Origin of the sequence: Metabacillus hrfriensis (assembly GCF_030127205.1) — a bacterium.
GTDB classification, from domain to species: Bacteria; Bacillota; Bacilli; order Bacillales; family Bacillaceae; genus Bacillus_P; species Bacillus_P dongyingensis.
Genome location: NZ_CP126116.1, coordinates 4,996,212 through 5,053,882 on the forward strand (window position 1 = coordinate 4,996,212; position 57,671 = coordinate 5,053,882).

47 protein-coding genes, 1 tRNA gene, 2 pseudogenes and 1 riboswitch (2 of these 51 cut by a window edge) are annotated in these 57,671 nt (G+C 40.0%); of the genes and pseudogenes, 17 read left to right on the forward strand and 33 right to left on the reverse strand.

Annotated elements, in window-relative coordinates:
• On the reverse strand, positions 1–1,678 hold the 5' portion of the coding sequence (gene htpG, locus QLQ22_RS24695; protein WP_284015771.1) for a molecular chaperone HtpG. 203 nt of this gene lie to the left of the window's left edge; 1,678 of the gene's 1,881 nt are visible here — the first part of the coding sequence; the start codon lies at positions 1,676–1,678; its stop codon lies off the left edge, out of view.
• A gap of 269 nt (positions 1,679–1,947) precedes the next feature.
• On the opposite strand from htpG, the gene QLQ22_RS24700 reads away from it, so the two are divergent.
• Both QLQ22_RS24700 and QLQ22_RS24705 read left to right on the forward strand, forming a co-directional pair.
• A complete protein-coding gene (locus tag QLQ22_RS24700) occupies positions 1,948–2,298 on the forward strand; it encodes a MarR family winged helix-turn-helix transcriptional regulator (protein ID WP_223438773.1) in 351 nt (116 codons plus the stop codon).
• Positions 2,299–2,310: 12 nt separating this feature from the next.
• On the forward strand, positions 2,311–3,519 hold the full coding sequence (locus tag QLQ22_RS24705) for an MFS transporter (RefSeq protein ID WP_284015772.1): 1,209 nt from the start codon (positions 2,311–2,313) through the stop codon (positions 3,517–3,519).
• Between the two features lie 981 nt (positions 3,520–4,500).
• Here QLQ22_RS24705 and mmuM read toward each other — a convergent pair.
• Together mmuM and mmuP are read right to left on the reverse strand one after the other, a co-directional pair.
• On the reverse strand, positions 4,501–5,475 hold the full coding sequence (gene mmuM / locus QLQ22_RS24710; protein WP_252207779.1) for a homocysteine S-methyltransferase: 975 nt from the start codon (positions 5,473–5,475) through the stop codon (positions 4,501–4,503).
• Complete coding sequence (mmuP, locus tag QLQ22_RS24715; RefSeq protein ID WP_223438776.1) at positions 5,450–6,853, reverse strand: S-methylmethionine permease; 1,404 nt, start codon at positions 6,851–6,853, stop codon at positions 5,450–5,452. Before mmuP ends, mmuM begins: the two co-directional genes overlap by 26 nt.
• A gap of 80 nt (positions 6,854–6,933) precedes the next feature.
• Positions 6,934–7,038, reverse strand: a riboswitch (SAM riboswitch).
• Positions 7,039–7,202: 164 nt separating this feature from the next.
• Between mmuP and QLQ22_RS24720 the strand changes: the two genes are divergently transcribed.
• The 4 genes from QLQ22_RS24720 to QLQ22_RS24735 all read left to right on the forward strand — a co-directional run bounded on the left by QLQ22_RS24720 (position 7,203) and on the right by QLQ22_RS24735 (position 11,689).
• On the forward strand, positions 7,203–7,892 hold the full coding sequence (locus QLQ22_RS24720) for a response regulator transcription factor (RefSeq protein WP_284015773.1): 690 nt from the start codon (positions 7,203–7,205) through the stop codon (positions 7,890–7,892).
• The gene (locus tag QLQ22_RS24725) at positions 7,889–8,893 is read left to right on the forward strand and encodes a sensor histidine kinase (RefSeq protein WP_252207783.1); all 1,005 of its coding nucleotides are present in this window, start codon (positions 7,889–7,891) and stop codon (positions 8,891–8,893) included. Before QLQ22_RS24720 ends, QLQ22_RS24725 begins: the two co-directional genes overlap by 4 nt.
• 101 nt (positions 8,894–8,994) lie before the next feature.
• Positions 8,995–9,756 (forward strand): ABC transporter ATP-binding protein, encoded by a 762-nt coding sequence (locus QLQ22_RS24730; RefSeq protein WP_223438779.1) that lies wholly within the window; start codon positions 8,995–8,997, stop codon positions 9,754–9,756.
• Positions 9,746–11,689 (forward strand): ABC transporter permease, encoded by a 1,944-nt coding sequence (locus QLQ22_RS24735; protein ID WP_284015774.1) that lies wholly within the window; start codon positions 9,746–9,748, stop codon positions 11,687–11,689. The genes QLQ22_RS24730 and QLQ22_RS24735 overlap by 11 nt, the downstream gene beginning before the upstream one ends.
• 61 nt (positions 11,690–11,750) lie before the next feature.
• Here QLQ22_RS24735 and QLQ22_RS24740 read toward each other — a convergent pair whose 3' ends face one another.
• The 7 genes and pseudogenes from QLQ22_RS24740 to QLQ22_RS24765 all read right to left on the reverse strand — a co-directional run bounded on the left by QLQ22_RS24740 (position 11,751) and on the right by QLQ22_RS24765 (position 17,505).
• Positions 11,751–11,942 (reverse strand): hypothetical protein, encoded by a 192-nt coding sequence (locus QLQ22_RS24740; RefSeq protein WP_223438781.1) that lies wholly within the window; start codon positions 11,940–11,942, stop codon positions 11,751–11,753.
• A 120-nt stretch (positions 11,943–12,062) separates the two neighbouring features.
• On the reverse strand, positions 12,063–12,731 hold the full coding sequence (locus QLQ22_RS24745; protein WP_223438782.1) for a YdeI/OmpD-associated family protein: 669 nt from the start codon (positions 12,729–12,731) through the stop codon (positions 12,063–12,065).
• Between the two features lie 172 nt (positions 12,732–12,903).
• Positions 12,904–13,068 (reverse strand): malate:quinone oxidoreductase, encoded by a 165-nt coding sequence (locus QLQ22_RS24750; protein ID WP_349654967.1) that lies wholly within the window; start codon positions 13,066–13,068, stop codon positions 12,904–12,906.
• Positions 13,061–13,166, reverse strand: a pseudogene (locus tag QLQ22_RS25230) (malate:quinone oxidoreductase); the annotation flags it as partial. The pseudogene QLQ22_RS25230 and the gene QLQ22_RS24750, both read right to left, overlap by 8 nt.
• 639 nt (positions 13,167–13,805) lie before the next feature.
• The gene (locus QLQ22_RS24755; RefSeq protein ID WP_223438784.1) at positions 13,806–15,143 is read right to left on the reverse strand and encodes a UDP-glucose dehydrogenase family protein; all 1,338 of its coding nucleotides are present in this window, start codon (positions 15,141–15,143) and stop codon (positions 13,806–13,808) included.
• A gap of 62 nt (positions 15,144–15,205) precedes the next feature.
• On the reverse strand, positions 15,206–16,099 hold the full coding sequence (gene galU / locus QLQ22_RS24760) for a UTP--glucose-1-phosphate uridylyltransferase GalU (RefSeq protein ID WP_223438785.1): 894 nt from the start codon (positions 16,097–16,099) through the stop codon (positions 15,206–15,208).
• A 44-nt stretch (positions 16,100–16,143) separates the two neighbouring features.
• Positions 16,144–17,505: a glycosyltransferase family 2 protein gene (locus QLQ22_RS24765; RefSeq protein ID WP_223438786.1), complete on the reverse strand. Its 1,362-nt coding sequence runs from the start codon at positions 17,503–17,505 to the stop codon at positions 16,144–16,146.
• A 696-nt stretch (positions 17,506–18,201) separates the two neighbouring features.
• Here QLQ22_RS24765 and QLQ22_RS24770 point away from each other — a divergent pair.
• The 6 genes from QLQ22_RS24770 to QLQ22_RS24795 all read left to right on the forward strand — a co-directional run bounded on the left by QLQ22_RS24770 (position 18,202) and on the right by QLQ22_RS24795 (position 27,568).
• Positions 18,202–18,876, forward strand: coding sequence for an ABC transporter ATP-binding protein (locus QLQ22_RS24770; protein ID WP_223438787.1), 675 nt, complete (start codon positions 18,202–18,204; stop codon positions 18,874–18,876).
• 4 nt (positions 18,877–18,880) lie between these two features.
• Positions 18,881–21,205, forward strand: a complete 2,325-nt coding sequence (locus QLQ22_RS24775; protein WP_284015775.1) for an ABC transporter permease — start codon at positions 18,881–18,883, stop codon at positions 21,203–21,205.
• 26 nt (positions 21,206–21,231) lie between these two features.
• A complete protein-coding gene (locus QLQ22_RS24780; RefSeq protein ID WP_284015776.1) occupies positions 21,232–22,392 on the forward strand; it encodes an MGDG synthase family glycosyltransferase in 1,161 nt (386 codons plus the stop codon).
• A gap of 320 nt (positions 22,393–22,712) precedes the next feature.
• The gene (locus QLQ22_RS24785) at positions 22,713–23,828 is read left to right on the forward strand and encodes an acyltransferase (protein WP_284015777.1); all 1,116 of its coding nucleotides are present in this window, start codon (positions 22,713–22,715) and stop codon (positions 23,826–23,828) included.
• A gap of 187 nt (positions 23,829–24,015) precedes the next feature.
• Complete coding sequence (locus QLQ22_RS24790) at positions 24,016–25,242, forward strand: glycoside hydrolase family 55 protein (RefSeq protein ID WP_223438791.1); 1,227 nt, start codon at positions 24,016–24,018, stop codon at positions 25,240–25,242.
• Positions 25,243–25,465: 223 nt separating this feature from the next.
• Complete coding sequence (locus QLQ22_RS24795) at positions 25,466–27,568, forward strand: polysaccharide lyase family 8 super-sandwich domain-containing protein (protein ID WP_284015778.1); 2,103 nt, start codon at positions 25,466–25,468, stop codon at positions 27,566–27,568.
• A gap of 414 nt (positions 27,569–27,982) precedes the next feature.
• On the opposite strand, the gene QLQ22_RS24800 is transcribed toward QLQ22_RS24795, so the two are convergent.
• Positions 27,983–31,150 (reverse strand): ATP-binding cassette domain-containing protein, encoded by a 3,168-nt coding sequence (locus tag QLQ22_RS24800; RefSeq protein ID WP_284015779.1) that lies wholly within the window; start codon positions 31,148–31,150, stop codon positions 27,983–27,985.
• 297 nt (positions 31,151–31,447) lie between these two features.
• Between QLQ22_RS24800 and QLQ22_RS24805 the strand changes: the two are divergent.
• Positions 31,448–31,611 (forward strand): annotated as a pseudogene (locus QLQ22_RS24805) (ABC transporter substrate-binding protein); the annotation flags it as partial.
• A gap of 94 nt (positions 31,612–31,705) precedes the next feature.
• Here the strand turns inward: QLQ22_RS24805 and yeiL are convergent.
• Positions 31,706–32,377: a transcriptional regulator YeiL gene (gene yeiL / locus QLQ22_RS24810; RefSeq protein WP_284015780.1), complete on the reverse strand. Its 672-nt coding sequence runs from the start codon at positions 32,375–32,377 to the stop codon at positions 31,706–31,708.
• 81 nt (positions 32,378–32,458) lie between these two features.
• Between yeiL and QLQ22_RS24815 the strand changes: the two genes are divergently transcribed.
• The 4 genes from QLQ22_RS24815 (at position 32,459) to QLQ22_RS24830 (ending at position 36,127) form a co-directional block, all read left to right on the forward strand.
• Positions 32,459–33,631, forward strand: coding sequence for an MFS transporter (locus QLQ22_RS24815; protein WP_252207801.1), 1,173 nt, complete (start codon positions 32,459–32,461; stop codon positions 33,629–33,631).
• A 468-nt stretch (positions 33,632–34,099) separates the two neighbouring features.
• Positions 34,100–34,579 (forward strand): DUF2975 domain-containing protein, encoded by a 480-nt coding sequence (locus tag QLQ22_RS24820; protein WP_284015781.1) that lies wholly within the window; start codon positions 34,100–34,102, stop codon positions 34,577–34,579.
• Between the two features lie 10 nt (positions 34,580–34,589).
• On the forward strand, positions 34,590–34,811 hold the full coding sequence (locus tag QLQ22_RS24825; RefSeq protein WP_016428902.1) for a helix-turn-helix domain-containing protein: 222 nt from the start codon (positions 34,590–34,592) through the stop codon (positions 34,809–34,811).
• A gap of 71 nt (positions 34,812–34,882) precedes the next feature.
• Complete coding sequence (locus QLQ22_RS24830; protein WP_284015782.1) at positions 34,883–36,127, forward strand: DUF4153 domain-containing protein; 1,245 nt, start codon at positions 34,883–34,885, stop codon at positions 36,125–36,127.
• 117 nt (positions 36,128–36,244) lie between these two features.
• On the opposite strand, the gene rlmH is transcribed toward QLQ22_RS24830, so the two are convergent.
• The 21 genes from rlmH to QLQ22_RS24935 form a co-directional block, all read right to left on the reverse strand.
• Positions 36,245–36,724 carry a 23S rRNA (pseudouridine(1915)-N(3))-methyltransferase RlmH gene (rlmH, locus tag QLQ22_RS24835; protein ID WP_223438811.1) on the reverse strand — a complete coding sequence of 160 codons (480 nt, stop codon included), beginning with the start codon at positions 36,722–36,724 and terminating at the stop codon, positions 36,245–36,247.
• 82 nt (positions 36,725–36,806) lie between these two features.
• A complete protein-coding gene (locus QLQ22_RS24840; RefSeq protein WP_070878890.1) occupies positions 36,807–36,962 on the reverse strand; it encodes a CxxH/CxxC protein in 156 nt (51 codons plus the stop codon).
• Between the two features lie 159 nt (positions 36,963–37,121).
• Positions 37,122–38,339, reverse strand: coding sequence for a S1C family serine protease (locus tag QLQ22_RS24845; protein WP_223438812.1), 1,218 nt, complete (start codon positions 38,337–38,339; stop codon positions 37,122–37,124).
• A 106-nt stretch (positions 38,340–38,445) separates the two neighbouring features.
• The gene (locus QLQ22_RS24850; protein ID WP_223438813.1) at positions 38,446–39,240 is read right to left on the reverse strand and encodes an MBL fold metallo-hydrolase; all 795 of its coding nucleotides are present in this window, start codon (positions 39,238–39,240) and stop codon (positions 38,446–38,448) included.
• A 6-nt stretch (positions 39,241–39,246) separates the two neighbouring features.
• Positions 39,247–40,053, reverse strand: a complete 807-nt coding sequence (locus QLQ22_RS24855) for a two-component system regulatory protein YycI (protein WP_223438814.1) — start codon at positions 40,051–40,053, stop codon at positions 39,247–39,249.
• A complete protein-coding gene (locus tag QLQ22_RS24860; RefSeq protein ID WP_223438815.1) occupies positions 40,040–41,386 on the reverse strand; it encodes a YycH family regulatory protein in 1,347 nt (448 codons plus the stop codon). Before QLQ22_RS24860 ends, QLQ22_RS24855 begins: the two co-directional genes overlap by 14 nt.
• Positions 41,376–43,220, reverse strand: a complete 1,845-nt coding sequence (gene walK / locus QLQ22_RS24865; protein WP_223438816.1) for a cell wall metabolism sensor histidine kinase WalK — start codon at positions 43,218–43,220, stop codon at positions 41,376–41,378. The genes QLQ22_RS24860 and walK overlap by 11 nt, the downstream gene beginning before the upstream one ends.
• 5 nt (positions 43,221–43,225) lie before the next feature.
• Positions 43,226–43,930 carry a response regulator YycF gene (gene yycF / locus QLQ22_RS24870; protein WP_223438817.1) on the reverse strand — a complete coding sequence of 235 codons (705 nt, stop codon included), beginning with the start codon at positions 43,928–43,930 and terminating at the stop codon, positions 43,226–43,228.
• A 259-nt stretch (positions 43,931–44,189) separates the two neighbouring features.
• Positions 44,190–45,644, reverse strand: a complete 1,455-nt coding sequence (locus QLQ22_RS24875) for a M23 family metallopeptidase (RefSeq protein WP_284015784.1) — start codon at positions 45,642–45,644, stop codon at positions 44,190–44,192.
• Between the two features lie 282 nt (positions 45,645–45,926).
• Positions 45,927–45,999 (reverse strand) — tRNA-Phe (locus QLQ22_RS24880).
• A 326-nt stretch (positions 46,000–46,325) separates the two neighbouring features.
• Positions 46,326–47,612 (reverse strand): adenylosuccinate synthase, encoded by a 1,287-nt coding sequence (locus QLQ22_RS24885; protein WP_223438819.1) that lies wholly within the window; start codon positions 47,610–47,612, stop codon positions 46,326–46,328.
• 1,508 nt (positions 47,613–49,120) lie between these two features.
• A complete protein-coding gene (gene dnaB / locus QLQ22_RS24890; protein ID WP_070878898.1) occupies positions 49,121–50,485 on the reverse strand; it encodes a replicative DNA helicase in 1,365 nt (454 codons plus the stop codon).
• Between the two features lie 200 nt (positions 50,486–50,685).
• Positions 50,686–51,135: a 50S ribosomal protein L9 gene (rplI, locus tag QLQ22_RS24895; protein ID WP_223438820.1), complete on the reverse strand. Its 450-nt coding sequence runs from the start codon at positions 51,133–51,135 to the stop codon at positions 50,686–50,688.
• Positions 51,132–53,111 (reverse strand): DHH family phosphoesterase, encoded by a 1,980-nt coding sequence (locus QLQ22_RS24900; protein ID WP_223438821.1) that lies wholly within the window; start codon positions 53,109–53,111, stop codon positions 51,132–51,134. Before QLQ22_RS24900 ends, rplI begins: the two co-directional genes overlap by 4 nt.
• 94 nt (positions 53,112–53,205) lie before the next feature.
• Positions 53,206–54,135 carry a YybS family protein gene (locus QLQ22_RS24905; RefSeq protein WP_223438822.1) on the reverse strand — a complete coding sequence of 310 codons (930 nt, stop codon included), beginning with the start codon at positions 54,133–54,135 and terminating at the stop codon, positions 53,206–53,208.
• 120 nt (positions 54,136–54,255) lie between these two features.
• Positions 54,256–54,495, reverse strand: a complete 240-nt coding sequence (gene rpsR / locus QLQ22_RS24910; protein ID WP_223438823.1) for a 30S ribosomal protein S18 — start codon at positions 54,493–54,495, stop codon at positions 54,256–54,258.
• Between the two features lie 43 nt (positions 54,496–54,538).
• Positions 54,539–55,072 carry a single-stranded DNA-binding protein gene (ssb, locus tag QLQ22_RS24915; protein WP_223438824.1) on the reverse strand — a complete coding sequence of 178 codons (534 nt, stop codon included), beginning with the start codon at positions 55,070–55,072 and terminating at the stop codon, positions 54,539–54,541.
• 39 nt (positions 55,073–55,111) lie between these two features.
• Positions 55,112–55,399 (reverse strand): 30S ribosomal protein S6, encoded by a 288-nt coding sequence (rpsF, locus tag QLQ22_RS24920; protein ID WP_070878903.1) that lies wholly within the window; start codon positions 55,397–55,399, stop codon positions 55,112–55,114.
• 112 nt (positions 55,400–55,511) lie between these two features.
• A complete protein-coding gene (gene ychF / locus QLQ22_RS24925) occupies positions 55,512–56,612 on the reverse strand; it encodes a redox-regulated ATPase YchF (RefSeq protein ID WP_223438825.1) in 1,101 nt (366 codons plus the stop codon).
• 222 nt (positions 56,613–56,834) lie between these two features.
• Positions 56,835–57,032, reverse strand: a complete 198-nt coding sequence (locus QLQ22_RS24930) for a DUF951 domain-containing protein (protein WP_223443756.1) — start codon at positions 57,030–57,032, stop codon at positions 56,835–56,837.
• Positions 57,029–57,671, reverse strand: the 3' portion of a protein-coding gene (locus QLQ22_RS24935) for a mechanosensitive ion channel family protein (RefSeq protein WP_252207803.1). Its footprint extends 251 nt past the window's final position; 643 of the gene's 894 nt are visible here — the last part of the coding sequence; its start codon lies off the right edge, out of view; its stop codon occupies positions 57,029–57,031. The genes QLQ22_RS24930 and QLQ22_RS24935 overlap by 4 nt, the downstream gene beginning before the upstream one ends.

Consider the following 57,671-nt stretch of genomic DNA (forward strand, 5'->3'; position numbering starts at 1 on the left):
TGTTCGGCATTGCCTTCAGAATTTTTTCCATTTCCGTCGTCACGTCACCTTCAGTTGCGATGCAGACTGGATGAGACTTGAGACGTTTAGAAATTCTTACATCCTTCACTTTGCCGGCAAGAATCGTTTTCATCTCTTCAAAGAGGTCTTTGTTATCTTTCTCTTCTGATTCTGCACCCTTTTCATTCTCGCCTGCTTCTATTCCTAAATCGCCGCTAGAAATCGATTTGAACTCTTTTTCCTGGTAGTTCATCAGCATTTTGATCGCAAATTCATCCACTTCATCCGTGAAATATAAGATATCATAGCCTTTATCAGCCACAACCTCTGTCTGCGGAAGCTTTTCAATTCGGTCATAGCTTTCTCCTGCAGCATAGTAAATGTACTTTTGATCTTCAGGCATGCTTAAAACATATTCATCAAGAGTGATCAGCTTTTTCTCTTTTGATGAATAGAACATGAGCAGGTTCTGAAGATCTTCTTTGTTTGCACCAAAATCACTGTAAACGCCATATTTCAGCTGTCTTCCGAAAGAGTTATAGAATGTTTCATACTTTTCTCTCTCATCTTTTAATAAGCTTTGCAGCTGGCTCTTAATTTTATTTTTGATATTTTTTGCAATCAGCTTCAGCTGGCGGTCATGCTGGAGGATTTCTCTTGAAATGTTAAGAGATAAATCCTCAGAATCTACCATTCCTTTTACAAAACTGAAATAGTCAGGTAGCAGGTCTGAGCATTTTTCCATGATTAACACACCATTAGAGTAAAGCTCTAGACCCTTTTCAAACTCTTTAGAGTAGTAATCATACGGAATCTGCTCAGGGATATATAGAATTGCGTTGTATCTGACGGCACCGTCCACACTGATATGGATATGTTTTAACGGTTTATCAAACCCATAACGTTTTTCTGCATAAAAATTCTCGTAATCTTCCGAAGTGAGCTCATTTTTATTCTTTCTCCAAATCGGAACCATGCTGTTGATTGTCTGTTCTTCCAGAACCTCTTCAAACTCTGTTTCGCTGTCTTCTTTGCGTTTTCTCTCCGTTACGTCCATCTTAATTGGGTAGCGGATGAAATCAGAGTATTTTTTAATGATTGCTTTTAACCGGTATTCTTCTAAATATTCATCATACGAATCTTCTTCTGTGTTTTCTTTGATGCTAAGAACAATCTCCGTTCCGACCTCTTCCTTCTCACCAAGCTCAATCGTATAGCCGTCTGCTCCCCCAGAATGCCATCTGTAGGCATCTTCGCTGCCGATTGTTTTCGTTGTAACAGTGATAGCGTCTGCTACCATGAAGGCTGAGTAAAAACCAACTCCAAATTGACCGATAATGTCATGGCCATCTTTCAGCTCGTTTTCACTTTTAAAAGCAAGAGAGCCGCTTTTTGCAATAATTCCAAGGTTGTTCTCAAGTTCTTCTTTTGTCATCCCAATCCCAGTATCTGAGATTGTTAATGTTCTATTTTCCTTGTCTGCCTTAACTTTTATGTAGTAATGGTTCTGGTCAAATGATAGGCTGTCGTCTGTTAAAGCTTTGTAATAAATTTTATCAATCGCATCACTAGCATTTGAAATCAGCTCTCTTAAAAAGATTTCTTTTTGAGAGTAAATTGAGTTAATCATCATTTCCAATAGTCTTTTAGACTCCGCTTTGAACTGCATTTTTTCCATTGTCATTCTCCTTTCAACCTGCTTTTTAGCACTCTTTTCATGAGAGTGCTAACCACTTATTAAATAACATATATTCCCGTTTTGTGTCAATATCCATCTTCGGGATTTCAGCTGGTAGACAAACACTGTTGTTTTTGTTATATTAGTTACCTAGAGTAACTATTATCCAGGGTAACTATTTATTTAATGAGGTGTTTCCTATAAAAACATATCAAAAGTTTTTTCAGCAGCTTCTGCTGTTATACCGTCCTTTTGAAAACAGACTGAATATGGAACTTGCCAAACATGATTTATACAGAGCTCAATGGTCTGTTTTGCATTATTTATGGAATTACGGAACAGCTACGCTTGTTGAGCTTGCTGATTATCAAAGTGTTGAAAAGCCTACCGTTACAAGAACCATCAGCCGCCTTGAGGAACTGGGATATGTAGAGCATATACCCGGCAAGGATAAGCGCGAAAAGAGAATGCAGCTTACGGACCTTGGGAGAAAGGTATACGGGGTTGTTCGCGTAACAATCGATGAATATGAGCAGGAAATTTTAAAAGGTATTTCAGAAGAAGAACAGCTTGAGGTAATCCGGATCATGGGAGATATTCGGAACAATATTAGAGAGTAAGGGGGCAAAAACATGAATCAGACAACATCCAAATTATGGACGAAAGACTTTATTGTCGTGTCGTCCATCAATTTTTTCTTAACATTAATCTTTTACTTGTTAATGGTGACTATTGCTGTTTTTGCAGTGGATGAATACAGCGCCTCTACGAGCGAGGCGGGACTTGTAACCGGGATTTTTATTATAGGCGCACTGATTGGCCGGCTTTTAATAGGAAGACTCATTGTAACTTTCAGCCGTAAAAAGATCCTGTATACAGGGCTTATCCTGTTCACCCTGACAACAGCCTTTTATTTCTTTGAATTTGGCCTTGGCTTCCTTCTTTTCAACCGCCTTGTTCATGGAATTACACTGGGTATGGCCAGTACAGCAACAGGCACAATAGTAGCACAGATTATTCCCGCTTCGCGAAAAGGGGAAGGCATCGGGTACTACAGTATGAGTGCAACTCTTGCAACAGCCATCGGTCCTTTTATCGGGCTGTACTTGAGCCAGCACGCAAGCTTTCAAACTATCTTTACCTTCTGCGTTGCATTAGGCTTCATCAGTTTAATCATTGCCTTTTTCTTGTATGTGCCCCCGCTTGATAGTTCAGTAAAAAAATCAGAAGTACGAGGATTCAAACTTTCAAATTTTGTAGAGCCAAGTGCTTTGCCGATTGCATTTATTACACTTGCAGCGGCGTTTTGCTATTCAAGTGTTTTGTCCTTTATTAACTTCTATGCGAAGGACATTCATCTTGTCAGCACAGCAAGCTTCTTTTTCATCGTCTATGCGGCAGCTGTATTGGCATCACGCCCTTTTACCGGCCGCTTAATGGACAAAAAAGGGGCAAATTTCATTATGTATCCTGCCTTCCTCTTATTTGGAGCTGGGATGTTCCTTTTGAGCACGGCAAGCACTAGCTTCATTTTCTTGCTTTCTGGTGTTTTGATCGGCCTTGGATTTGGAAACATGCAGTCGGCGACACAGGCGATTGCCGTTAAATTAACGCCTCCTCACCGCATGGGTCTTGCCACTTCGACTTTCTTTATCTTTCTGGATGCAGGTTTAGGGTTCGGACCTTATCTGCTTGGATTTGTCATTCCGGTGACAGGATACAGTACCTTGTATGTGATTTTAGGCGTATTAGTCTTTGCCAGTTCTGTTTTTTACTACTTCTTGCACGGGAAGAGGGAAAGTGCGGCATGGGCAAAAGTTAATGCTTCTGCATCAGCTTGATGAGCCGGCAGAAAGAGGACATCCCAAATGGGGATGTCCTTTTTCTTTGAATCTATTAAATTTCAGAATGCTTAAAGACCACCTATGCTTCCCAAATTCTACATAATCCCTGACTTGGATACTCATAGACCCCCTACGCTTCATAAAATTCCACAAAAACCCAGTTTTGGATACTCATAGACCCCCTATGCTTCCCCAAATTCTACTAAACCCCAGACTTGGATACTCATAGACCCCTTATGCTTCCCCAAATTTTACAAAATTCCAGACTTGGATACTCATAGACCCCCTATGCTTCCCCAAATTCTACTAAACCCCAGACTTGGATACTCATAGACCCCTATGCTTCCCCAAATTCTACAAAACCCCTGACTTGGATACTCATAGACCTCCTATGCTTCCCCAAATTCTACAAAAACCCTGACTTGGATACTCATAGACCCCCTATGCTTCCCCAAATTCTACAAAAACCCTGACTTGGATACTCATTAACCCTCTATGCTTCCCCAAATTCTACTAAACCCCAGACTTGGATACTCATAGACCTCCTATGCTTCCCCAATTTCTACTAAACCCCAGACTTGGATACTCATAGACCCCTATGCTTCCCCAAATTTTATAAAATTCCAGACTTGGATACTCATAGACCCCCTATGCTTCCCCAAATCCGACAAAAACCCAGACCTGGATACTCATAGACCTTCTATGCTTCCCCAAATTCTACTAAACCCCAGACTTGGATACTCATAGACCACTTATGCTTCCCCAAATTCTACAAAACCCCAGACTTGGATACTCATAGACCCCCTATGTTTCCCAAATTCTACATAATCCCTGACTTGGATACTCATAGACCTTCTATGCTTCCCCAAATTCTACTAAACCCCAGACTTGGATACTCATAGACCACTTATGCTTCCCCAAATTCTACAAAACCCCAGACTTGGATACTCATAGACCCCCATGCTTCCCCAAATTCTATTAAATCCCAGACTCGGATACGACATTTTCACTAGTCCGCCATTTTTTTGAAATCTTTTCAATATGGTGAGGTGATGTTCGGCAGCAGCCTCCTATTAAGCGGGCACCTGACTTGAACCAGTCTTCTGATAGATGATCCAGTTCAAGACAAGATTTCTGGCCATGCCATGTTTTAGTGTCTGGATTGTAGGCTTCTCCAGAATTCGGGTAAACAATAACCGGTTTTTTTGTATGGCTGCTGATCACTTTTATGGCTTCATTCACTAATTCCAGTGGTGCACAGTTGATCCCAATTGCAGCTATTTGCCCGTCGTCCCCGAAGGTATTTGCACACACCTCGAGCAAAGTGCCATCACTAATCGCTTTCTCATTTTTCAAGGAAAAGGATAGCCATGCATATGTATAGGGAAATTCATTCAATAAAGAACGTAATACTTTTGCTTCTTGAAGAGAAGGAATGGTTTCAAATGCCAGTATATCAGCACCTGCTTCAATCAATGCTGACATTCTGGGACGATGAAAATCTTTTAAAGCCTCATCCGTAACCCCATAGTTGCCTGTATACTCCGAACCGTCTGCAAGATAGGCGCCATAGGGACCGATTGATGCCGCAACCAATGGCTTTGGTCTAATAGCTTCCATTTCTTCCTTCCAAAAATCATCTCTTGCTTTTCTTGAAATCACCACTGTTTTTTTTATTAATTGCACAGCTTCTTCTTCTTCGATTCCCCGCTTCAAGAAACCATCGATTGTTGCTTGATAGCTGGCCGTAATTGCACAGTCCGCTCCCGCACGGAAATAGTCTGAATGAACCTGATAAATCACTTCGGGGTTTTCCAGTAATATTCGGGCAGACCAAAGGGGATCGTCTAAATCACAGCCATGCTGCTCGAGTTCTGTAGCAAGTGCCCCATCAAGGATCATGACGGAATAGTCACTTAAAATGGTTTCAATTGGATTGAGTTTCTGCTGCATATCCTTCTCCTCTTTTCTTAATAAAATGTGTTGCATAATAGCTTCCATAGCAAAACAAAATAAATGAAATGCCGCAATAGAGGGCAATTCGCTGTGCAGGATCAAATGCGATTCCAACCAAAGATGCTAAACACAGCACAAAAGATGCAATCGGCACCAGGGGATAGAAAGGTGTCCGGTAAACCAGGTCCTTTATCGAATGTCCTTGTTTTATATATTGTCTGCGAAAGAAAAACTGTGACACGCTAATACTCATCCATACGGCAACCACGGCTAAACCTGAAATGGAGACAAGGACTATATATACTGTATCTGGCGCAATAACACTTGAGAACAAAGCCAGGGTGCCGCCAAGCATACTGAAAATCACTGCATATATAGGCACACCGCGCTTTGACACTCTTGCAAAAATAGGTGATATGGTTTTCTTATCTGAAAGTGACCAGAGCATTCTGGAAGCAGCATACAGGCCTGAGTTTGCTGCAGACAAAATGGCTGTTAAGATCACGAAATTCATGATATCTGCTGCATAAGGAATACCAATTCGTTCAAATACAGAAACAAAGGGGCTTTTTAAAACTCCTGAATCTGATGCAGGCAGCAGTGCAGATAAAACAACAATGGTTCCAACAAAAAAGATAATCAATCTCCATAATGTTGTCCGAATCGCCATTGGAATTGTTTTTTCCGGATTGACTGTTTCTCCAGCTGCAACCCCTATTAATTCCGTTCCCGAATAGGCAAAATTCACAGCAAGCATCGTCATAATAACGGCAAATGCACCATTTGGAAATAATCCTTCATTTGTGAGATTCGTAAAGAACGGAGCTGAATTGGAATCCGTCAGAGGAATAAAACCTACAATTGCTGCTCCACCCAAAAGAATAAAAATCACTATGGCAGCGACTTTAATCGCTGCAAACCAAAATTCAGATTCCGCGAAAAACTTAACCGTCACAGCATTTAATGCAAAGATTATCAACGCAAACACCGCACTCCAAATCCAGACGTTAATAGATGGAAACCACCTCTGCATCAGCAGCCCCGCTGCCGTGAATTCTGAACCTAACGCAACCGTCCAAGTCAGCCAATACAGCCAGGCTACAGTATATCCTGTCCCTGGACCAATATATTTAGCGGCATAGCTATGAAAAGCGCCTGTCTCCGGCATATGGACGGCTAATTCCCCCAAACAAAGCATAACGAGATAAACGACCAGGGCACCCACAAGATACGACAGGATCGTCCCAAACGCTCCTGCCTGTTGAATCGTATAACCCGTGCTTAAGAATAAACCTGTCCCAATTACACCTCCAAGAGATAACATGACTAAATGACGAGATTGCATTTTCCTTTGAAATTGCTGCTTAGCTTCCATTTTTACTCCCCTTTTTTCACATCCAAAAAAATGAAAAACGCACTCTTTAAAAAGAGTGCGTTACTGACAAATAAAAGGCACGCTTATCTATCAGGTCAATTCACCCGCTGGAGTTAGCACAGTATCTTAATAGACCTGCTGCTGAGGTTTCAAAGGGCCAGTCCCTCCACCTCTCTGGATAAGAAATTATTTTTTTACTACAATAGCAATCTATTGAATCAATGTCAAGATTAGTATGAATATTCCGTTCACTTATGTATTCTGACATCTTGTCAAGCCCATCTATAGCACACAGAATTGTTTTCCTATACAATAATTGTAAAAGAAACCTTATAGTGTGGTGAAACTCATGTTTAAACTTCTATTAATTGAAGATGATTTAACCCTGTTTAATGAAATCAAAGAACGATTAAATCAGTGGTCTTATGATGTTTATGGCATTACAGATTTTAATAAAGTCATGCAGGAATTCTCAGCCGTAAAGCCAGATTTGGTCATCATTGATATTCAGCTGCCGAAGTTTGACGGCTTTCATTGGTGCCGGATGATCCGGTCGCATTCGAATGTGCCGATCATTTTTCTCTCCTCGCGGGATCATCCGACTGATATGGTCATGTCTATGCAGCTTGGTGCTGATGATTTTGTTCAAAAGCCCTTTCACTTTGATGTGCTGATTGCGAAAATCCAGGCCATTCTCCGCCGTGTTTATAACTACAATACAGAGCAAGTAAGTCTGAAAACATGGTGCAATGCTGCGGTTGATTATGAGCGAAATACGGTTACGAACGAAACCGGTTCCGTTGAACTGACAAAGAATGAAATGTTCATTCTTAAACTATTGATTGAACAAAAAAACAAAATTGTCAGCAGGGACAAGCTCATGAACAGCCTGTGGGATGATAAACGCTTCATAAGCGATAATACGTTAACAGTGAATGTCAATCGCCTGCGAAAACGGCTGGATGAAATTGGTCTTGGTCAATTTATTGAGACAAAAGTAGGCCAGGGATATCTTGCGGCAGAAGAGGAAATGGTATGATTCTCCGTTTCTTAAAAGAGCGCCGGAGCTGGATTCTGTTCTTTATTATCATTCATTTTTTTATTCTATTTATCGCTTTCATTGACTCAGCCATTCCAGTGCAGTCAGTCCTGTATATTGTTTTTCTTTCCATGATCGCTTTTATTATCTTCTTATCTGTTCGGTACAACAAAGAAACTGCTTTTTATAAAAGTCTGGCAGATCGGGAAAACAACCTTGATATATCAAGCATTCCAGCTCCGGAAAGCCCGTTTGAACAATTGGTTGAAAAGACGCTCAGCGAACAGGCGCAGTCCCTGAAAAAAGATGCTTTGCACAACAGAATTTCGCTTGAACAGGAAAAAGATGAACTGTTATCGTGGATTCATGAAGTGAAGACCCCGCTCACTGCCATGCATTTAATGATCGAACGCATGGAAGACGATGTGATGAAAACTCATTTGACGTATGAGTGGCTGCGGATTCACCTTTTGCTTGACCAGCAGCTGCATCAAAAACGAATTCCGTTTATTGAAAATGATTTATACATTGAAACGGTTGATTTGGAAAGCGTGATTTTCAGTGAAATTAAAACACTTCAGGCATGGTGTATTCAAAAAGGGATTGGTTTTGACATTCAGCTTGATCAAAAGGAAGTCCTTAGTGATGCGAAATGGCTTGCCTTTATTATTAGACAAATCTTAACGAATGCAGTGAAATACAGCGTGGCGTCTGACATTATCATAAAATGCTGGAAGCAGGGTGATCAAGTAAGAGTTCAGGTGAAAGACTCCGGCCGGGGCATTGATCCAAAGGACCTGCCCCGCATATTCGATAAAGGCTTCACATCGACCATAAACCATCATGATCATGCTGCTACAGGAATGGGGCTGTATCTGGCTAAAAAAGCAGCTATACCGCTGCTGATTGATATTCACGTACAGTCTATTATCCACACAGAAACAGCATTTACGTTAATTTTCCCAAAAAGAAATGACTTTGCAGCCGTCATTAGCGTGTGACAAGAATGTCACATGCTTTTCTATTTTGTTCGCACAATAAAAGGAAAAGGACCTTTCTTCTTTTTATAATTAAGCTATCGAATTAAGAGGAGGAAGCAAGTATGGCGATATTAGAAGCATCAAAGCTCCATAAAAGCTACGGAAATAAATTGAATAAACAGGAAGTCCTTAAAGGAATTGACCTTACGATACAAGAAGGCGAATTTGTGAGCATTATGGGTGCGTCCGGCTCAGGGAAAACAACGCTGCTGAATGTTCTATCTTCAATTGATAAAGTGAGCGGCGGGACCATCCAAATTGAACACAAAGAAATGACGGGCATGAAGGAAAAAGAGCTTGCTGAATTCAGAAAGCATCATCTCGGATTTATTTTTCAGGATTATAACCTTCTGGACACACTGACAGTAAAAGAAAATATTCTGCTGCCGCTTTCCATTTCAAAGGTTCCTAAAAAAGAAGCGGATCAGAAATTTCATGCATTAGCAAATGAGCTCGGCATCTACGAGTTAAAAGATAAGTATCCGAATGAAATTTCCGGGGGACAGAAGCAGCGTACTTCTGCAGCACGTGCCTTTATTCATGAGCCAAGCATCATTTTTGCCGATGAACCAACAGGCGCGCTTGATTCTAAATCCGCTGCTGACCTGCTGAATAAGTTGACCGAACTTAATGAAAAAAGAAAAGCTACCATTGTCATGGTCACGCATGATCCTGCTGCGGCAAGCTACTGCAGCAGAGTCATCTTTATAAAAGACGGACAAATCTACACACAATTGAACAAAGGGGAGCAAACAAGACAGGCTTTCTTTAAAGACATCATGAAAACGCAAGGCGTTCTGGGCGGTGTTCAGGATGAACGTTAATCAACTGATCATAAAAAACCTGAAAAAAAATATAAAGAACTACTTTCTCTATATTTTTGCCCTCATTTTCAGCGTTGCGCTTTATTTTGCTTTTGTCACTCTGCAATATGATCCTTCCATGGACGCGGTAAAGGGTTCTATCAAAGGCGGCGCCGCCATCCGGGCTGCATCTGTCCTGCTGATTGCCATCGTGACGATCTTTTTGCTCTACGCCAATAACATTTTCATTAAACGCCGCAGCAAAGAGATTGGGCTGTTTCAGCTGATCGGCATGACAAAGCATAAGATTTTCCGCATTTTAACGGCAGAAAACTTTCTGCTGTACTTTGGATCTTTAGTCCTTGGTATTTTCACAGGATTTGCGGCATCAAAACTGGTGATGATGATCTTATTCAAAATTACTGGCGTGGATGACGTAGCTAAACTCCACTTTTCCACCCAGGCGTTCATTCAGACACTGATTGTCTTTATCGTCATTTACCTTCTCATCATGCTGATAAACTATCTGTTTATTAAAAGACAGAGCATCCTCTCACTGTTCAGAGTGCTCTCATCAGCAGAAGAGAAAGTAAAAAAGATGTCCTTTTTCGAAATGGCCATTGGCATTTTGGGCATCATTATGATTGCGGCCGGGTATTATATTTCCTCTAAGCTTTTTGGAGGAGACTTTAAATCCATGATAGCTTTATATGGCGCCATGCTGTTTATTCTTGGTTCTGTCATCCTTGGAACCTATCTTTTTTACAAAGGGTCCGTCAGCTTTATTTTCCATCTCATCAGAAAGAAAAAAGATGGCTATTTGAAGGTTGGCGAGGTTCTGTCTCTTTCATCCATCATGTTCCGGATGAAATCAAATGCCCTGCTGCTGACAATCATTACGACTGTCTCGGCACTGGCGATTGGATTGCTGTCCCTGAGCTACATCTCTTATTACTCGGCAGAAAAAACCGCACAAAATCAAGTACCCGCTGACTTTTCCTTTACTGAAAGCGAAGATGCTGCACAGTTTGAAAAATCTCTGGAATCTGCTGGGATAGCGTATGAGGATGAACGAATTGATGTATTCATGGCTGAAGTGGATATCAGCGACATTTTCAGTGCCAAACTTGAAGGAGTGAAATTTGATCCCAGCAAGATGACTCTGCCTGTCATCAGTGAAAAATCCGCAGGGAAAAATCTTTCAAAGGACGAAACGATCTTCACAGGCTACAGCGATCTGCTCCAAAAATTTATGCCGCTTGATGATAAAGGAACCGTTACACTGCTTGGGAAAACAACAAGCATTAAGCAAACGTACTTGGGAATGGAAAAAGATTCTCCCGTGTCCTTTTATTTTACAGCCGGCGGAATGCCGACAGCCATTGTCGATGATTCGGTCTTTAAGCAGCTGAAAAAGGATATGGATCCTGATGTTCAGCTGCCGACATCTACTTATATTGCTGTTGAAATAGCGGATCAGGGCGAATTAAAAGAAGCCAATACCATTTTCACGTCCTTAAAACTTGGCGAAAACAACCCAAACGATTCCCAGCTTGAAGTTCTGAACAGCCAGAAGCGCAACATAGGGATGACCATGTTTATTGTCGGCTTCCTTGGGCTGTCATTTTTGGTCACATCCGGATGCATTCTTTACTTTAAACAAATGGGCGAGAGCGAAGAGGAAAAACCGAATTACACCATCTTGCGTAAACTTGGCTTTACACAGGGAGACTTGCTGAAAGGCATACAGGCTAAACAGCTCTTCAGTTTTGGAATTCCTTTAGTGATCGGGTTATTACACAGCTATTTTGCCGTACAATCGGGCTGGTTTTTATTTGGAGCTGAGGTTTGGACTCCGATGATTATTGTTATGGTGTTATACACTGGATTGTATTCGATTTTCGGGGTGCTTTCTGTGCTTTATTATAAGAAAGTGATTAAAGAAGCTTTGTAAAATGCAAAAAAGGCTCCAGCTGCAGCTGGAGCCTTTTTCTTATGACCTGAAGCAACGGTACCTACCTTTTCGGCAAGTCCAATGCTTGATAGGCAAGCTGATATTTCCCGCCTTCAGCAACTTCTGCATGGTACAGGGCTTTGAGGGCAAAGTTTTTCTCAAGGCTATGTTCCTTCATCAGTCCATTCAGTTTAAATTGCAATTCCTGATTTTCTTTAATCAGCTGTTTCATCTGTGATTTTAGGTACTTCATATGAAGGTTAACTCCTTTCAGATATCAAATTTATCTGCCGATAGCAGTTTAATTCTTTAAAAATGCATCAATGAAAATGTCAAAAGTTCAGGAGTGCAAGGCACCTTCGTTTCTATATCATTATTTATTCCTGCGATATAAATCCCGGCTCTTGAAACCCTTCCCAAGAATCATTTTCATTTCATCGCGCCGTTTTGCTCTTGTTCCCTCTTGTTTAGCGCTATACACATAACGGGCCCAATCCTTACGATATCCTTGGGTGAGTGATTGATAGAAAGCAAGTAAATCTGGAGTATCCTGCAAATCTTTCTCTACATCGGATATAAATTCGATATAATCATCCACACATTGACTTGCTTTTGCAGATGTGTGATTTTTGCTTTTAGAGTCTTCTTTTAGACCAACAACCGTAAAGACATCATCCAATCCGACCATACGGGCAAATTTTATACTGCTTGTCCCAACATAGCCATTTTCATCTGCCCCTAACCCAGCTAATAGATCATCTCGATGGATATAGTCAGGATATACTTTATTTCCCTTTTTAGGATAAGCCAAAAAGAGATAGCCGTTTTTATTTAAATGATTTTCATCGATAACCTTTTTTACAAGGTTCTTTAGAGAGTTCATATCTAATACAAATGCAAAAATAAGGTCATAAGCATGATCAGCTAATTCTGTATCATAATCCGTTAGTTCTGCTAAATAATCTGCTCCATTTGGTAAGTGCAGAACAGCTGTCTCTTTATATTTTAGTAAGTTTAACTTTTCTGTGATTGATTTAGCCATCGTTATCTCCCGTTTCATTTATGCTTAGATTTTTTTGTTTAAGAAAAAATTCCGGATGCTTTATATATGATAAGGCTCACCGAAGCCTCCCTAACTTCTTAATCTTTTTCATTTACATACTTTTGTTTCTGCCAAGCGTCTGCGCTGTTGAAGATATATGTTTTGGAAAAGCTTATAGGATGTCAGCTAGTGACATGCAATAAGAAGGAATTATTTCTTTTATTTTCTGTGCCCATGCTGTCATATGCTGCCGGAAGCATCTATTGAATACCTCGAGCAAAATGGCAGCAGAAGCCCCTCGGGAAGCGCCGCGCAAGGCAGCAACTGCACTTCTCAAAAACCTTCTTCCCTTTCGGTGCTAACTCTTTCAATAAGGATGCCAAAGTCGCACTCATCACTCCGGCACCAATTAAAGATCACGTCTGTTTTGTTTATAAGCTGCTCATATTACCCATCATTATCCCCTAAATTTGCAAAAACGTGCAGTGCTTCAGTGTCACAAAAAGCAGGCGCCATCTTGGAACATACACTTTTTCTTTTTATTTATAACTTTATCACAGTCTTTTAGAAATAGATGAAATATTACTATTATCGAATCATGTAAAAAAGTGAGAGGTTCGTTCCAGAGACCTTTATCATTCATCCATAAAGCTTGCTCATCCTATATTAATAACTTTTATCTCATGCTTTCTTAAAAAGTCTATGCTTCATCTATATCAAATTCATTCGCTATATGCATTATAGAGCGGATGCTAGAATCAACCACAGTGTTGATCGAATTGGTATTACTAATTCCTCTGGATTATTAAATATCTTTGAAAAAAACAAAATAAGAAGTGAACGGCATCTGACATACTGCCCCATATTTATGAGCATGAGTTTATTAAAACGAAGTATTAAGAAGAGATTAGTGAAGAATTGCATATTAACTTTGCCGAACAAAGAATTTCCATTTTCCCCTCCAACTTTTTTATGAATGCAGCCGGGAGAACTTGAAGTTCGGCCTATACCTTATCATTTAACAAAAAAAAGACTCATTCGTAAATGAGTCCTTCCTTAAAAGGTGGTAAGCGATTAAATGACAGCGGCCACTCTGTTTTCCCGTATCTTTGACAGGTTCTCTCTTCCAACCGAAATATATTCAACTTCCAGATTGTATAGATCCTCATTTGTATAACAATTGCGTCCGTCGAAAATGATTGGCTCGTTCATGAACAGAGTGGAAAGGATGAGCGTTTTCTCTACGATTTCTTTCCACTCTGTCAAAATGAACACAACATCTGCTTGTTTTATCGCTTCCTCGATTTGATCGGCATACAGCACTTCCTCAGGCAGAACTTTTTTTGCATTATCCGCAGCGATTGGATCATATCCGATCACTTCTGCTCCTTCTTCTACGAGTTCGTGGGCTACCGAGATGCTGGCTGCTTCCCTCATATCATCTGTATCAGGTTTGAAAGCAAGTCCCAATAGAGCGACTTTCATTCCTCTCAGTGTTCCGAAGCGCTCTTTTGCTTTTCTCACAAGAAGAGTCTTTTGATTTTCATTAATTGTAATGACAGACTTCAATAAATGGAAATCATGATTGCAGTCCTCGGAGATTTTCACAAGTGCCTGTGTATCTTTAGGAAAGCAAGATCCTCCGTACCCAATCCCAGCATTCAGGAATTTGTTTCCGATTCTTGAGTCCATGCCGATTCCTTTGGCGACCTCTTCGATATGGGCATTTGTTTTTTCAGAAAGATTGGCAATTTCATTTATGAATGAAATCTTTGTTGCCAGGAAAGCATTAGATGCATATTTGATCATTTCTGCACTGTGAAGGCTTGTTCGCAAGATAGGCAGTCCAAATGGCTTGTTGATTTCTTCCACAATGTCCCCTGCTTCTTGATTGTCTGTTCCGATTACGATGCGGTCTCCATTAAAAGAATCATGGATGGCCGAACCTTCACGCAAGAACTCAGGATTGGATACAACTTCTGCACAGACGTTGTCTTGAAGATTGGACATCACTAATTGACGTACTTTCGCATTTGTACCGATCGGCACTGTACTCTTCGTCACTACCACCACATTTCTTGTGATGTTCTCTCCGATGTTGCGGGCAGCGTTGAACACATAGGTCAGATCTGCTGCACCGTCTTCACTTTGCGGGGTGCCTACAGCAATATAGATTACTTCTTGGTCTTTAAGACCGATGATGGAATTGTTTGTAAATTCAAGGCGGCCAGCCGCGCGGTTCTTCTCCATTAGTTCTTCTAATCCTGGTTCATAGATAGGAGAAATTCCTTTTTTAAGCTGGTCAACCTTCTCTAGATTGGTATCAATACATGTTACCTCATGTCCGATTTCTGCAAGGCAAACTCCCGTCACAAGGCCAACATAACCCGTTCCAATAATAGCAATTTTCATCGTTTTTCCTCCTCAAAAAGATCGCTATTTCTTCAATTATCCTCAAGTAAACCATTGATATGTTAAGAGCTGGAGACGAGTTCTTTTTCTTCCATAAGCTCTTTAAGATAATCTCTCACATTCTCACTCAAGTCCGGACGGTGCAGGGAGAAATCTATCGTTGCTTTGATAAATCCGAATTTATCCCCCACATCATACCTTTTTCCAGAGAACTTATACGCCAGGACATTTTGTGTTTCGTTTAAAATTTTGATCGCATCTGTCAGTTGAATTTCATTACCGGATCCCGGCGGCAGCATTTCTAAAATCGGCAAGATATCTGGTGTCAGCACGTAGCGTCCCATAATGGCATAATTGGATGGTGCACATTCAGTCTCCGGTTTTTCGACAACGGTTGAAATGGCGACAAGTTGTTCATCAAGCATGTTTTCGAGGGGGGCGACGATTCCATACTTGGATACATCCTCTGCTGGAACCTCCTGTACGCCTAATACGGATGACTGATAGATATTAAAGACATCAAGCAGCTGCTTTAAGCAAGGCGTTTCAGACTGGACAATGTCGTCTCCAAGCAAAACAGCAAATGGCTCGTTGCCAATAAAACGGCTCGCACAGCCAATCGCATGACCAAGGCCTTTTGGTTCTTTTTGACGAACATAATGGATGTTCGCTAAGTTAGAAATGTCTTGAATTTCTTCCAATCTATTGAATTTTTCTTTTTTAAAGAGAGTTTCTTCTAATTCATAGGATTTGTCAAAATGATCTTCAATCGCGCGTTTTCCTCTGCCGCTGATAATGAGAATATCTTCAATGCCAGATTTGACAGCTTCCTCTACGATATATTGAATGGTTGGCTTATCTACAATAGGCAGCATTTCCTTAGGTTGAGCTTTTGTAGCCGGCAAAAATCTTGTACCTAAACCAGCTGCAGGAATGATAGCTTTACGAACTCTCATTTTAAACATCTCCTTAGAAATTCGTATTTTACGTTACGCTCTGCTTAGCCGCGAGTGCCCCAAGAAGTTGAGCGAAGTGTCAACAGTGCCCAGAAACGCATTGGGCATAGGATTACAAGGAATAGAATTCCATATATCGGCGCAAGCAGGAAGGTGAATGGCCGCTTGTAAGCGTAGAAAACATTTCGTGCATAAGCAGATATCACCACGTATGCCAAGTAATAGACGAGCATAATTAGTCCCATCGTAGTCGAAGTATAATAAATCGCAAAAATCAGCGATACTCCAAAGGCCAGCCACAAGAACAATTCGAGCATTACCCACACAAACACATTCGGTTTTTGCAATCCGATCTTCAAGGCGATCAAGCTTTCTCTGAAAAAGGATTTGTTCCAGCGATTTTGCTGCTTAATCAGGGTTTTAAGGCTTGTCGGTGCATCTGTGATGCATCGGGCCGTTGATTGATATAACGTCTTTCCTTCCCGGATCGCATAATTCGTTAAACAGCGGTCGTCTCCAAGCTGCACTTGTTGTCCCAGGAATGTCTGACTTCCATAATGATCTAAATTTTTCATGACGACTTCGCGCCGGTAAGCACTAAGCGGTCCACTGCAAACCAATACATTGTTCGTAACGGAATGCGCTGCACGCTCGACACGGAATGCATTATCATAACGCATGTCAATCAGGCGAGTCAGAACATTGTCCGTACGGTTTCTGATGTTTACATGTCCCGTCGTTGCCATTACTTCATTGTCATTCAGAGGTTTTAACAACTCTCTAACCGCATTCGGGAATACTGTACAATCTGAATCGACTGTAATGAATATATCTCCGGTAGCTCTTTCAAATGCCCAGATTTGAGCATGACGCTTCCCCTGATTTTGCGGCAGACGGTGCACGATAAGATTCGGCATTTGGAAGGAAGGGTTATCCTTTTTGATTTCCGATAACGTCGCTCCAACTCCAGCTTTTAAATTATCTTGTAATTTCAGAACAGCGTGATAGGCGGAAACATCTTTACTTCCATCATCAATGACAAAAATTTCGTGAACCGGATAGTCCTGCTTCAATATACTTTCGATTGTTCCCAATACTGCGTGAGGCTCTTCATTATAAGAAGGAATGATGACAGAGACTTTCAGATCAGGCGGGTCTTCCATGATTTCCTGGTATTTAAAAGATAAAAGCATTTTTCCTAATAGGTAACTGATCATGACGGCACCGTAAATTCCTATTGTTAAGTTCAGCTTATCTGAAGCTGTCCAGTTCACATAGAAAAGGGCTGAGACCGTCAGCAGAAACAGCGTAATAACAAATGTTTTCTCCCTCATAGAAAGTTTCTTCTGAGTTTGAAGGGATACTGCTGCCATTCCACCTGAAAGATCTTGTTCCATTTTGGCCATTCGAATTCTCCTCTCTCATCGTAAATTTAATTCATAGCTGGCTGGCTATACTCTCCCCGATTCTGATTTTTTGACGATTAGTTCACATACCGAGTTTATGAAAGGCTTCTAAGTCTTGCAATCTATCTTTATTCCCTGTGACTATCCTCACTTTTTTTTGATTGAATTGAAAGCATCCCTTTTGTAATAGCATTGGAAACGGTGTCAAGTTAGTTGTTATAATTCTTTTACTATGTAATATAATTGAAATATTTCCCACTAATCCGATCTAATAAGTATTCGCTTCCGTCATGAAAGACCTTTAGAGGTCAGACGTTTGTCCCCTTCTTTACAATCAAAAAATTTTTGTAATATTTCAGAAAAGAATAGAGTTGAATTTTTTTCTATTTTTTTCATTTCGTGTTTTTTCTACATTTTTGAGAGATTTTTTGACAAAATTATTTAAAAAATGAGACATGAGGGCTAACCCTCGTTTGATAAATGCGCTTTCAATTCTAGTTTCTTCCAAAACACATGTGATAGATATCCCTTTTTATGATTTCCCTGCTGCTTGCCGGTAAATTTATATGTAAATACGGGACAATTTCTTTGTGAAAAAAGGTTCATACTTTTCCACCATTTTCTTTGACGTCTGTTGCAGGGTCCCTATTTGAGTGCTATATATGGGGAGAGTTGTTCCCTGAAAGGAGCCTTTCTATGATAGAGGTGAAAAATTTATCGAAAAAATATCCTAATGGAGAACATCAGGATTACGCATTGAAGAACGTTCAATTCGAAGTAAATAAGGGAGAATTGGTCGGGATCTTCGGAAAATCAGGAAGCGGGAAATCTACCTTGTTGCATATTCTTTCCGGCATAGAGGCTCCGACATCCGGAACCGTGAAAATAGATGGAAAGGATATCGCCGGATTTTCAAACAGAGCCCTGACAAAATGGAGAGGAACAAATGTTGGGATCGTGTTTCAATCCTTTCATCTTATTCCAACCCTGACCCTGGTTGAAAATGTGATGCTTCCGATGGAGTTTTCCAAAAATCGAAAACGAAAGAGGCAGCGTGCACTGGACCTTTTAGAGCAAACCGGATTATTCATGAAAGCAAATCAGTTTCCGGAATCTGTTTCAGGCGGGGAAAGACAGCGAACGGCCATCGCCAGGGCACTTGCCAATGATCCTCCGGTAATTGCCGCAGATGAACCTACGGGTAATCTGGATTCTCAAACATCCGGAGAGATTTTTAACCTCTTTCAGGTACTTGCCGAGACCGGTAAAACAGTACTGTTTGTCACACACGATCTCGATTTTTATGGGAAGGTCTCAAGAAGACTCCAAGTTCAAGATGGATCCGTATATGAAGTCCATAAAACGGAGTGATTGAATGCCTATATATTTGAGACTTGCCATGAGAAGCTTCTTTCATCAAAAAACAAAAGCATTATTAATGATAGGTTCTTTTCTTTTTTGCTTGGTTTCAGTTGGAACACTGGTGAACTCGAAATATTTGTTTCAGCAGCTGCTGCAGACCAGCCAGCAAAAATCAGCCATTGCGGATATAACCTATTACACTGGTCATTTTAATAAGGAAATTGATTTTGTCTCTTCTATGAAAGGAGTCAAACACGCTGAAGCAAAGACACAGATAAGAAGCCGTGCAAAGCTGGATGGAAACTATATAAATCTTCAATTACTGGTAAAACCAAATTCGCTTTATGAGATTAATAAAATTCAGCTCATAAAGGGTTCTTCTTTAGCGGATAAAGGCATTTGGATCGAAACATCCACTTCCGGGGACACGGGTTTCAACTTGGGTGAAAAAATGAAAATCATCCTTCCTGATCATCAAAAAGGAACTTCTCTTTCTATGACCGGTATTGTTCAAGATCCATCAAGAATTCCGACGAAATACAGCGGAATCGGATATGGCTATATTTCGGAAGCAATGGCGAAGGAATTGAATATCCCTCTTTCGAAGAACATGATCCACATGACATTGAAAGACGGTTATAACGGGAAGGATGTTGTTCAGAAAGTCCAAAAACGTCTCGAAGATAACGGCATCACTGTCTACAGAAGTGAAACCTCTTCTGAAACGTTTTTCATTAGAGAAACAATGGTTAACTCGTTATTGAATCTCTTTATTTTACTGGGTATTTTTGCATTCGTTCTTGGATTCATCTTAATCGTACATCTTTTCTATCGCATACTATCCGAGGATATCTATTCACTGAGCATTCAAAAAGTTGTTGGAGCAAAAGATTCGCATCTTTGGAAGCAATACGTTTTATTGATCATCGTGATCGGAACGCTGTTAAGTATGATGTCAATTCCGATTATAAGCCTTGTTTCACGGTATTTCGTTTCCTACTTGGGAGAAGAGTTGAATTTCGGGGGCAGATTTTCACAATGGATATCACCAAGGCTTGCGATAGCGATGTTCATCCTATCATTCAGCCTGCCTTATTTAGGTGCGATTGTACCTGTCAGAAGCTTGATATCATCCCCAATAGCGGAAGGATTGAAAAGGTCTGGACAGTTGAACATGAAAAAAGCGGGAAAAAGCCGCAGACGTTTTTTTCACCTATCTCTGCTGTCCTTTCGAAACACTTTATCAAAAAAATCCCAATCACTCATGAACATCTTCATGCTCTCCTTTGGAGGAGCGGTCATTATTGCGTGCTTCTCGCTGCATCAGTCCCTTCAGCATTTAATGAATGATATGGATGATTTTTGGCAGCATGATGTTGAATGGTCTGTAAACAGCCCGCTTCCAAAAGAAGATATCACCTCTCTTGCCGGAGAGATCAACGGGGTACGCAAAGTGGAAGGATGGACGAAAAGAAATACAGAAGTCATGGATCCTTCTTCCTCTGATCCTATAAATTCATTACTATACTCCCTGCCGGCAACGTCAGAATTCATAAATCCAGACCCAGTAACAGGCAGGTGGCTGAAACCGTCACATCCTGATGAAATCGTGATCAACACAGAGCTGGAAGAAAAAATTGGACCTCTTTCACCTGGGGACACCATCCATTTGCGGATTGGACAAGAAAACAAGGAATGGAGGGTTGCCGGTATTATTAAAGGCTCCCTTACAGGCCCATCTGTTTACATGGATCAGAAATCCTATCAGGGGTGGCTGGGCCAGCAATCCATTAATCGTCTGCTGGTGGAAAAACAAAGGAATCAAGGAGTTCAATCTCTTCTGAATGAAGGAGAAAATGAATTATCTTCTGCAGGAATATTTGTGGAAGGGTCCGAAACGGTTGTGGAAATGAATTCCCGTCCGAAAGAAATGATCGGACTCGTCATCATGACGATCGTATGCATTGGATTGCTGTTTTCTATCGTTGGGATTGCCAATCTCATGATTGCTGTCAGCATAAATATTTACGAGAGAACAAAAGAAATAGGGATCATGAGAAGCCTTGGAGGCTCAAATGCAAAGATATATGGCTTATTCATTGGGGAAAGCACCATCGTAGCATTGCTGGGCTGGGGGTTAGCGTGTGTCATTGCCTATCCCCTTAACTGGCTGCTCGCATGGAAAATCGGAGATTCCTTACTGCAATTCCCTTTACAGCCGCACCTCTCAAAGGAAGGTAGTTTAATTTGGCTATGCGTCAGTATTCTGATCGGATTTGCAGCAAGTATCGTCCCTGTTAGGAAGACTCTCAAAAAGAATATAAACGAAATACTGTAACCATTATTTCCTTGGGGGATTGATTCATGAAACACGTGCTAGTTCTGCCGCTCTTTCAAATGGAATCGGGTCACCACCGGACGGCTGATGCATTAATAGAAGCCTTTCATAAACAGGACCCTGACATCCAATGTGAAAAAGTGGATTTTCTTAGTTATGCGAACACGTCACTGGAAAAGTTCACATCAAACCTTTACTTAAAATGGATAACGAAGTGGCCATCTGCCTACAGCTGGATGTACTCTTCTTTCTTCCAAAGAAATAAAACCTTTTTGCATTCTCTTTACGAGACCCTTTTTTTAGAGAAGATGGAGCAGCTTCTGCAAGAGCAGCAGCCGGATGTCATCGTTTGCACCCATAGCTTCTCCTCTTTTTTAGTAGATAAGCTGAAAGGCTATGGGGTCACTAAAGCACCTGTCATCAATATATATACAGATTTTTTTGTGAATGGTGTTTGGGGAAAGCAGCACGTTAATATGCATATTGTGCCTACAGCTGCTATGAAGCAAAAGCTGATAAACGAAGGTGCAGATCCCCCATCTGTCAAGATTTCAGGGATATTGACGAATGATGCGTATAAGAGGCGTAAGCCAATGAAGAAGGAAAGCAAGCTTCATGTCCTCGTCAGCGGCGGAAGTCTGGGATTGGGGGATTCATTGCAGTCCCTAGTCTCGAAGTCTTCCAACCATGTTGAGTATAAAATCCTTTGCGGTCATAATATGGAACTATTTGATCATGTTCAGACCATGAAGAATCCAAATATTACAGGAATGTCGTACATCACAGAACCAGAACAAATGAACCACCTATATAACTGGGCAGATGCCCTGATTACAAAGCCAGGCGGAATAACGGTTGGCGAAGCAATCAAAAAAATGCTTCCGATCTTTGTTCATTCTGTGCTGCCGGGTCAAGAGGAAAAGAATATGAGGTATTTGGAAGGAGAAGGATTAGTCTTTAGATTGGATCCAAACCGTCCAGTCGAACATCAAGTGCAGACTGTCATGAATGATGAAAGCACCCAATTCTTTATGAAAAAATCAAGATATGAATTTTTAAGAAACATCGATGTTTCATCCTGTAAGGAACTCGCAAGCTTATTGACCGAAGCATATTTACAGGAAAATCAAAATGAACAGCTTCAATTTATTGATGATTTATTTTCGAAGTTATATAAAAGCCTTTAGTTTATCGCTTCTTAAACAGGTGATAGTAAATAAAACAACAGCCGATTAACATGATGCCGCTATAAATAATGTGGTAAACGTCCCGAAAGAATTCAAAAAAAATAGTCATAATAATTTCTCGCTTTTCATCATAATGTTTTCCTTTTATTGCTTGTATGAAACCAGTTCTGTATACATGCATTATCTTACATTAACCGGATCTATCAATCTATGGTAAAAGACACATTTGTCCTTACAAATCTGCTATCGGTATAAAATCACTGTTTATTTTCATTTTTGTTCATCAGCCCGGATTTCCAACATGTAGGAGGGAAAATAACATGACATCTAAAACAGGAGAACAAAAATCACCCGCACAAAATAAATACATTTTTGAAATTCACTTCTTGCGTGCCTTTGCCTGTTTACTGGTGGTAGGCGTTCACGTATCTGCAACAAACTATGGAATGAACGAAGAGACATGGAACTGGTTTACGTATTTCATGAATCAATATGGCCGTTTCGGTACAACCATTTTTGCCGTCATCAGCGGGTTCCTGCTCTTTTATCAAGTAAAAAGAAAAGGATTTGAATTGGGACGATTCCTGCAGTCGAGATTTTTAAAGATCGTACTCCCTTTTCTGATTTGGAGTGCAGCTTACCGCTGTCTTCTCTACTATTACGATATGCAGACACTCGGAGACCCTGTGGATGAGATAACCAAAGTTCTTATGGGAGACTCATTTTATCATTTATATTTCGTAGCAATAGTTGTTCAGTTCTATCTTATTTTTCCATTCTTGCAGAAGATTTTCCGGACACAGACATTAGTATTGGTATTCACGGTCATTGCGCTTATCATCAGCTATAACTTATACAGCTTTAATCCTGGAATCGAAGGAAAGCTTGGTGAGTTCCTTACGGGCAAATCCTTTATGCCCATCTGGATTTTTTATTTTGCCTTTGGCGGATTTATGGCGTACTTCTGGGATGAGATCGTCGGTTTCGCGACGAAACGCCCTTGGAAAATGCTTGCTGTGATCCTTCTGGTTTCAGCTGGTGCAGTGTATGAGTATCAAACAATTGGATACGTATCAAATCGAAGATTGACGAATCTATTTAACATTCCTGCCCTAAGCATTGCGATTATCGGAATTTACCCGCTGCTGGCCAAACTCAGCCTTGTGAAAAAGACGTTAACCGTCATCGGTCAATATTCCATGGGAATTTATTTGGTTCATCCAATGATTCTTTATTTATTTGCCCGCCATCTTCCGGAAACTTACTGGCAGCTAGAATATGTTCCTCTGATGTTCATTGCCGTAATGGTGATTGCATCGGTATTTATTCGTATTCTTCAATTCATCCCGTTCAGCGGATTCATTATTCCTGTTCCAAAAATCAAGAATAATAAAAAGCAGCCAGCCGTACAGCGGGAGCAAAAAGCATCGGCGTAAGATTGATAAGGAAGCAGTCACCTTGACTGCTTTCTTTTTTGACATATTGGCCTTAGGGTCTATGCTTTGATAGGTTAATAGGTAAAAATTATTAAAAAAACCTTTCTTTTTTGTGTAAAAGTTCAATACCTGTCCGATACTTTTGAGGATAGAGTTTTTATTTTATACAGAAAGAAAGGAAAGTTTCATGAGCAAAAGTAAAGGACTGATTGTTGCTGCCATGATTTTACTGTGTGTTTGTGCTGGATGGGCGTCAGGATTTGTTAATGCAGAAAATGGTTTGATAAATGTTAAAGACTATGGAGCTGTCGGTGATGGGAACACAAATGACACAGCAGCCATCAAAAAAGCTCTCTATTACGGAAAGAATAAAACTGTTTATTTTCCAGAGGGTACCTATCTCATCACCGATACGCTGACGGTAAAAGAAAACACAGAAGTGTATGGAACAGATGCTGTCATCAAGGCGAACGGAGCCGGTGATACGATGTTTAGAATCTATGGCGACAATATTACGATCCATGACTTGACGATAGATGGCAATCTTACGTTTTTGCGAGGCATGACTGTGATGAATGGCACAGGGAATCTGAAGGTAACAGATGTCCTTCTTACCCATTTCAGTCAGCCTGATCATTCCAAAATGTCTACTTCTACACCGATCGCCATTCGTATAGAAGGGGGAGTTCAGGATGCGCTGTTCGATCACCTCACCATCAAACATGTCTATGCCAAAAATATGACATCAAACGTCGGCTGGAACCATAAAGTAGCGCGCGGTATTCTAATCAGTCCTGCCTTATCTTCTCAACCGGCGAGCAAGAACATTACAATCCAGCATTCGCTGATATCAGAAATCGGGCCAAAGGACGATGGAGACGGCATCGTTGTCCAAGGATTTCAAAATGACGTACAAGTTACGATTAAGCATAATACATTTGAAAAAAATCATAAACGAGCTATTAAAATCCAATCACCGGGAGCGGTCATTGCTAACAATCATATACGCAATAGCTTCCATCAGAATAATTTCTATGACACGTATAAAGAAACAAACGAGTATGATATGTGGTCTGCCATTTCGGTCTACAGCGATAATGTCGAAATCACTGAAAATACGATCGGCGGTATTGGCAGGTATTCTGCAGCCATTGACATCGCCGGCGGAAACCATATTAAAGTCATCAATAATTCTGTAGCCAGCCGTGAATCTTCACAATCCACAGATCTGATCCGGATCAACAAAGGTTATGATGGCACAAATCAATTCTCCAACATTTCCATCAAGGATAATTCTTTGAAAAATGGCCGCTATGGAATTAACGTTGCAGCTGAAGTAAAACAGCTTACGCTTTCTGGAAATACCTATAACAATGTGGATCGATTAACAAGCAATGGGATTCAGGCGAGATAAAATGAAGAGAATAGCTTCCTCAGAGAAGCTATTTTTTTGTTAACGAAACATTACCTTTTTTACTCTCGCTTGTCACAAATTTTGTTGAATTGTAACGTCCAGCCTGTTATTTTACATCCCCATATCATTTTGGATTTGAGCCATCATGGGGACCCATCTATATGTTATGTTAGAAAGGAATTTTTTATTATTTATACAAACAACAGGATGACAGGTGAGACGATTGTACATATCAAAGAAGACAACGCTGATATCACTGACGATCATACTGATCTCGGTCATCATTATGGTCTTAACGCTGGATCATGAAGGGGAAAAGCCTCAAAGGGAAGACTACCTGCCACAACTTAAAAAACGGTATTGGACCTATTTAACGGACTCCGGCAGCGATATCGACACCTCTTCCCTGCAAAAAAAACTGAACAGTGAAGGCAAATTCTCGGATATTGCTTATTCAGATAAAGCTGAGAATCCAAGGGAAACCGTCAGTCACCTAGAACGATTGGAGACCATGGCAAAAGCCTATCATTCTAAAAATCACGCAAGCTATCATGATAAAAAACTGAAAAATGAAATCCTGGCAGGACTGGAGTACTGGAATCAGCACCCTGTGCAAGCTGAAAATTGGTGGTGGAACAGACTAAGGATTCCTATGATCTTAAGTAATATCCTGTTTCTAATGGATCAGGAACTCCCAAAATACACCGAGGAAGCTTCCATAAAACTGCTGCAGGAATATACTGAATCCAAATCCCCTCCTTTAAACGGGGTGAACTTGATAGAAGCTGAAAAAGTTAACTTTATTACCGCTTTACTGCAAGAAGATTCCGGGATGATCAATCAAGCCGTCTCTGCAATTAAAGAATCATTAAAGGTAAGCAGTATCGGCATTCAGCCTGATATGACCTTTCATCAGCATGAACAATCTGTTCAGACCGGTACATACGGGATTCGCTATTCATTAGAGACGGCCAGTATGTTTACCTTCGTACACGGAACACCGTACTCTTTTTCCAATGAAGACTATCAATTGTTATCTCACTTTATCCTGGATGGAATTCAATGGTTTATTGCCGGTGACACCATTGACTACAGCTCATTAGGAAGAGGGATTACAAGAAAGAATAATCAGCTGCAAGATGTGATATCCATTGCCAGGATGATGGAACAGCTCCCAACCAGCCGGAAAGATGATTTCGAACGCATGATCGGGCGCTTGGAAGGAAAGCGTCCCCCGTTTGTTGGCAATAAAGCTTATGACACATCAGGACTGATGGTTCATCATCAAAAGGATTACTATAGCTCGGTTCGAATCTTGCCAGAGGAAATGAACTCCAGTGAACCTTATTACAACGGAGAAGGAATCAATAATCGTCATATAGCGGACGGAGCCAATCTCTTCTATTTGAAAGGCAACGGGTATGCAGGAATCTTCCCGGTATGGGATTGGCGCAAAATCCCTGGAACAACCGTTGTCCATAATGATGAAAAGAAAGAACCGCTTTCAGGCGAAAACAATGAAACGCTTATGTTCAGTGATGGCAAAAATGGGATCTCTGCAATGAATATGAATTACAAAGAACTATCAGCGAAGAAATCATGGTTCTTTTTCGGTGACACCATCGCAGCACTTGGAGCCGATATACAATCCAATAGCAGCGATCCGATCGTCACGACCATCGACCAGCGGATTTGGAATCAGCCTGTAGAAACGTCGGAAACATCCAGCTTGGCAGATTCCACTCACCAAACGATTGACAAACCCAGCTGGGTGTATCACGACGGCATCGGCTACCTGTTTCCCGGAAAAAACGACCGCATCCACCTGATGCTTAACAAACGGGAAGCCAGCTGGAAAAAAATCAATCAACGTTATGATGGAGAATCCCCTGTACAAAAAAAGGTACTGGGCTTATGGATCAATCACGGATCCAAACCGGAGCATAATCGCTATCAATATATCGTTCTGCCCGGTGCCTCTAAAGAGGAATTCAATACTATAAAAAACGATTCCCCCATTCATATCATTAGCAATAACGCCAATGTCCAGGCAGTCGAAAACACCGAGCTCCAATTAACTGAGGCAGTATTCTGGAATGCTGATACGTTCAAAACGCCTTATGGTGTAAAAATCAGCATGAACCAGCCTGCTGCCCTCCAGCTTAAACGGGATGGAAATGAATGGATCATCAAAGCAAAAGCGGCGAATGATTCTAAAAAAGAGCTTAAGTTAATCGTTAAAAAGGAAATAGACAACAGGGAGAGAACCCTGATCGATTGGGAAGATAAGGAAGGAATCATCAATGGAAAATATGAAGCATTCTAATAATAAACCTGTATGGAATTGATCATGTTATGGAACTAAATATGAGACTTCCACATCCATTATGCGAATGATTGCTTTTTTATAATAGTTGGACAATCCGTAAAGGAAGTTACTTTAAAATGAATAAATCTCTTAGAATTACAAGTTAAAACCAGTTCAGCTATTGAACTGGTTCTTTTCTATTTTTTGACTTGATCCTTAAAAATTCTATCCTTACTTTATGATACGGCTCACCGTACTTATCATCATGAGGTATCTATTTTGTTACCCGTGACAAAAAGACCGCACAAATGAGATCTATTTGTGCGGTCTTTCATTTCTTTCTCTTTAAAAAACGATCCGTCTATCGCAATTATTTCACGCTATGCGAGAGTATTTCACTCTATCAAAAATTCATTCACACAAAGTCATCATTCAAATTTGCTCAAGGCATTGATAAACGGACATCATATCTCGTTTATCCAACTCACGAATACGATTAAAAATGGGAATATCTGCAACTCCCTCAGTTAGTAAGTCTTCAGCAACAACATCACTTACTTTGCCAGTTAGCCATGTTTGTACTTCTATGCCTTCGACGATTTCCTTACGCCCTTCATCATTGATGCCGCTTGCATAACAACTTACACATGGAATTGTTAATTTAAACACACCATCATGCAGATTATCTTCTGTTATTACTTTCTTTCCTTTACAAAATGGACATGGATGGCTTTTTTTAATTTTATTAATTTGGGTAACTAATTTTTTGTAACCAAATGCTTCATAAACATATGTTAGTTTTTTGTACTTTCCATTTGTGAAATACTTATCTATAATCGTTTCTCTGGTTTCATTGATAGCAGGAAAATCACAGATGGTCACTTGATTATTGTTGCTAATGGATTCGATATTGTTTTTGATTATGTCCCAGAATGGTAAGACATTTTGTAAGACCATTTCATAACCAACAAAGCTTGCCAGTTCCAGTTCAAGCATTTTCAGCGCGACTTGTGTCTCCCTTGGCAACAGGGAGATATCTTCCGTCAAGGCCATATCGCCGCCAACAATCGATTTCAATTTGACCAGTTCCGGTAACTTCCCTACTGTTTTCATCACTTGATCAAGCGGCTGATGAATAATCTCTCGAATATCCGTGTCTCCAAATTTAAGCGGTTTATGGTGGTTTAAAACAGTACCCTCACAAATTGGACATGTGATCATTTCTTTAGAAGCTTTCATTTGCTCTTTTATAATTGATTTTGAAACGAAAATATACATACCAACTATGGTATTAAAACCTACCCATGTTCGGCGTGCCTTGCCTTTCTTATCATAAAATGACTTTTCAAAATACCCGTACCAAAATGTATGCTTTTCTTCATCTGACATCTCATTGTAGCTTTTCGTCAGGTCATGACCAAGCTCATTCTTAATCTCTTCAAATAGAAATTCTAATTTTGGGTATTGATAAAATTTTAATACTTCCATTACATCTGGATAGAATAGACCATCCCAGAATGGAAGATTTTTGTCTTGAATCACAAGGTCTTTATCAAATACTTCAATCTCAAGGCGTCCCGAGCATGATGGACAATGATTGTCCTGAGAAAAGAAATCAAAGCTTCTCGTATCTTTATTGGTCGGATGAGACACTATTATATGGTTAATCAGACCGCCAATTTCATAAAGAAAACTATATTGGCTGTACAAGTGTCTTTCAAGATCAATGGCAATGACGGGTGCAATGGTGTCAGATTCGTATTCACCGTAAATCAAACGGGCCATTGATGATAAGCTTTTTAAGATACCGCCCTTATAGATGTTTTCTGCATTCTTAAAATAACCGATATGATTTTCTTCTAAATAGGTAACGCTATTTTGCTGCTTGAGTGTAGAAGAAATAGGCGATGGAACAGTGACATCTTCCTTATTTTTTTCTTGAAAATAATCATCATGACTGACAACTTCAAGATGCTCCACAGGTGCAATCTTTCTTTTACCAAAATCAACGATAAAATCAGAACTTTCCAGCATATAGGCATTATGTTCAATCATTAGGATCGAGACTGATTCATCTTGCAGAATGCCCCTGATACTATCAATGAATTGGTTTAAAATATTTTGTGATAAACCTTTTGAAGGCTCGTCAAAAATAAACAGCGTATGCGGGTTTCTTGAGTTAGCAAACAGCTCCGAAACTAAATGAACACATTGAAATTCACCAGTCGACAATGTTTGTGTTTTTCTTTCTAATGTCAAATAACCAAGTCCAAGTTTGATCAATAAGCTCAAGCGTTTATGAGCGATGTCTTCATTTGGCAGTTCCTCAATAATATCTTCAATCGAGCGCTGAAAAATATCATCAATCTCTTCACTGAATTTTGTGAGTTTCTTTTTAATATCAAGAAAAGTCGCAACGGTTGACCGACTGGTAATCGATTGGTTTCGATCTTGACCGACCATAACCAGTTTATCTTTTGGATATCGCTTCAGAAAATCTTTGGTTATACATTCATTGACTAGTGTTGATTTACCGCATCCAGACTCACCCGTAACGGTTACAAGTCTATTTTTGGGAATCTGACATTCAGCCATTTGAATATTACGGCAATAAAGATCATGAAATTGAAAGTATTCTGTTGGCATTGCCTGATTTCGTTCCCAATGGATTGGTTGTGGGCGCGGTGATTCTTCCACAATTTTTCCGCCATATTTACCACTGCCAGGTCCAAAGAACAATTGCTCATCCGTTACATCGAGCACTGTGTCAGAATGATCAATGAACCAAATTTGATTCTTATAGCCTAATTGTTTAATCTGTTCTAAAATGTTCAATAGTGTTTGGTGATCAAGACCCACTGAGATTTCATCAATAATAATAACGGTATTTTCACTTACTGCCATGAATTCTGCCAAGTAAAGCCGTGTTAATTCTCCACCTGACAATGTACCCATAATTCGATTTAATGTTAAGTAGCCAATATTCATATTGATAATATTTTTGAGAACATGTTGTTTTGCTTCACTAATATGTAAAATTTCTGCTTGTGAAAGAATGAATTCAACGCTTAAGTTGTTGATATCGGAAATCGTATGTGGCTGATCAAATAATTCAATCGTATATTGTTCAACTTCTTGATTAAAGCGTTTACCCCCACACTTTTTACATTCGACATTTTTGGTCGTTCCGCGTCCTTTACAACCTGGACACCAGCCTAATTCATTATTAAATGAAAACACTTCTGGAGAAAGATTAAATTTTTCAGCAAGACGCTCACGAATCTCTGTAAACACGCCAGTATGTGTGCCAATGGTTGAACGTGGATTGGAAGAAATGGATGATCTTCCGAGAAAAAGGACTAAAGGCATCTCTTCCATCTTGATGGCACTGAAATTCGTTTCCATAATATTAGAAAACAAATACTGATATTCAGCCTTTGGCAATAAAGAAACGAGACGCTTCTTGGATTCTTCACCAATGGTTTGACAAAAAGTGGTTTTGCCAGATCCAGACAAACCAGCAATTCCTAACGATTTATCTGCTGGAAGTGCTGCATCTAATTTGTTAATATTGTTCGCAATTAATCGATTTATTTTCATATGTACATCCCCTCTTTTCTTATAAGCTTAGTCTTTCCACGTTAGCACAGCGACAAATGTATTTGTTGTTTTTTTCGAATCAAAGAACTATTTTTATTGCTAATTCTATTCTATTATTCTTTCACATTGAACTCATTAAAAAACCTATCATTCATCGACAAAAATCGAGGAGTGACAGGCAACGAAAAAATAAATTCGGATAGACTTTTCTTCTTTTTATCATCCTCAAATACAGATGTTGAACAGGAAGAATTACCTCCTTATAGAGAATCTTAAAAAGGCTGAAATATATAATTTAATGTTGATAATTCATTCCAAGAAACTGAAACATACAAGAATATGCCCGCTGTTAGAAACAAAACTGCGTATTTGAAATGGATGCGAAAGCAGCATCCTTCAGTGATCCAATCACATTGGATAATCAACTGGAATTTTTAAAAGAATCATTTCTAGCAAACTAAAACTACATGATGAATAATTCCTCTTCCCTATTCTATAAGAAAAGATAAGGCAGATGACAAAAAACTCAACATACCATCCCATTTATCTAAATGGTTATTTATTCTTCAACACTTCGGCAAGTTCATACAATGAATGGTATTGTTTAATTTGATAGTTCCGCCCTTTCTTTTGCAAGTACTTTTTATCGCAAAATTGTGTAAGTACATGCAATAAGTGCCGGTAGGATACACCTAGATAATCACAAACTGTTACGTGTTTCTCCTTATAAATCCCTTCATCAGCAGTTTGCAAAATAAAATCCGCAAGCCGGTTTTCAAGCGGGAAAGCGAGGCTTTGTGAATACTTCGCTGCCATAAGTGTTGCCTTTACACTTAAAAACTTGGTTAATTCACGCAGAAATTTTGCATCCTCCAGCAATTGTGTACGATATCGATAAATTGGAAGCGCAAAACAAATGGTCTTCGTTGATGCTTGAATCCCTTTTGTATAGTACACATCATTTAATAATTCCATTTCCCCAATGTAGTCTTTTGCATTGATAAAATTAATTAAGGATACTTTCCCATTTTGATGTGTTACATATATTTTTGCTCTTCCTTCCATTACATAAAATAAGAAATCCGGTCTCATGCCCTCTAGAATAATCCATTCATCTCGCCTGTATTCGTGTACTTCCATAAACTCTTTAACTTGAAAGGAAAATAGATGTGCGATTGAGTTATTCTCCAAATACAACCGCTTTTTCTCACCTTTGTAAACTTCCATATTCCACCTCAAAAATATGAGATATCTCATATTATTCATATTTAATTCCATGATATCATGCAATCAATGAGGAGGATAAGAATGAACACACAACGCTGGATGAGTATACAGTTTTTTAGTTTTTTTATGACATGGGGCATTTTTCTACCTTATTGGTCAGGGTGGATGATTTATACAAAAGGAATTACAGTCTCACAAGCTAGTTTGATAATGAGCTTTGGTTTAATTGCTAGAGGCATTTCTACATTATTTGCATTTCCTTATTTATCAGGGAGATTTAGCAGTAAAATACAATTAAATGTGGCGGGAATTGGCACACTGGCTGCCATTCTTTGTTATATTCCGGCAAGCTCCTTTGCTGGTTTACTAGTAGTAACGATCGTCTTACACCTATTTTACCCAACATTGATGCCTGCTTTAGATAGTGCCGCCAGTGTACTTGTGCAAAGTAAACAATTAAGACATTACGGAAGAAGTCGTCAGTGGGGATCGATTGGGTTTGTCTCGGTCGGCATGATTTTAACCATTTTTACAGGAATGTTTGGAGATAAAGTGATTTTTTGGGCGCTGTTACTTGGCACATTGGTATTTGTGTGTCTTGGTTTTATGCGTGCACCTGATATTTTATCTAAAAAGCCGCAAGTCGACAAAACACAGAAAGTGGGCATGTTACATTTATTCCGTATCAAACACTTTGGTTTGATACTTATTATTGTCATTTTACTGCAAGCGGCACATGCTACTTATTACAATTATGGCTATATTTTTCTACAAGAAATCCATGCACCAATATACCTAATTGGTCTCATTATTAACATTGCCGTGATTGCAGAAATCATATTCTTCTCAATTGCAGATAAAAGCTTTAATAAATTTTCAGTAGGCTCCTTACTGACATTAGCAGCAATTGGTTCTTCCGTACGTTGGATACTAGTGTTCGCCTTTCCAAATGTAATTGTTTTTTGTATCGCGCAAACTTTACATGCATTCTCGTTTGCTATGGGGCATTATGCCTTTATGAAATACTTAATTAAAAACATTCCACACGCGCAGATTGCGAAAGCACAAGGCATGTATTCAGCACTTGCACTTAGCTGGAGCACTGCAGTGTTTACAATTTTCGGGGGCTATTTATACGAAATTGAGCCAAGATATGCCTTTATCGGAATGATTGTTTGTACCCTGCCAGCAATGCTGTTTGCCCTTGTATATCAAAAACTAGAACTTAGAAAGGAAGTTTTATATTCTATTTAAATCTCTTGTCTAGTTCTTACAAAGTTGATTCAATTTTTTCAACTTCACAAACCTTCGTTTTCCTAACGTTCAAATAGATGGCCATAACAAAAAGATGAGATTTATCTGATTTAGAAAAGTCTCTATTTTTTTTCTGCAACTATACACAACATATAAGGAAAAACCTCATTTACTTATGGTACGGTTCCCCGTGACACATCTAAATGAGGTTCTTCAATTTATATTTGGCTCATTTGCGGCTCACTTTTTTTATACACAAAGTTAGCTTTTTTTAGTATTAACAGTAATTCAATTGAGGCTCATGAGATACACCCTATAGAGCATTTCTTTGTAAAGAGGAATGCTTTTTATTTTTGCCTTAATAACTTATTAACAACAAAAATATTATATAAATGAATAATAATTTATTGTTTATCAATAAATAACATGTTAATATCTAATAAACAATCCTTATGAGAGGTGCTTTTCATGAAACCTGAAACACTATTTTTAAAGTTAGCAGTTGTTCTTATGGGCTTTCCAGTTCTTGCTTTATGCATCTTTTTGGTACCTGAGTTAGGTAATATTGCAGCAAAATTGCTTCCAGAGTTTGATTTGATCAAATACCTCGTTACTATCGTTTTTGATGCATCGGCGATTCCCTTTTACTTTGCTTTGTATCAGGCTTTTAAACTTTTACGCTATATTGACAAAAATAAAGCTTTCTCGCAACTATCTGTATATTCTTTGAGGAATATCAAATTCTGTGCCATCACAATCAGTACCTTGCATGTGCTAGTCTTGCCACTCTTCTATCTCTTTGCGGAGAAAGACGACGCCCCAGGTGTCATCTTTGTCGGATTGGTTGTTCCTTTTGCTTCAATGATGATTGCAGTCTTTGCTGCTGTTCTTCAAAAGCTATTAAAAAATGCCATCGATATAAAATCAGAAAATGATTTAACGATATGAGGTGAAACCAATGGCAATTATAATCAATATTGATGTGATGTTGGCTAAAAGGAAAATGAGCGTAACGGTACTTTCGGAGAAGGTTGGCATCACGATGGCGAATCTTTCTATATTGAAAAATGGAAAGGCAAAAGCGATTCGATTATCAACTCTAGAGGCGATTTGTAAATCATTAGAATGTCAGCCTGGAGATATTTTAGAATACAAAAGTGACGAAGACAGTCAAAGGTAAGAGAGTTTGATTAATAAACATTGTTGAGGAAAGTAGGACTTAATATGACAATTATTAAGGGAGGTATAATCATGGACAGTAACAATTTAATTATTGAAAATATTGCTAATCCCCATGAGCTGGAGAGAATGTTTAGAAATGACCCCAAAGCCTTTAAAAAGTCATTCTCAGACGCATGGGAACAAAACCCTGATTCTCAGGTTCTTGGCATTTGGTATGAAAGATTGCATTTCAAGGAGACGGCACATTCAGAAAAATCTTCCTTGCTTCAAAAAGGTTTCTTATTCATGGGCATTTTAGCCATTCTGGCTGGGATAAGCACCAGAATCATTTTCCATTTTGTCGAACAGGAAGCAATTGCTCCAATTAACCTGGCTTTTGGTATAATTCCCTTTATTGCTGCCTATTTTGTTTACAATAATACTACGAAAAAAAGTGTTATTTATTCCCTTGCAGCGTTGTTCCTAATTTCCGGGTTTTATCTTAATATGCTACCATTAAATTATAAAGACAGTATTATCCTTGCTTATTTACACCTTCCCATATTCTTATGGGTATTGGTAGGGCTTGCATTTACAGGAAATGAATATTCAAAAGGCAGTACAAGATTAGCCTATATTAAATTTAATTTGGAATATTGTATTCTCTACGCCAGCATGGCAGTTAGCGGAATGGTGCTAGCGGCATTAACCATGCAGTTATTTAGCTTTGTTGGCTTGGATATAGAAGAATTCTATTTTAGTAATATCGTTTTATTTGGTGCTGCCGCTCTCGCTATTGTGGCTGCATACCTGGTATCAATGAATCTTAAACTTGCTAAGAATATTACACCATATATAGCTAAAATTTTTAGTCCTCTTGTCCTGGCCACATTGTTGGTCTATCTTTTAACGGTTATATGGGTCGGAAAAAATCCATTCTTGGACCGCAATTTCCTGATAGCCTTCAACGGAATACTCCTTGGTGTATTGGCCGTTACCATTTTTTCTATTACCGAAAGCGACTCAGACGAGAAAAAGAACATTTCAGATTATATAAATTTTTCCTTAATTGTTCTTGCGCTTATCATTGACAGTGTGGCTTTGTCAGCCATCGTGTTCAGACTTTCTTCTTATGGGATTACACCAAACAGACTTGCTGTTTTAGGTGTAAACATACTTATCTGGGGAAATCTTATTTGGATTATGGTCTCATATATGCGTTTTCTGCAAAACAAGACCGGACCTTCACCCATCCAAGATGCGGTCACTAAGTATTTGCCAGTTTACGGACTTTGGGCGGCTTTCGTTACATTTACTTTTCCTTTGCTTTTTTAATTAGAAAGGCTATATTAATGTAACGGATGTTGATCTTCCTTATAAACACCAAAAATGAAAAAGTTATACTCATAACTTTTTCATTTTTGGCTTTTTATTTTTCTAAAAAAACCTCATTTACTTATGATACGGTTCCCCTCGATTAATCCGAAAAGCCCGATAAACCTGCTCCACCAAAATCAATCGCATTAATTGATGAGGAAACGTCATTTTTGAAAAAGAAAGCGTATCATTCGCCCGCTTCATGACCTCGCTGCTCAATCCCAGCGATCCCCCAATAACAAATGCAACTTTGCTTTTACCATATGTAGCAAGGCGATCCAAGTCAGATGCAAGCTGCTCAGACGATTTCATTTTCCCTTCTATCGCCAACGCAATGACATGAGAGTCATCCGAAATCTTCGAAAGAATGCGTTCGCCTTCTTTTTGCTTTACCATTTCCATTTCAGACTCACTGAGGTTTTCAGGCGCTTTTTCGTCAGGCAGTTCGATGATTTCGACTTTTGCATATGGTGTTAATCGCTTTAAAAATTCATCAATTCCTTGTTTTAGATATTTCTCTTTTAACTTTCCGATTGTACAAATTGTTATATTCACAGACTATCCCCACTTAAGAACAGATTACCAACAGATGTTATCCACATTTGTGCACAACTTATCCACATTTAGTGTGCGAATATTAGTTCCCCACTATATATACAGCAGGGTTTGTGCACAATTCACAGGTTGTGGATAACTTGTTGATTTCTCTGATTTTTTCGATTTCTGGCGCAATTTCATGCTCATCTACATACATATCAATGGCTAATTCGATGTGTTCTTCACAGCATTTCATTTGTTTTCTCCTTTTATCCACATGTGATCAAGAAAAGCGTAAGCGCCCGTTTAGCTCAGGCATGACAGATTTGCTCTGGCCGAGAAGTTGGGCGATGGAGCTAGACACCAATGCGGAAATTTATATACGTTTTTTCTTACAATGAAAAAACAGGAGAAATTAACCCTCCTGTTCTTCTCCCAGCTTAAGCTTAACCGATTGTTCTTTTCCTGCCCGGTAAAAAATAAGTTCTATACTTTCTCCAACAGCTTTTTTATATAACTGTTTTCTAAGGTCGATAATGTCTTTTACTTCTTGGCCATCGAATTCCGTAATAACATCAAGCTCTTTCAGTCCAGCCTGGCCTGCCGGTGAGACCGGATTTACGCTCATGACCACTACACCTGACCGTACTTTATCCGGAAGCTTCAGTGTTTGTTCCCAATGATAGCTTGATACTTCATTTAAAGAACGCATGCCGATGCCAAGGAACGGGCGTCTGACTTCTCCGTACTTTTCTAAGTCATCAATAATTGGAGCAGCAAGATTGATCGGAATAGCAAGTCCGATGCCTTCTACTGCTGATTGGGCAATCTTCATTGAGTTAATGCCAATTAATTGTCCGTCGATATTTACGAGCGCTCCGCCGCTGTTTCCAGGGTTGATGGCTGCATCAGTCTGAAGAACTTCTGCATTCCAGTCAACCTCGCCATCGTTATTGGAATCAACCGGAATCGCTCTTTCTGTACCAGAAATGATGCCCTGTGTGACAGATCCTGAAAATTGAAGGCCTAACGGATTACCAATGGCAATGACAGGTTCTCCAGGCTTCACATTGTCGGAATTAGCGAATTCCGCGACTTGCTCCACTTGTTTGCTTTCTGTTCGGAGAACGGCCAAATCCATCAGCTCATCGCTTCCTAAAACTTCAGCAGGTACACGGGTTCCATCACTTAAGCTAAGTTCGATCTGGGCAGCTCCGGCGATTACATGATAATTGGTGACAACAAAAGCATTTCCGCCTTCTTTTTTGTAAATAACACCTGATCCTGTTCCTGCTTCGCCTTTTTCATTCCAGAAACCGGCTTCCTGAATATTAACCACGCCAACGACAGCTTTTGAGACTTTGTCGACAGCTTGGGTAACAGCCGTGCTTACATCGACTGAAATGTTTTTGGAAGGTTCGGTTGCGTTTGGAGTCTGATCCTCACCGTTTTCTTCGTCATCTCCTAAAGCAAGATCATATGGAAGGATGTCCATATTTGCAAGCACCGGAATGGAAAAAATGACAAGAAGACCTCCCAAAATAGCGCCAAGCAGGCCTGGCAGAAACTTCCCGCCCCGGTTTCCCTTTTGTCTTCGATTATACTGTTCATAGTCCTGATCGTAATACCCCATCGATTTTCTCACCCATCCTTTCACACAGACAAACCCTGTATGAATAGTGTGTATTTCTTAGCAATATTATACTCAAAGGATATCCAAAAAAATCTATTTTTATATCTTAAACAGTAACGAGAGGCGTTGGGTTTTTAGGATCTGTATCGTACAATTCAAACTGTTCGCCGGACATGAATCCTTTACTCGCAAGAGTCTGCTCCACAGACATCCTTGCGAGCTCTTTCATATTGTTGTCTTTGCTTAAATGCGCAAGGTAAATTCTTTTTGTTTTATCTCCGATTACATCGGTCATTGCAAGCGCAGCATCTTCATTTGATACATGGCCGACATCGCTTAATATCCTGCGTTTGACACTCCACGGATAGTGACCCATTCTGAGCATGTCCACATCATGGTTGCTTTCAAAAACAAAGGCATCCGCATTATCAATGATCCCTTTCATTCTGTCACTCACATACCCTGTATCCGTAATTAGTGCCAGCTTCTTGCCCTCATGGTGAAAGGCATAAAACATCGGCTCTGCTGCATCATGCGACACGCCGAATGATTCTACATCAAGTCCTCCAAATGACTGAACGGTGCCCGTTTGGAAAATAAACTTTTGATCAGGATGAATGGCTCCAATCTGCCCCTCCATCGCATTCCACGTTTTCTCATTCGCATAAATCGGCAAATTGTATTTTCTTGCAAGAATCCCCAAACCTTTTATATGATCACTGTGCTCGTGGGTAACCAGAATACCGGATAACTGATTGATTTTCTTTCCGATCATCTGAAACAGCACTTCCATTTGTTTTCCGCTGAATCCCGCATCAACGAGCAATGAATGCTGATCTGTTTCTATATAAGTGGCATTGCCCGTGCTTCCGCTTGCGAGAACACTGAATTGCAAGCTCATCGTTTCTCACTCCAATTTTTCATTAGATCGGATCACTTGTCCTTCTAATGCATTAACATAATAATCTTCTTTATCATTTACAACGATATGCCACGTTGGCGCCAGAATCTGTTCTCCTGATAAAGGAAAAGGTGTATAGTAGCCAAATTGCACCTCTGTCACTTTGCTGTTTGGCTTTAAATCATTTTTGTTGTAGAGAGCCTCCAGTGCCTTGAGGGCAGGGAGGGTGTCCTGTCTTTCTTCCAGGTCCTCAATATTTTCAAGCATTGTCTGCTCATAGCTGACAATCTGATTCTTATCATTTAAATAGAGGGTCAGCATTCCGATGTTTTGATCAGTAGAAAGGTCCTGAAAGACCATTCTATCATTATATGTTTGAATATAGACAATCGTATTTTTGACTTTATCAGTCTTCCATAAGACATATTGATCTCCGTACAGAATGTTCTCGCGGACTATCTGATTCAATTTGGTCTGAGTATTTGTCTCAGGCAGTCCAATCGGCTTTTCAAATTCTGCTTTTAATCCGGTGAAGTTATTTTCAACATTAAGAATCTCCTGATTGGATAATGCCTTCAGTTCTTCCTCTGAGAAAACCTTGCTTTCAGCTGTGATGTAAGCCCCTTTTTCATTTCCTTTAGGAAGCTCGCCGTAGGTAATTCCCTCAGCTGCAAGCTGTTCTTCAATCGTAGCTTTTTGAATGACGTCATATCTGCTGTTTGTAATGATAATATTAAAATATTGTATCGCTAAAAATGTATTCAGAACCAGAAATGCCAGTATAAAAATGGATTTCGTCTTACTCCAATCCATCAGTTTTACCTCCAAGCGTTTCATTTCCTGTTTGCAGTTTTATAAATTGGCCGCTCACCGTTTCAGCGTACCAGTACGGCTTAAGTTCAACAATTCTCGGTTCTGCAGTTGCAGACATTTCATAAGCAGGAAATACCCGCTTCACATTTTCTTTTTCAATGGACTTTTTCTGCTCAAGCAGACTCAGGATTTCTGTGCTGTTTGGCATTTTCACTGCATTCCGAACAAATCCTGTATCCAAACCGTATAGAGGGCGCAAATATGTCGCAATTTCGTTATTGCCCCAGCGCATGGAAATTTCAGTCGGTCCAAACGTATTGGTGTTATTTTCAAACACTGGAATAAAGTCAACCATCAGACGAAATGAGACGAGCTGGCTGTCAGGATCCATGTTGTAAAACTGATACTCATCTGTCCAGCCGCCATGATCGTTTAAGAACTCAATGCTTTGTTTCATAGCTTTGCCCCGTTCAATAAACATGCTCGGATCAATGGTCGGATTGACAAACCTTAATCTCTCCTGGCTTGGATAAACGGTCAGTAAGCTTGTCCCGTCTGTATAGACGTTCTGAGTAGGCTTCATTTCTCTTCTTACATAGCTTGGATTCGTAAAGAGCGCCTGTTTGAAATCCTCACCGTTAATGGATTCAATGATATACTTCCTCTGATCCAATTCAATTTTGCCCTCTGGAAGAAGCAAGTTCTTATCTTCTGGGAGATCTATTGAAACGTAAGGGTCCAGGTTTTCCTTTTTTTCAATGATGGATGCTATGAAGTTTTTTGCATTTTCGCTGCTGATCGATGCTTCATATACCAGTCTTTGCTCTACAGAAACGAAAATGATTTTTTGCGGCTGATTTGCTTTTCCCTGCGGCAGAACAATCCGGTCAAAAGAAGAGTAGATTGTTTTTTGCGATTTATATTGAAGGATAGATTGAAAGATTTCAAATGGAATTTTGTCACTGAAAATAAATTCTATTTTTTTCGTTTCACTTTTTCCATTCAGCCACTCATCAAGCTGATCAGAGGTATATCGGTTTGAGACATTTTTCACTTCACTGATATTCCAGTTTCTCAGCTGATTCCATAGGAAATCAATATGTTCAGCTTTAAACGTCCCATAATGCTCGGTATTTTGATGGACAAACATCTGATAGGGACGGATCACATTGGCCGGCTCTTTTTTCTCTTGGCTGATAGGTTCATTTTCTAAATACTGGCTGTTTTGTATAAAGTCATAGTTAGGCTTAAAGGTCCACAGATTATACGTAAAAAACACACTGGAGCAGACCAGGAGCACTAATATAACTGTTTTTACTTGTTCACGATTCATCCCAATCATCCTCTTGATCCCGGGTAAATGGAAGAGTAAATAAGATCGTTGTCCCTTTTCCTTCCACACTTTTCGCCCATATTTCCCCGTCATGCGCACCGATCATCTCTTTTGCTATAGCAAGGCCGAGACCTGTTCCACCGAGCTTTCTTGTCCGCGCTTTGTCTACACGGTAAAAACGCTCAAATATCTTGTTCTCAGTTCCTTTTGGAATTCCCATCCCCTGGTCTGTTACGCTGATTTGAAGCTTATCCTCATGAACTTCAGCCTTAAAAGTTATCAGACCGCCCTCTGGTGAATATTTGAGAGCATTGGAAATAATGTTATCCAGCACTTGAGTAATCTTATCAGGATCAATGTCCACATAAAGTTTTTCCTCGGGCAGCTTGCGCAAAAAAGTCACGTGCTGTTCCTTTGTCATCTCAAAGCGATCAATAATCTGATTGAAGAAATTGGTAAAGTTAATCCATTCTTTATTGAAGCGATAATCTTTGCTGTCCAGTTTTGAAAGCTGCAGCAGATCATTAACAAGACGAATCATTCGTTCTGTCTCATTTTGAGTGACGTTTAAAAATTGAGGAGCAATTTCTTTGTCTTCCCAGGCTCCATCGGCAAGTGCTTCTAAGTAGCTTCTCATAGTCGTAAGCGGTGTTCTGAGTTCATGAGATACGTTTGCTACAAATTCACGTCTTTCCTCATCAATTTTTTCCTGTTCAGTAATATCATAAATAACGGCAATCAGACCATTATTCCATTTTTGCTCTTTTTGAATAACTGAGAAGTTAACTCTCAGGATGTACGGCTTATCTTCAGTACTTGCATCTAAAATAAGTGAGTCCTGCTGTTCAATCAAACTATCAAACGTATACTCATCTTCAATTCCAAGGATTTTAGTAATCGGCACCTCATAAACAGTTTCACGTGAAACATTAAGCATTTCCAGGGCAGGATTGTTAACTAGTATGACTTCCCCAGTTCGATTTGTTGCGATGACGCCATCTGTCATATGCGCAATAACAGATGCCAGCTTCTTGCGTTCTCCTTCTGTAGATGCTTGTGCTTCTTCAAGTTTATCCGTCAGATTATTAAACGTGATTGCAAGCTGGCCAATTTCATCCTCGCCGTATACTCTAACTTTTCTGGAGAAATTGCCCTTAGCAAGCTCAATCGCCTGTTTTCTCATATCAGACATTGGCCTTGTAATAGTACGTGCAAGGAATACACCCAGAATAGCGGTAATTGCCAAGGAAATACCTGTCCCAGTAGCCAGGATTCCATTAATCACCCGCATTTGAGAAAAGACTTCTTCCATGGAAGCGACTAGGTAAAGAGCACCAATGGTTTCTTGGTCTATATTTTTAATAGGGGTTGATGAAATCCATACTCGTCTGCTTGTATCACGTTCAATATAGACTTTTTCATCAGGCTTTTCGAATACAAGCGTCCGCTTTACGAGAACTTCAGTCGTCCTTTTCCCGATAATATCACTATTATTCGGATCTGATGTAGCGATTACGCGGCTATTTTTATCAATGACTCTAATTTCCTGAATTTCATCCTTTGCAAAATCCTTTAAAATAGCCGTGATATCCTCTTCTAGTGTCGGAAATGTGTCTGCAGAATCTTCTGTTCGTTCTTTTGTCATTTCCTGTTCTATGCTGTAATTAATGAAATTAATTCTTTGTGTAATGGAGGTGTTAAAGTTTTCTGTTAAAGATCTCTCAAGCTGCTGTACAAAATAGACTCCAATGATCTGCATGGCAATCATGATCAGAAGCACATAAACCATGACGAATTTAAAATGAATTGATCTAAAAAAACCTACTTTATTCATGAAACCTACTCCTGTTCAGGGTTTCGCAAGTAATACCCGACACCTCTTCGTGTCACAATCCAAGTCGGATGACTCGGGTTATCTTCGATTTTCTCCCTAAGTCTGCGAACAGTCACATCTACAGTGCGGACGTCACCAAAATAATCATAGCCCCAAACGGTTTGAAGAAGGTGTTCGCGCGTCATGACTTGTCCGATATGTTTGGCTAAATAGTGAAGCAATTCAAACTCACGATGAGTCAGTTCAATTGTTTCACCTCGTTTAGAGACGACATACGCATCAGGATGAATCGTTAATGAACCGATTTCAATTTCATTTTTATCTGTTTGCTGTTCTGGAGGAAGAGCCTGCAATCTTCTTAAATTGGCTTTTACGCGAGCTAAAAGCTCTCTGGTGCTGAACGGTTTTGTTACATAGTCATCTGCGCCCAGTTCAAGTCCAAGCACTTTATCAATTTCAGAATCTTTTGCTGTCAGCATGATAATTGGAATTTCGTGTTTTTTCCGGACTTCACGGCATACTTCCATTCCATCTTTATTCGGAAGCATAATATCTAAAAGGATGAGATCAGGCTGAATTTCTTCTACCATTTCCAGTGCTTCATTTCCATCATAGGCACAAAATACTTCATAACCCTCTTTTTTTAAGTTAAATTGCAGAATGTCTGCAATCGGCTTTTCATCATCAACAACTAAGATTTTCTTTTCCATGGCCAATCGCCCCTTTTATATAAGGTGTTTCTTTCCTTATTCTTAATTTACCACTTCTACCTAACAGATTCATCTTTTCAAGGCGTATTTATTTTTAGCTATTTCCTAAATGTGCCGCGGTGAACCAGCGGAAGTCCGAAAAGAGGTAAGTACGTTGAACCCGCTAAATTTTCAGCCTCAGCCTTATTTATTTCAGTGAAGACAAAAACTCGGCATTTTGCCGAGCTAAAAAGAGGAAAACCTCTAGCAAAGCTAGAGGTTATTTTTTCACGTAATCAAGCGGATTTTTCAATTTTCCATTCTGGTAAACTTCGAAGTGCAAATGAACACCGGTAGAACGTCCAGTAGATCCCATCACACCGATTTTTTGTCCTTGAGATACTGTTTGACCTACTGAAACCGAAATAGAGTCTAAGTGAGCATAAGCCGTTACCATTCCATTGCCATGGTCAATTTCAACTTTATTTCCATAAGCTCCAGAGTTGCCTGCAAAAATTATTTTTCCATTGTCGGCAGCTTTAATCGTACGATCGCTTGGACGGGCAATATCTATCCCTTTATGCATTTTCCCCCAGCGGGTTCCAAGCTTGCTTGAAACATATCCGCCTACAGCGGGCCATGCTAATGAACCGTTTTCGCGTGAAGGAACGATTTTCGTGCCTTTGACGATAATTTCTTTTACTGGTTCAGTAAGGGTTTCATCTTTTGTGGTTTCACGTTTCACTTCATTGCCATTTTCTTTAAAAACAATATAATTTAACAGCTTTTGACCGTCTTTACCTTCTTGCTTCGTTTCCTTGTCGCCTTTGAACATAGTAGAATCTTCAATCACTTCTGTTTCATAGGCAATTGCTTCTTTCTTTGATACTTCTTCTTTTACAAGTACATTTGTAAATGGTTTATACTCTTTTACATTCAATTCTTCTCCAGGCTTAATGACATCTTCATCTTTTAAACTTGGATTCAGTGCTAGCAAATCTTCTAAAGAAAGCTTATAATCAGCAGCTACTTCACTGAGTACATCTGTATCATTGACTTTATGCTTTTTCTCTTCAAGTGTTCCTTTTTCAAGAAGCTTTAAGCCTTCCTCAGCAGTAATCAGCTTGTCGGGAGAAACTTTTTCTTCAGTTACTGAAACTTTATCAGAAAAGGAAACGTCTAATATACGTGATTGGTTTTCTTTAATAGGCTGCAGAGGCACGGTGGAATCTTTTAGTGTATCCAGCTGCTTTAAAACTTCCTCTGAAACATATTTGCCTTTAAATTTATTCAATACGCTTTCGGCTTCTTCTTTGTTTTTGAAGTAAGCAACGTTTTTATCGTTTACTTTAATGGAAGCAGCTACTGCCACAACATCAAGTTCTTCATTCAGTTTGTTTAACGTTTCATCATTATTCGAAACAGGACGAAACATTTGTTCAGGGATGATTTCAATTTCTTCAACCGTTAATTGATAATCTTTATAGTTCTTTTTGGCCTCATCAATTTTCTGCTTTGAAAGGTCATCAATTAACTGCTGACTGTCTACTGTACCAGCTAGATCTCCATCTAAATAGACATGATAAACGGTTTCAAGTTTTTCTTCTGCAGATGCTGATCCAATGCCTAATGACAGACCTCCAGCAAATGCCAAACTAAAAAAAGCCTTCTTCATTATGTTGTTATTTGTATATTGAGTGTTGTTTCCAAAGGATCCATTTATGCGCTTAAACACGATTTAATTTCCTCCCAATTAACCACTGCTAAGTACTTTATCTATCATTTTATAAGCAAATAGTTCTATTTCGACAAAATTCTATTTTTTTACCACTATATTAAATTAGCATATTATCAGACAATTACCTAGTGATTTTGAAAAATGTAACATTTCTGTATTATTGGTGTCATAATTTACTGTTTCCTGTAAATATATGCCCATTTAACAAGGATTTTTCATGACAAAAAAGTCACAAAAATAAAAAAGACATGCATCCTAAAAGGATCATGTCTTTTTGAGTGGCTCGGGACGGAATCGAACCGCCGACACAAGGATTTTCAGTCCTTTGCTCTACCGACTGAGCTACCGAGCCATGTTTCAGTATGTGGTACAACATTTTTTTCTTCTTGGAACCTTCGCCCAAATTTCAGGGAAGATTAGCCAAGCACAATATTATGTAAAACACTGTTTATTACCGGACCTTTATTATTATAATTCAAGTCTTGCAGAAATACAAGGAAATTTTCGAATAATAGCGGCAGATTATTTATTTTGGCAGTACTTATCATGTAATATAGCCAATTTAAAAATTTCGAATCAGGCTGAAAATTTTTCAATATCAGCTGAAAAAATCCAAAAAACGGCTACTCCAATTATAAAAAAAGATCGAAAGGAGGCTAGCCCCTTTCGATCAGCTGCTTAGCTATATACGCTTCTTACAACGTTTGTTTGTGTTCTGTCAGGGCCCACTGAGAAAACTGAAAGAGGGATGCCTGTAAGCTGGGATACACGCTCGATGTAGTTGCGGGCATTTTGAGGAAGTTCACCAAGGTCGCGAACGCCTGTGATGTCTTCTGTCCAGCCTGGAAGTTCCTCATAGACAGGCTCGCACTCAGCTAATACTTTAAGGCTTGCAGGGAAAGATTCCATGATTTCGCCTTTGTATTTGTATGCTGTACAGATCTTCAATGTTTCAATGCCAGTTAATACGTCAATGGAGTTTAATGATAAATCCGTAATTCCGCTCACACGGCGTGCATGACGGACAACGACGCTGTCAAACCAGCCAACACGGCGTGCACGGCCTGTTGTTGTACCATATTCACGGCCAACTTCACGAATATGATGGCCAATTTCATTATCAAGTTCAGTTGGGAACGGGCCGTCACCAACGCGTGTTGTATATGCTTTAGAAACACCGACAACATGGTTGATTTTCGTTGGTCCTACACCAGAACCGATTGTAACTCCTCCTGCTACCGGGTTTGAAGAAGTAACAAATGGATAAGTACCTTGATCGATATCAAGCATAACACCCTGGGCACCTTCAAATAAAACGCGTCTGCCGCCGTCAAGAGCATCGTTCAATACAACAGCTGTGTCACAAACGTACTGCTTGAACTGCTGACCGTACTCATAGTACTCATCAAGGATTTCCTCAATCGTGAATCCTTCTGTCTCGTAGTACTTTTCAAGCATGCGGTTCTTTTCTTCAAGATTTCTAGTTAATTTTTCTTCAAACGCTTCACGGTCTAATAAGTCAGCGATGCGGATTCCTACGCGTGCTGCTTTATCCATGTAAGCAGGGCCGATTCCTTTTTTCGTTGTACCGATTTTATTGGCGCCTTTGCGTTCTTCTTCTACTTCATCAAGCTTTAAATGATAAGGAAGAATCACATGCGCGCGATTGCTGATGCGAAGATTGTCTGTGCTGACTCCGCGCTCGTGAAGATAAGCAAGCTCTTTAATTAGAGCTTTTGGGTCTACTACCATTCCATTGCCGATTACACAGGTCTTTTCACTGTAAAAGATACCTGATGGAATTAAGTGGAGCTTATATGTTTCACCGTTAAATTTAATCGTATGTCCAGCGTTATTCCCGCCTTGATAACGAGCAATAACCTCTGCATTTTCTGAAAGGAAGTCGGTAATCTTTCCTTTACCTTCATCTCCCCATTGTGTTCCAACAACTACTACTGAAGACATTAATGTGCACCTCCGGTTTTTTGAAACTCTTTCTCTTTTCGCACTACCAAACAAGCTAATTTTACCAGCAGAACAGAAGAAAGTCAACGAAAAGACGAACATTATTAAGATTACATTTTAATTTCGTTCGTAATATATCGTAATTGCAAATGATTTTGTTCATCTTTACATAGATTCCCCCTGTTTTTAGGGTTTCATTCCAGAGCAAGGATGTGTGTTGTAGTTTGAAGAGCGTTTAAAAATTGTAGTTGTAACTATAAATTGGGTGATCGGTTCTTATAAGTGTGCAGCACTTAGTGTGGGCTGCAACATGAGATAAGTGTTTCATAACCGAGTCAGCAGCACTTAATATGGGCTATAACATGAGGTTAGTGCTTCATAGCCGCATTTGCCGCACTTAATGTGGGCTTCAGCACAAGATTTGTGCTCCATAACCGGGTTTGCAGCACTTAATGTGGGCTTCAGCACAAGTTTTGTGCTCCATAACCGGGTTTGCAACACTTAATATGGGCTTCAACACAAGTTTTGTGCTCCATAACCGGGTTTGCAGCACTTAATATGGGCTATAACATGAGGTTAGTGCTTCATAACCGAATTTGCAGCACTTAATGTGGGCTTCAACACAAGTTTTGTGCTCCATAACCGGGTTTGCAACACTTAATGTGGGCTTAATCACTAGATTTGTGCTCCATAAACGGGTTTGCAGCACTTAATATGGGCTTCAACACAAGATTTGTGCTCCATAACCGAGTTTGCAGCACTTAATGTGGGCTTCAGCACAAGATTAGTGCTTCATAACCGCATTTGCAGCACTTAATATGGGCTTCAACATAAGTTTTGTGCTCCATAACCGAGTTTGCAGCACTTAATGTGGGCTTCAGCACAAGATTTGTGCTTTATAACCGAGTTTGCAGCACCTAATATGGGCTTCAACACAAGATTAGTGCTCCATAACCGAGTTTGCAGCACTTAATGATGGCTTCAACACAAGATTAGTGCTCCATAACCGCATTTGCAGCACTTAATGTGGGCTTCGACACAAGATTTGTCCTCCATAACTGAATTTGCAGCACTTAATATGGGCTGCGACACGAGGTTAGTGCTTCATTACCGCATTTGCAGCACTTAATGTAGGCTACAACACGAGGTTAGTGCTTCATTACCGCATTTGCAGCACTTAATGTAGGCTACAACACGAGGTTAGTGCTCCATAACCGCATTTGCAGCACTTAATGTGGGCTACAACACGAGGTTAGTGCTTCATTACCGCATTTGCAGCATTAAACACTATGATATTTGGCATTAACACGCCATTTGCAGCACTAAAAGAAATCACCGAAACAAGATAAACACCAGTCTTCTATGCACTCAGCCGTATTTTCTGTGCATTCTTCCAGCAATCTCCTGAAAAGAGGGACCTCAACTGTACTCAATCCACCGCGAAATGCCCAATCATCGTTGTTCCTTCAGCTATTTTTACAAAAAAAAAGCTGTCAACAGCGACAGCTCTAAGCACCTGGCGGAACGCCGGCATCATCGAATCGCCGTTCCAAGTTTACGAATTTATTGTATTCCTTTACGAAAGCTAGACTGACCGTACCGACTGGTCCGTTACGCTGTTTTGCAATGATGATTTCGATGATATTTTTATTTTCGGATTCCTTATCGTAGTAATCATCACGATATAAGAAAGCAACAATATCCGCATCCTGCTCGATACTTCCTGATTCACGGATATCTGACATCATTGGACGCTTGTCCTGACGCTGTTCAACTCCCCTTGATAGCTGTGATAGGGCAATAACAGGAACTTTTAATTCCCTGGCAAGGGACTTAAGTGTCCGTGAAATTTCAGATACTTCCTGCTGACGGTTATCTTTATTTCTTCCGCTTCCCTGAATCAGCTGCAAGTAGTCAATCAGAATCATCCCAAGACCGCTTTCCTGTTTGAGGCGGCGGCATTTTGCACGGATTTCACTTACCCGGATGCCTGGAGTATCATCTATAAATATACCCGAATCCGACAAGCTTCCCATCGCCATGGTAAGTTTTCCCCAGTCTTCAGGAGTCAAGTTGCCGGTACGCAAATTCTGTGCATTTATATTGCCTTCAGCACAAAGCATCCTCATGACGAGCTGATCTGCCCCCATCTCAAGACTGAAGATCGCAACGTTCTCATCTGTTTTCGTTGCCACATTTTGTGCGATATTCAAGGCAAAAGCGGTCTTTCCGACAGAAGGACGGGCAGCTACAATAATCAGATCATTTCGCTGAAAGCCGGCTGTCATTCTGTCGAGCTCTGTAAAGCCTGTGGCGATTCCAGTGATGTCTCCTTTTCTTGTGTGGAGCAATTCAATGTTATCGTACGTTTGAACAAGAACATCTTTAATATTCTGGAAAGCTCCGGCGTTTTTCCGCTGTGAAACCTCCATAATGTTTTTCTCGGCTTCATTTAATAAAACATCTACTTCATCTTCACGGGAATAACCGTCTTGAGCAATCGTTGTAGCTGTTCGGATCAATCTCCGCAAAATCGACTTCTCTTCTACGATTCTTCCGTAATATTCAATATTGGCAGCAGTTGGAACCGCATTTGCCAGATCACTTAAATAAGATACTCCGCCGATTTCCTCTAATAAATTGGCATCAGCAAGCTCAGAGGTTACTGTTACTAAGTCAACAGGCTCCCCTTTATCCGCAAGCTTCAGCATCACATTGTAAATCTTCTGATGAGATGCTCTGTAAAAGTCTTCTGGAATCAAAATTTCAGAAGCGGTGATTAAAGATGCGGGTTCTAGAAAAATCGCTCCGAGTACAGCTTGCTCCGCCTCAATATTTTGTGGAGGAATCCGATCATCAAACATTTCATTCATGATGATCACCGTCCTTATCATTTAATTAGAAAAGCGCAAGCGCCTTAGTCAGCTCCGGCAGGCAGATCCATTCTGACCGGGGCGTTCGGCGATGCAGCTAGACATGGATGAACAAAACCTTATATTTCTCTATAATAAGAAAAAATGTGATGCTGCGAAAAGAAGCAGCATCCATTCACACATCACATTTATTAAACTGATTATTTTTGTTCTGTTACGTGCACCTTAACAGTAGCTGTTACTTCCGGATGCAGTTTTACCGGCACATTTGTATAGCCTAAAGCCCGGATCGCATCTGGCAGGTCAATTTTTCGTTTATCAACTTTATGGCCATGTGATTTCATAAGCTCATCAGCAATTTGCTTGCTTGTAATAGATCCGAATAAACGGCCGCCATCTCCTGATTTCGCCTTAAGTTCAACCGTTAAGCTTTCAAGCGTCTCTTTTAGTTCAACAGATTTTGCAAGCTCTGCAGCCGCTTCTTTTTCTTCTTTTTTCTTTTGACCTTGAAGCTTGCTGATTTCTGCCTGATTGGCTTCAATCGCAAGTCCCTGCTTAATTAAAAAGTTATGTGCATAGCCGTCAGCTACATTTTTAACTTCTCCTTTTTTCCCTTTACCTTTTACATCTTTTAAGAAAATAACTTTCACGACTTAGTTCCTCCTTCTAAATACTCTTCGATCGCATGATTTAATCTTTCTTCTGCTTCAAGCAGTGATACATGTTCAAGCTGTGTAGCCGCATTTGTGAGGTGACCCCCGCCATCTAATGCTTCCATGATCAACTGCACATTGATATCCCCAAGGGAACGGGCACTGATGCCGATTGTGTGCTCATTTCTTCTCGCAAGAACGAATGACGCCACAACACCGCTCATTGCCAAGAGCGTATCTGCTGTTTGCGCAATGATGACCTGATCGAAATAGTCCTCTGAATCAGGATCTGACTTTGCGATGGCGATGCCATCTTTAAGCATGTTGGTATTTTGAATGATCTTTGACCGCTTTACATAGTGATCAATATCTTCTCTCATAAATTTTTGCACGAGAATGGTGTCAGCCCCTTTAGACCTTAAATAGGAGGCTGCATCAAATGTACGGGAACCCGTTCTGAGAGTAAAGCTTTTAGTATCGACTATAATGCCTGCGAGCAAAGATGTGGCTTCAATCATGTTCATTTTCAGACGTTTTGTCTGATATTCCAGGAGTTCTGTCACAAGCTCTGCTGTTGAAGAAGCATATGGCTCCATGTAAACCAGCAATGGATCCTTAATAAACTCTTCACCCCGGCGGTGATGATCGATGACGACAACATTGTCCACTTTATTCAGCAGCTTTTCATCGATGACAAGTGACGGCTTATGGGTATCCACAACAATCAGAACTGTGTCATCTGTAGAGATTTCCAAAGCTTCTTCTCTTGTTATAAAACGGGACCACAAATCAGAATGCTGCTTTACTTCCTGAATCAGCCTCTGCACGCCTGTATCAATCTCGTTTTGATCCAGAACGATAAAGCCTTCCTTTTCATTCACCTGAGCTACTTTCAGAATGCCGATGGCTGAGCCTATCGAATCCATATCGGGGTATTTATGGCCCATAATGATAACTTTGTCGCTTTCTGAAATAATTTCAGTCAGCGCATGCGAGATCACTCTTGCACGCACCCTCGTTCTTTTTTCCATCGGATTCGTCTTGCCGCCATAAAACTTCACTTTTCCGTTCGTCTGCTTAATGGCAACCTGATCTCCACCGCGTCCTAAAGCGAGATCAAGACTTGATTGAGCCAAATCCCCAAGCTCAGTAAGGGACGGCACACCGGAGCCTATACCGATGCTCAATGTGAGGGATATATTTTGAACCGTCGTCTGTTCTCTTACTTCGTCAAGAATCGAAAACTTTCCTTTTTCAAGCTTTATTAAAATATTTTCATTGAGAATTGCCATGAAGCGCTCTGATGACGTTCTTTTCAAGAAGATGCCGTTGTCGGTTGCCCATTTATTCAGCAAGGAGGTTACTTGACTATTAATTGTGCTTTTCGTCTGGTCATCCAGGCCTTGAGTGACTTCATCGTAATTATCAAGAAATATAAGTGCAAGAACTGTCCGCTCATCCTCATACTGCTTTTCAATTTCTGTCTGTTCCGTAACATCAAAGAAGTACAGCAGTCTTTCCTCGCGCTTGATGATTACTTTAAACTTCCGTTCGTGAAGAGTTATGGTTTCTGTATCTACTTCCTGCTTCACAAGGGGCACAAGTGATTCGGCTACATCATACATGGACCTGCCGACCAATGTGTCTTCATGGAAACAGGATGTCAAAAACGGATTAGTCCATTCTATATGATAATGTTCGTTAAAAAGCATAATTCCTATAGGCATTTCCATTAAAGCTTCTTCGCCAACCCGCTTCAAACGGTAAGAGAGAGTCGAAATGTAGGTTTCCATCTCAACCTTCAGCTTTTTATCGGCTATTTTCAAAAGAAATAAGATCGCACCTAATAGAAAGACCCCGGCAACACCAATCATCCATCGATAATAAAAGATGATGATGATGGAAATCGCGGTCAGGCCAATTAATGCAAATAGGGGATACCTGATAAACGGTTTTTCGTAAAAACTGGGCATTTTGTTTCAGCTCCTCAAACAACAGTGAAACATACGTAAGACTGCGGCTTACTCCTTCTGCGCACTGTATGAATCTAGTTTATGCGCCATAGTGCTATTTCTTCACGCGGCCCCGCAAATTAAAAGCTAAATCAATTATACCTAAGATTCGCACAAGATACATCAGGATCGGCAGAATCAAAGAAAGAATGATTGCTGTAACAGGTATGGCTTTCGAATAATTTTTCACATGACTGTAAAAGAAAATAAAAGAGAAGCCCTGTACCACTAACAGCACCTGCAGAACAAACAGCAAGTTTACAGCAGCAATATATAGAAAGCTGCCTGTATCCAAATTTAAAAAGAATAAAAAACTGACAATCAAGTAATACCAGACAATGCTTGTAGGCAGCTTCCACTCTCTGAATGGCTTTAGCGGCACCAGCTGGATTTTCAGTCTTTTAAGAACAGGAATGGTTACAGCATGAGACAGTATGGCGAAGATAAATGAAACACTCACAAGCAAACTTGGAATTAAGTAGCCTATGTACTTCATTTGCTCTTCTAATTGATTAATCGCTGCTTCATTTGCTTCCTGACCAATTGCAGCCATCATTGACTTTGCCATATCAATCGTTTCGTCCATGCTGCCTGTCGCTTCTTCAATTGGATCGATTTGAAAAAATGCCACAGAAGCAGCATACATGACGACAAAGCTGATGAGAAAGGCAATTGTGCCCCCAATCAAAGCGCCTGCTGTTTGTCTCTTCTGATAAAAGTAACCCATTACGATTCCGCTCAGGGCATATGTTAAAGTTAATGGCAAAGCAAACAAAGAACCAACTATCAATGTAATGAAGATAGAAGCGGCCATTAAAGTGACAGCAGCTTTAATCCCGTGTCTCACCGTATAAAGAATAAACGGCAATGGCAAAAAGACCATTAAAAATGCCCCAATAAGCGGCAGATAAAGTGTCATTAATGTTAATACAGTAAAAAGCGCAAGTAATATCGCACCTTCTGTCAGTACGTTAACCCGTTTCACAGTTTCACCTCTTTTATACTTCCAAGCTTATTTTAAATGAACCGTGTGTGACAAATCAAATGATTGGATAAAGAGTAAATAAAAAAGCAGCAAGGAATCCTCACTGCCTTTTTCATCTTATTATTCGCCAGATACGTATGGAAGTAAAGCCATTTGACGAGAGCGTTTAATAGCAATCGTTAATTTACGTTGGTATTTAGCGCTTGTTCCTGTTACACGACGAGGTAAGATTTTACCACGCTCAGAAACGAATTTTTTAAGCAAATCTACATCTTTGTAATCGATGTTAGTGATTCCGTGTGCAGTGAAGTAGCACACTTTACGACGTTTTGCACGTCCACCTTTGCGTCCGCCTGCCATAGTTATTTCCTCCTTCCATTATGAATTGCACGTACTATATGTTTTAAAACGGTAAGTCATCATCAGAGATATCAATCGGCTTTCCATCATTTGCGAATGGATCGTCATCAAAGTTCGAACGGCCTTGATTACGCTGATTCTGATTTTGATTTTGATTTTGGTTTTGGCTGAATGGATTTTGCTGACCGCCTTGTCCACCTTGGCCGCCGCCATAATAATTGTTGTTTCCGCCACCGCCGCCGCTGTTTCCACTTCCGCTTTTAGGTTCAAGAAACTGTACGCTTTCAGCAACCACTTCAGTTACATAAACACGTTTGCCAGTCTGGTCTTCATAGCTGCGAGATTGAAGACGTCCATCTACTCCTGCCAAACTTCCTTTTTTAAGGAAATTTGCAACATTTTCAGCCGGACGGCGCCATACGACGCAGTTAATGAAGTCCGCTTCTCTTTCACCCTGCTGGTTTGTGAAGGCACGGTTTACAGCTAATGTAAAAGTAGCAACTGCAGCTCCAGCTGGTGTGTAGCGCAGTTCTGGATCTTTTGTTAGTCTGCCGACTAAAACAACCCGATTCATCATCAGAATCATCCTTTTTTAAAGATATCTAATCTATGTGAATTACACTTCTTTTCTAGTTACCATGTGACGCATGATGTCTTCGCTGATTTTCGCTAAGCGGTCAAATTCTTGAACAGCTTCCGGCTTTGATGCAACTTGAAGAAGCATGTAGTAACCGTCACGCAAATCGTTGATTTCATAAGCAAGGCGACGTTTGCCCCACTCTTTTGTTTCTTCAACTTCCGCACCATTGTCAGCTAAAATTGTGTTAAAACGCTCAACTAGAGCTTTTTTAGCCTCATCTTCAATGTTTGGACGGATGATATACATGATTTCGTATTTATTCATCTCTTACACCTCCTTTTGGTCTAAACGGCCCTAAACGGGCAAGGAGCAATTAAACAATTCAATTACTCACAAGTTTAAATTATAGCAAACAAAATGACTTTAGGCAACCAAATTAAACATTAAAACGGAAATGGATAACGTCGCCATCTTTTACGATGTACTCTTTTCCTTCTAAACGCACTTTTCCGGCTTCGCGTGCAGCTCCCATTGTTCCTGCATTCAGCAGATCTTCATAAGAAACTGTTTCAGCGCGGATAAAGCCGCGTTCGAAGTCAGAGTGAATAACGCCGGCACATTGCGGAGCCTTCATTCCTTTTTTGAAAGTCCACGCACGGACTTCCTGAACACCCGCTGTAAAATAAGTCGCCAGACCAAGAAGATTGTATGAAGCTTTAATAAGCTGATCAAGACCTGATTCTTCGATGCCAAGCTCTTCAAGGAACATTTCTTTTTCTTCTCCATCAAGTTCGGCAATTTCGGATTCAATCTTTGCACATACAACAATGACTTCAGCTTTTTCATTCGCAGCAAATTCACGAACTGCTTTTACATATTCATTGTTTGAAGCATCAGCCACTTCATCTTCAGAGACATTAGCTACATACAAAACAGGTTTGCTTGTCAGTAAATGAAGATGCTTAACAACTTTCATCTGTTCATCTGTAAATTCCACAGAGCGGGCCGGTTTGTCGTTTTCGAATGCATCTTTCAGCATTAACAGAACCTCGTGCTCATAAACAGCATCTTTATCTTTTTGCTTTGCAAGCTTGCCGACACGCTCAATACGCTTGTCTACAGACTCTAAATCCGCTAAAATCAACTCAAGATTGATTGTCTCAACATCATCAATCGGATCTACTTTTCCTGAAACGTGAGTAATGTTGTCGTCTGCAAAACAGCGCACAACGTGACAAATGGCATCTACTTGACGAATATGTGAAAGAAACTTGTTTCCAAGTCCTTCTCCTTTACTTGCACCCTTAACAATTCCTGCAATATCCGTAAATTCAAACGCAGTAGGAACTGTTTTCTTTGGTTTTACAAGATCTGTAAGCTTTTGAAGACGCTCATCCGGCACTTCCACAATCCCTACGTTAGGGTCGATTGTACAGAATGGGTAGTTTGCTGATTCAGCACCAGCCTGTGTAATGGCGTTAAAAAGCGTTGACTTCCCTACGTTCGGAAGTCCAACAATACCAGCGGTTAAAGCCATGGTTATTTCCACTCCTCTATATAAACAATATATAATCGATTAATCCGTTTACTGTTATCTAACCAATCTTCAACAATTATAGATACTAACGCATGAAATGACAAGCTTAAGAGGGGAAGTCTTTCATGGTAAAAGTTCATTTTTACTCATTAAAAAAAGGGGAAAACCAAACGAAAATCAAGGTTTTCTCCCTAAATAAACCATTTAAAGCCATAAAAAGAGTTATTCTTCATGCTTGACTAATCTTTTTTTCATTTTCCGGGCAAATTCTCTTCTTGGAATCATCACACTGTGAGCACAGCCTTCGCATTTTATGCGAATATCCATGCCCATTCTGATGATTTTCCAGCGATTCGCACCGCATGGATGAGGTTTTTTCATTTCGACAACGTCATTTATGCCAAATTCCTTGTCCACTATTCACTCATCCTTTCCTTTTGTTTAGCACCTTCATCCTGTCTTGTATACATGACCATGCGAGGGTATGGAATTTCAATGCCATGCTCATCAAGTCTCATCTTAATTTCTTTTCTCAGCACACGCGATATATGAAAATGCTTCATAGGAAGGACCTCACTGACTACACGCAGGACAACTCCCGATGGCCCCAGGTTTTGTACGCCAAGCAATTCAGGAGGTGCAACCATTTCTTCATACTTATCCGGCAGCTCGAGCAATAAATCTTCAATGACTCTTTCCGCTTTTGGAATATCCCCTTCATAGGCAATACTGACATCTACAAAAGCGACGCTGTTATTGACGGAGAAATTAGTCACTTCCGTTATATTTCCGTTTGGCAGAATATTGATTTCTCCTGTCCAGCTCTTGATCTTAGTTGTGCGAAGTCCAATTTCTTCAACAGTTCCTTCAAATTGGCCGACACGAATCATGTCACCTACTGAAAACTGATCTTCAAAAATAATGAAGAATCCTGTAATGATGTCCCTGACAAGATTTTGTGCACCGAATCCGACGGCGAGCCCGACAATTCCCGCTCCGGCGAGCAGAGCCTTTACATCGAAGCTTAATGTCTCAAGGATCATCAGCAGGGCAACAAAA

What these genes read in the sequence shown, in the direction of transcription:
- QLQ22_RS24830 (WP_284015782.1), top strand. Translation starts at nt 34,883, where the DNA reads ATGGACAGTAACAATTTAATTATTGAAAATATTGCTAATCCCCATGAG.
- yeiL (WP_284015780.1), bottom strand. Translation starts at nt 32,377, where the DNA reads ATGGAAGTTTACAAAGGTGAGAAAAAGCGGTTGTATTTGGAGAATAAC.
- rpsF (WP_070878903.1), bottom strand. Translation starts at nt 55,399, where the DNA reads ATGAATAAATACGAAATCATGTATATCATCCGTCCAAACATTGAAGAT.
- yycF (WP_223438817.1), bottom strand. Translation starts at nt 43,930, where the DNA reads ATGGAAAAGAAAATCTTAGTTGTTGATGATGAAAAGCCGATTGCAGAC.
- galU (WP_223438785.1), bottom strand. Translation starts at nt 16,099, where the DNA reads ATGAGAGTTCGTAAAGCTATCATTCCTGCAGCTGGTTTAGGTACAAGA.
- QLQ22_RS24745 (WP_223438782.1), bottom strand. Translation starts at nt 12,731, where the DNA reads ATGGCTAAATCAATCACAGAAAAGTTAAACTTACTAAAATATAAAGAG.
- QLQ22_RS24765 (WP_223438786.1), bottom strand. Translation starts at nt 17,505, where the DNA reads ATGGCCAAAATGGAACAAGATCTTTCAGGTGGAATGGCAGCAGTATCC.
- mmuP (WP_223438776.1), bottom strand. Translation starts at nt 6,853, where the DNA reads ATGGAAGCTAAGCAGCAATTTCAAAGGAAAATGCAATCTCGTCATTTA.
- QLQ22_RS24860 (WP_223438815.1), bottom strand. Translation starts at nt 41,386, where the DNA reads ATGAATCGTGAACAAGTAAAAACAGTTATATTAGTGCTCCTGGTCTGC.
- QLQ22_RS24825 (WP_016428902.1), top strand. Translation starts at nt 34,590, where the DNA reads ATGGCAATTATAATCAATATTGATGTGATGTTGGCTAAAAGGAAAATG.
- mmuM (WP_252207779.1), bottom strand. Translation starts at nt 5,475, where the DNA reads ATGCAGCAGAAACTCAATCCAATTGAAACCATTTTAAGTGACTATTCC.
- QLQ22_RS24855 (WP_223438814.1), bottom strand. Translation starts at nt 40,053, where the DNA reads ATGGATTGGAGTAAGACGAAATCCATTTTTATACTGGCATTTCTGGTT.
- QLQ22_RS24780 (WP_284015776.1), top strand. Translation starts at nt 21,232, where the DNA reads ATGAAACACGTGCTAGTTCTGCCGCTCTTTCAAATGGAATCGGGTCAC.
- QLQ22_RS24790 (WP_223438791.1), top strand. Translation starts at nt 24,016, where the DNA reads ATGAGCAAAAGTAAAGGACTGATTGTTGCTGCCATGATTTTACTGTGT.
- QLQ22_RS24820 (WP_284015781.1), top strand. Translation starts at nt 34,100, where the DNA reads ATGAAACCTGAAACACTATTTTTAAAGTTAGCAGTTGTTCTTATGGGC.
- QLQ22_RS24700 (WP_223438773.1), top strand. Translation starts at nt 1,948, where the DNA reads ATGGAACTTGCCAAACATGATTTATACAGAGCTCAATGGTCTGTTTTG.
- QLQ22_RS24705 (WP_284015772.1), top strand. Translation starts at nt 2,311, where the DNA reads ATGAATCAGACAACATCCAAATTATGGACGAAAGACTTTATTGTCGTG.
- QLQ22_RS24740 (WP_223438781.1), bottom strand. Translation starts at nt 11,942, where the DNA reads ATGAAGTACCTAAAATCACAGATGAAACAGCTGATTAAAGAAAATCAG.
- QLQ22_RS24725 (WP_252207783.1), top strand. Translation starts at nt 7,889, where the DNA reads ATGATTCTCCGTTTCTTAAAAGAGCGCCGGAGCTGGATTCTGTTCTTT.
- QLQ22_RS24840 (WP_070878890.1), bottom strand. Translation starts at nt 36,962, where the DNA reads ATGAAATGCTGTGAAGAACACATCGAATTAGCCATTGATATGTATGTA.
- QLQ22_RS24885 (WP_223438819.1), bottom strand. Translation starts at nt 47,612, where the DNA reads ATGTCTTCAGTAGTAGTTGTTGGAACACAATGGGGAGATGAAGGTAAA.
- QLQ22_RS24720 (WP_284015773.1), top strand. Translation starts at nt 7,203, where the DNA reads ATGTTTAAACTTCTATTAATTGAAGATGATTTAACCCTGTTTAATGAA.
- dnaB (WP_070878898.1), bottom strand. Translation starts at nt 50,485, where the DNA reads ATGAATGAAATGTTTGATGATCGGATTCCTCCACAAAATATTGAGGCG.
- QLQ22_RS24815 (WP_252207801.1), top strand. Translation starts at nt 32,459, where the DNA reads ATGAACACACAACGCTGGATGAGTATACAGTTTTTTAGTTTTTTTATG.
- QLQ22_RS24770 (WP_223438787.1), top strand. Translation starts at nt 18,202, where the DNA reads ATGATAGAGGTGAAAAATTTATCGAAAAAATATCCTAATGGAGAACAT.
- QLQ22_RS24785 (WP_284015777.1), top strand. Translation starts at nt 22,713, where the DNA reads ATGACATCTAAAACAGGAGAACAAAAATCACCCGCACAAAATAAATAC.
- QLQ22_RS24845 (WP_223438812.1), bottom strand. Translation starts at nt 38,339, where the DNA reads ATGGGGTATTACGATCAGGACTATGAACAGTATAATCGAAGACAAAAG.
- QLQ22_RS24755 (WP_223438784.1), bottom strand. Translation starts at nt 15,143, where the DNA reads ATGAAAATTGCTATTATTGGAACGGGTTATGTTGGCCTTGTGACGGGA.
- QLQ22_RS24775 (WP_284015775.1), top strand. Translation starts at nt 18,881, where the DNA reads ATGCCTATATATTTGAGACTTGCCATGAGAAGCTTCTTTCATCAAAAA.
- ssb (WP_223438824.1), bottom strand. Translation starts at nt 55,072, where the DNA reads ATGATGAATCGGGTTGTTTTAGTCGGCAGACTAACAAAAGATCCAGAA.
- walK (WP_223438816.1), bottom strand. Translation starts at nt 43,220, where the DNA reads ATGAATAAAGTAGGTTTTTTTAGATCAATTCATTTTAAATTCGTCATG.
- QLQ22_RS24800 (WP_284015779.1), bottom strand. Translation starts at nt 31,150, where the DNA reads ATGAAAATAAATCGATTAATTGCGAACAATATTAACAAATTAGATGCA.
- QLQ22_RS24730 (WP_223438779.1), top strand. Translation starts at nt 8,995, where the DNA reads ATGGCGATATTAGAAGCATCAAAGCTCCATAAAAGCTACGGAAATAAA.
- QLQ22_RS24735 (WP_284015774.1), top strand. Translation starts at nt 9,746, where the DNA reads ATGAACGTTAATCAACTGATCATAAAAAACCTGAAAAAAAATATAAAG.
- QLQ22_RS24900 (WP_223438821.1), bottom strand. Translation starts at nt 53,111, where the DNA reads ATGCCCAGTTTTTACGAAAAACCGTTTATCAGGTATCCCCTATTTGCA.
- QLQ22_RS24850 (WP_223438813.1), bottom strand. Translation starts at nt 39,240, where the DNA reads ATGAGCTTGCAATTCAGTGTTCTCGCAAGCGGAAGCACGGGCAATGCC.
- ychF (WP_223438825.1), bottom strand. Translation starts at nt 56,612, where the DNA reads ATGGCTTTAACCGCTGGTATTGTTGGACTTCCGAACGTAGGGAAGTCA.
- rpsR (WP_223438823.1), bottom strand. Translation starts at nt 54,495, where the DNA reads ATGGCAGGCGGACGCAAAGGTGGACGTGCAAAACGTCGTAAAGTGTGC.